The 57,671-nt window shown below is 34.4% G+C and carries 51 protein-coding genes and 1 riboswitch (2 of these 52 cut by a window edge); of the genes, 18 read left to right on the forward strand and 33 right to left on the reverse strand.

The features are described from left to right. The 7 genes from pgi to EG348_RS05630 form a co-directional block, all read left to right on the forward strand. Positions 1–1,466 carry the 3' portion of a glucose-6-phosphate isomerase gene (gene pgi / locus EG348_RS05600; RefSeq protein WP_123981421.1) on the forward strand. The gene continues 175 nt to the left of window position 1, outside the view, so only the last 1,466 of its 1,641 coding nucleotides appear in the window; its start codon lies off the left edge, out of view; its stop codon occupies positions 1,464–1,466. Between the two features lie 99 nt (positions 1,467–1,565). Beyond that, positions 1,566–2,450: a bifunctional 5,10-methylenetetrahydrofolate dehydrogenase/5,10-methenyltetrahydrofolate cyclohydrolase gene (locus tag EG348_RS05605; RefSeq protein WP_072408957.1), complete on the forward strand. Its 885-nt coding sequence runs from the start codon at positions 1,566–1,568 to the stop codon at positions 2,448–2,450. A gap of 7 nt (positions 2,451–2,457) precedes the next feature. After that, positions 2,458–3,087: a 7-carboxy-7-deazaguanine synthase QueE gene (locus EG348_RS05610; RefSeq protein ID WP_072408959.1), complete on the forward strand. Its 630-nt coding sequence runs from the start codon at positions 2,458–2,460 to the stop codon at positions 3,085–3,087. A gap of 45 nt (positions 3,088–3,132) precedes the next feature. Further along, on the forward strand, positions 3,133–4,503 hold the full coding sequence (locus EG348_RS05615; protein ID WP_123981423.1) for an exopolysaccharide biosynthesis polyprenyl glycosylphosphotransferase: 1,371 nt from the start codon (positions 3,133–3,135) through the stop codon (positions 4,501–4,503). Positions 4,504–4,618: 115 nt separating this feature from the next. After that, positions 4,619–5,371 carry an MlaE family ABC transporter permease gene (locus EG348_RS05620; RefSeq protein ID WP_123981425.1) on the forward strand — a complete coding sequence of 251 codons (753 nt, stop codon included), beginning with the start codon at positions 4,619–4,621 and terminating at the stop codon, positions 5,369–5,371. Beyond that, a complete protein-coding gene (locus EG348_RS05625) occupies positions 5,371–6,186 on the forward strand; it encodes an ABC transporter ATP-binding protein (RefSeq protein ID WP_123981427.1) in 816 nt (271 codons plus the stop codon). Before EG348_RS05620 ends, EG348_RS05625 begins: the two co-directional genes overlap by 1 nt. Next, positions 6,170–6,787 (forward strand): outer membrane beta-barrel protein, encoded by a 618-nt coding sequence (locus EG348_RS05630; protein WP_123981429.1) that lies wholly within the window; start codon positions 6,170–6,172, stop codon positions 6,785–6,787. Before EG348_RS05625 ends, EG348_RS05630 begins: the two co-directional genes overlap by 17 nt. 38 nt (positions 6,788–6,825) lie before the next feature. Here EG348_RS05630 and EG348_RS05635 read toward each other — a convergent pair whose 3' ends face one another. Together EG348_RS05635 and EG348_RS05640 are read right to left on the reverse strand one after the other, a co-directional pair. Then, a complete protein-coding gene (locus EG348_RS05635) occupies positions 6,826–7,137 on the reverse strand; it encodes a hypothetical protein (RefSeq protein WP_123981431.1) in 312 nt (103 codons plus the stop codon). A 91-nt stretch (positions 7,138–7,228) separates the two neighbouring features. Continuing rightward, positions 7,229–8,035: a M48 family metallopeptidase gene (locus tag EG348_RS05640; RefSeq protein ID WP_123981433.1), complete on the reverse strand. Its 807-nt coding sequence runs from the start codon at positions 8,033–8,035 to the stop codon at positions 7,229–7,231. A gap of 109 nt (positions 8,036–8,144) precedes the next feature. On the opposite strand from EG348_RS05640, the gene EG348_RS05645 reads away from it, so the two are divergent. Beyond that, complete coding sequence (locus tag EG348_RS05645; RefSeq protein ID WP_123981435.1) at positions 8,145–8,678, forward strand: DUF4251 domain-containing protein; 534 nt, start codon at positions 8,145–8,147, stop codon at positions 8,676–8,678. Here EG348_RS05645 and meaB read toward each other — a convergent pair whose 3' ends face one another. Further along, complete coding sequence (gene meaB, locus EG348_RS05650; protein WP_123981437.1) at positions 8,679–9,662, reverse strand: methylmalonyl Co-A mutase-associated GTPase MeaB; 984 nt, start codon at positions 9,660–9,662, stop codon at positions 8,679–8,681. A 242-nt stretch (positions 9,663–9,904) separates the two neighbouring features. Here meaB and EG348_RS05655 point away from each other — a divergent pair, with 242 nt between their 5' ends. Then, complete coding sequence (locus EG348_RS05655) at positions 9,905–10,195, forward strand: cytochrome C (protein WP_123981440.1); 291 nt, start codon at positions 9,905–9,907, stop codon at positions 10,193–10,195. Between the two features lie 45 nt (positions 10,196–10,240). On the opposite strand, the gene EG348_RS05660 is transcribed toward EG348_RS05655, so the two are convergent. From EG348_RS05660 to EG348_RS05690, 7 genes are all read right to left on the reverse strand, one after another. Further along, positions 10,241–11,233 (reverse strand): enolase C-terminal domain-like protein, encoded by a 993-nt coding sequence (locus EG348_RS05660; RefSeq protein ID WP_123981442.1) that lies wholly within the window; start codon positions 11,231–11,233, stop codon positions 10,241–10,243. Between the two features lie 63 nt (positions 11,234–11,296). Further along, positions 11,297–13,879, reverse strand: a complete 2,583-nt coding sequence (locus tag EG348_RS05665) for a T9SS-dependent M36 family metallopeptidase (RefSeq protein ID WP_123981444.1) — start codon at positions 13,877–13,879, stop codon at positions 11,297–11,299. A gap of 240 nt (positions 13,880–14,119) precedes the next feature. Then, the gene (locus EG348_RS05670; protein WP_123981446.1) at positions 14,120–14,635 is read right to left on the reverse strand and encodes a tetratricopeptide repeat protein; all 516 of its coding nucleotides are present in this window, start codon (positions 14,633–14,635) and stop codon (positions 14,120–14,122) included. Then, positions 14,622–15,320 (reverse strand): peptide chain release factor H, encoded by a 699-nt coding sequence (gene prfH, locus EG348_RS05675; protein WP_123981448.1) that lies wholly within the window; start codon positions 15,318–15,320, stop codon positions 14,622–14,624. Before prfH ends, EG348_RS05670 begins: the two co-directional genes overlap by 14 nt. Positions 15,321–15,322: 2 nt before the next feature. Continuing rightward, positions 15,323–15,868, reverse strand: a complete 546-nt coding sequence (locus EG348_RS05680; protein WP_123981450.1) for a nucleotidyltransferase domain-containing protein — start codon at positions 15,866–15,868, stop codon at positions 15,323–15,325. 91 nt (positions 15,869–15,959) lie between these two features. Further along, positions 15,960–17,351 carry an RtcB family protein gene (locus EG348_RS05685; RefSeq protein WP_123981452.1) on the reverse strand — a complete coding sequence of 464 codons (1,392 nt, stop codon included), beginning with the start codon at positions 17,349–17,351 and terminating at the stop codon, positions 15,960–15,962. An 18-nt stretch (positions 17,352–17,369) separates the two neighbouring features. Beyond that, entirely contained in the window at positions 17,370–18,119 is a 750-nt protein-coding gene (locus EG348_RS05690; protein WP_123981454.1) for a hypothetical protein, read from the reverse strand. A gap of 602 nt (positions 18,120–18,721) precedes the next feature. On the opposite strand from EG348_RS05690, the gene EG348_RS05695 reads away from it, so the two are divergent. Genes EG348_RS05695 through EG348_RS05705 form a run of 3 tightly spaced genes read left to right on the forward strand, consistent with a single transcriptional unit; the run spans position 18,722 to position 21,981 of the window. After that, positions 18,722–20,176, forward strand: coding sequence for a hypothetical protein (locus EG348_RS05695; protein ID WP_123981456.1), 1,455 nt, complete (start codon positions 18,722–18,724; stop codon positions 20,174–20,176). Beyond that, positions 20,169–20,816 carry an ATP-binding cassette domain-containing protein gene (locus tag EG348_RS05700; protein ID WP_123981458.1) on the forward strand — a complete coding sequence of 216 codons (648 nt, stop codon included), beginning with the start codon at positions 20,169–20,171 and terminating at the stop codon, positions 20,814–20,816. Before EG348_RS05695 ends, EG348_RS05700 begins: the two co-directional genes overlap by 8 nt. A 4-nt stretch (positions 20,817–20,820) precedes the next feature. Then, positions 20,821–21,981, forward strand: coding sequence for an FtsX-like permease family protein (locus tag EG348_RS05705; protein ID WP_164463257.1), 1,161 nt, complete (start codon positions 20,821–20,823; stop codon positions 21,979–21,981). Positions 21,982–22,020: 39 nt separating this feature from the next. On the opposite strand, the gene EG348_RS05710 is transcribed toward EG348_RS05705, so the two are convergent. The 3 genes from EG348_RS05710 to scpA all read right to left on the reverse strand — a co-directional run bounded on the left by EG348_RS05710 (position 22,021) and on the right by scpA (position 25,693). Continuing rightward, positions 22,021–23,001: a M28 family peptidase gene (locus EG348_RS05710; RefSeq protein ID WP_123981462.1), complete on the reverse strand. Its 981-nt coding sequence runs from the start codon at positions 22,999–23,001 to the stop codon at positions 22,021–22,023. Between the two features lie 16 nt (positions 23,002–23,017). Beyond that, on the reverse strand, positions 23,018–23,509 hold the full coding sequence (locus EG348_RS05715; RefSeq protein WP_123981464.1) for a hypothetical protein: 492 nt from the start codon (positions 23,507–23,509) through the stop codon (positions 23,018–23,020). 66 nt (positions 23,510–23,575) lie between these two features. Continuing rightward, the gene (gene scpA / locus EG348_RS05720) at positions 23,576–25,693 is read right to left on the reverse strand and encodes a methylmalonyl-CoA mutase (RefSeq protein ID WP_123981466.1); all 2,118 of its coding nucleotides are present in this window, start codon (positions 25,691–25,693) and stop codon (positions 23,576–23,578) included. Positions 25,694–25,971: 278 nt separating this feature from the next. Here scpA and EG348_RS05725 point away from each other — a divergent pair, with 278 nt between their 5' ends. Beyond that, the gene (locus EG348_RS05725) at positions 25,972–26,652 is read left to right on the forward strand and encodes a hypothetical protein (protein WP_123981468.1); all 681 of its coding nucleotides are present in this window, start codon (positions 25,972–25,974) and stop codon (positions 26,650–26,652) included. 73 nt (positions 26,653–26,725) lie between these two features. Here EG348_RS05725 and EG348_RS05730 read toward each other — a convergent pair whose 3' ends face one another. From EG348_RS05730 to EG348_RS05760, 7 genes are all read right to left on the reverse strand, one after another. After that, positions 26,726–28,837 (reverse strand): prolyl oligopeptidase family serine peptidase, encoded by a 2,112-nt coding sequence (locus tag EG348_RS05730; RefSeq protein ID WP_123981470.1) that lies wholly within the window; start codon positions 28,835–28,837, stop codon positions 26,726–26,728. A 310-nt stretch (positions 28,838–29,147) separates the two neighbouring features. Beyond that, complete coding sequence (locus EG348_RS05735; RefSeq protein WP_123981472.1) at positions 29,148–29,825, reverse strand: hypothetical protein; 678 nt, start codon at positions 29,823–29,825, stop codon at positions 29,148–29,150. Positions 29,826–29,918: 93 nt separating this feature from the next. Beyond that, complete coding sequence (gene prfA / locus EG348_RS05740; protein WP_123981474.1) at positions 29,919–31,004, reverse strand: peptide chain release factor 1; 1,086 nt, start codon at positions 31,002–31,004, stop codon at positions 29,919–29,921. Positions 31,005–31,216: 212 nt separating this feature from the next. Next, positions 31,217–32,518 carry an APC family permease gene (locus tag EG348_RS05745; protein ID WP_123981476.1) on the reverse strand — a complete coding sequence of 434 codons (1,302 nt, stop codon included), beginning with the start codon at positions 32,516–32,518 and terminating at the stop codon, positions 31,217–31,219. A 92-nt stretch (positions 32,519–32,610) separates the two neighbouring features. Then, positions 32,611–35,052, reverse strand: a complete 2,442-nt coding sequence (locus EG348_RS05750) for a TonB-dependent receptor plug domain-containing protein (RefSeq protein WP_123981478.1) — start codon at positions 35,050–35,052, stop codon at positions 32,611–32,613. 96 nt (positions 35,053–35,148) lie between these two features. Continuing rightward, a riboswitch (SAM riboswitch) is annotated at positions 35,149–35,255 on the reverse strand. 130 nt (positions 35,256–35,385) lie between these two features. Next, positions 35,386–38,220: an alpha-amylase family glycosyl hydrolase gene (locus EG348_RS05755; RefSeq protein WP_123981480.1), complete on the reverse strand. Its 2,835-nt coding sequence runs from the start codon at positions 38,218–38,220 to the stop codon at positions 35,386–35,388. A gap of 236 nt (positions 38,221–38,456) precedes the next feature. Then, positions 38,457–40,520, reverse strand: coding sequence for a T9SS type A sorting domain-containing protein (locus EG348_RS05760; protein ID WP_123981483.1), 2,064 nt, complete (start codon positions 40,518–40,520; stop codon positions 38,457–38,459). A gap of 151 nt (positions 40,521–40,671) precedes the next feature. Between EG348_RS05760 and EG348_RS05765 the strand changes: the two genes are divergently transcribed. Continuing rightward, positions 40,672–41,541: a helix-turn-helix transcriptional regulator gene (locus EG348_RS05765; RefSeq protein WP_164463258.1), complete on the forward strand. Its 870-nt coding sequence runs from the start codon at positions 40,672–40,674 to the stop codon at positions 41,539–41,541. Positions 41,542–41,639: 98 nt separating this feature from the next. Here EG348_RS05765 and EG348_RS05770 read toward each other — a convergent pair whose 3' ends face one another. After that, positions 41,640–41,921: a hypothetical protein gene (locus EG348_RS05770; RefSeq protein WP_123981487.1), complete on the reverse strand. Its 282-nt coding sequence runs from the start codon at positions 41,919–41,921 to the stop codon at positions 41,640–41,642. Positions 41,922–42,104: 183 nt separating this feature from the next. Then, on the reverse strand, positions 42,105–43,712 hold the full coding sequence (locus EG348_RS05775; RefSeq protein ID WP_123981489.1) for a fumarate hydratase: 1,608 nt from the start codon (positions 43,710–43,712) through the stop codon (positions 42,105–42,107). 176 nt (positions 43,713–43,888) lie between these two features. Here EG348_RS05775 and EG348_RS05780 point away from each other — a divergent pair, with 176 nt between their 5' ends. Then, positions 43,889–44,341: a hypothetical protein gene (locus EG348_RS05780; RefSeq protein WP_123981490.1), complete on the forward strand. Its 453-nt coding sequence runs from the start codon at positions 43,889–43,891 to the stop codon at positions 44,339–44,341. A gap of 5 nt (positions 44,342–44,346) precedes the next feature. After that, a complete protein-coding gene (fumC, locus tag EG348_RS05785) occupies positions 44,347–45,741 on the forward strand; it encodes a class II fumarate hydratase (RefSeq protein WP_123981492.1) in 1,395 nt (464 codons plus the stop codon). An 83-nt stretch (positions 45,742–45,824) separates the two neighbouring features. Here fumC and EG348_RS05790 read toward each other — a convergent pair whose 3' ends face one another. The 11 genes from EG348_RS05790 to EG348_RS05840 all read right to left on the reverse strand — a co-directional run bounded on the left by EG348_RS05790 (position 45,825) and on the right by EG348_RS05840 (position 56,654). Further along, complete coding sequence (locus EG348_RS05790) at positions 45,825–46,865, reverse strand: outer membrane beta-barrel protein (protein WP_123981494.1); 1,041 nt, start codon at positions 46,863–46,865, stop codon at positions 45,825–45,827. A gap of 31 nt (positions 46,866–46,896) precedes the next feature. Then, on the reverse strand, positions 46,897–47,511 hold the full coding sequence (locus EG348_RS05795) for a hypothetical protein (RefSeq protein WP_123981496.1): 615 nt from the start codon (positions 47,509–47,511) through the stop codon (positions 46,897–46,899). Next, on the reverse strand, positions 47,492–48,058 hold the full coding sequence (locus tag EG348_RS05800) for an RNA polymerase sigma factor (RefSeq protein WP_123981498.1): 567 nt from the start codon (positions 48,056–48,058) through the stop codon (positions 47,492–47,494). Before EG348_RS05800 ends, EG348_RS05795 begins: the two co-directional genes overlap by 20 nt. 265 nt (positions 48,059–48,323) lie before the next feature. Beyond that, complete coding sequence (locus EG348_RS05805; RefSeq protein WP_123981500.1) at positions 48,324–49,046, reverse strand: ABC transporter ATP-binding protein; 723 nt, start codon at positions 49,044–49,046, stop codon at positions 48,324–48,326. Between the two features lies 1 nt (position 49,047). Further along, entirely contained in the window at positions 49,048–50,442 is a 1,395-nt protein-coding gene (locus tag EG348_RS05810; protein ID WP_262696708.1) for a DUF5687 family protein, read from the reverse strand. Between the two features lie 122 nt (positions 50,443–50,564). Continuing rightward, the gene (locus tag EG348_RS05815; RefSeq protein ID WP_123981504.1) at positions 50,565–52,214 is read right to left on the reverse strand and encodes a DNA repair protein RecN; all 1,650 of its coding nucleotides are present in this window, start codon (positions 52,212–52,214) and stop codon (positions 50,565–50,567) included. 76 nt (positions 52,215–52,290) lie between these two features. Further along, a complete protein-coding gene (locus tag EG348_RS05820; RefSeq protein WP_123981506.1) occupies positions 52,291–53,202 on the reverse strand; it encodes a DUF4835 family protein in 912 nt (303 codons plus the stop codon). 36 nt (positions 53,203–53,238) lie between these two features. After that, positions 53,239–54,441 carry a bifunctional phosphopantothenoylcysteine decarboxylase/phosphopantothenate--cysteine ligase CoaBC gene (gene coaBC, locus EG348_RS05825; RefSeq protein ID WP_123981508.1) on the reverse strand — a complete coding sequence of 401 codons (1,203 nt, stop codon included), beginning with the start codon at positions 54,439–54,441 and terminating at the stop codon, positions 53,239–53,241. Positions 54,442–54,559: 118 nt separating this feature from the next. Next, a complete protein-coding gene (locus tag EG348_RS05830) occupies positions 54,560–54,883 on the reverse strand; it encodes a DNA-directed RNA polymerase subunit omega (protein ID WP_027378789.1) in 324 nt (107 codons plus the stop codon). Between the two features lie 42 nt (positions 54,884–54,925). Beyond that, on the reverse strand, positions 54,926–55,921 hold the full coding sequence (gene bamD, locus EG348_RS05835; RefSeq protein ID WP_123981510.1) for an outer membrane protein assembly factor BamD: 996 nt from the start codon (positions 55,919–55,921) through the stop codon (positions 54,926–54,928). A 103-nt stretch (positions 55,922–56,024) separates the two neighbouring features. Further along, entirely contained in the window at positions 56,025–56,654 is a 630-nt protein-coding gene (locus EG348_RS05840; protein WP_123981511.1) for a TetR/AcrR family transcriptional regulator, read from the reverse strand. Between the two features lie 97 nt (positions 56,655–56,751). Here EG348_RS05840 and EG348_RS05845 point away from each other — a divergent pair, with 97 nt between their 5' ends. Beyond that, the gene (locus EG348_RS05845) at positions 56,752–57,378 is read left to right on the forward strand and encodes a TatD family hydrolase (RefSeq protein ID WP_123981513.1); all 627 of its coding nucleotides are present in this window, start codon (positions 56,752–56,754) and stop codon (positions 57,376–57,378) included. Then, positions 57,371–57,671, forward strand: the 5' portion of a protein-coding gene (locus tag EG348_RS05850) for a ThiF family adenylyltransferase (protein ID WP_123981515.1). The gene runs 425 nt beyond the window's last position; 301 of the gene's 726 nt are visible here — the first part of the coding sequence; the start codon lies at positions 57,371–57,373; the stop codon falls past the right edge of the window. The genes EG348_RS05845 and EG348_RS05850 overlap by 8 nt, the downstream gene beginning before the upstream one ends.

Consider the following 57,671-nt stretch of genomic DNA (forward strand, 5'->3'; position numbering starts at 1 on the left):
CAAGAACAAAAGAGCTTTTATTAAATTTAGCAGAAGAATGTCAGTTAAAAGATGCCATTTCTAAGATGTTTTCAGGAGATAAAATCAACGAAACAGAAGGAAGAGCAGTTCTGCATACAGCTTTGAGGGATTTTTCTGATAAAGAAATTTTGGCTGACGGTGAAAACATCAAACCACAAATCAAAAGAGTTTTGGATCACATGAAATCTTTCTCCGAAAGCATTATTTCAGGATCACATAAAGGTTTTAGCGGAAAAGAAATCACTGATGTGGTGAATATCGGAATCGGAGGTTCAGATTTGGGGCCTGTGATGGTAGTTTCGGCTTTAAAACATTTTAAAACAAGATTAGACGTTCATTTCGTTTCAAATGTAGACGGAAATCATATCGCAGAAGTTGTAAAGAACTTAAATCCTGAAACAACTTTATTTATCATTGCTTCTAAAACGTTCACGACTCAGGAAACAATGACCAATGCAAATTCAGCAAAAGATTGGTTCTTGAAAGCTGGAAAACAGGAAGATGTAGCAAAACACTTTGTAGCTTTATCAACTAATGTTCAAGCAGTTAAAGACTTCGGAATTGCAGAAGAAAACATTTTCGAATTCTGGGATTGGGTTGGCGGAAGATATTCACTTTGGAGCGCAATCGGTTTAAGTATCGTACTTTCAGTTGGATATGAAAACTTCGAACAATTATTAAAAGGAGCTTTTGATACAGATCAACATTTCCAGACGGCAGATTTTGCTGAAAACATTCCTGTTTTGATGGGACTTTTAGGAATTTGGTACCGTAATTTCTATGCGGCAACAACTTATGCAATTCTTCCTTACTCTCAGTACTTAGACAGATTTGCTGCGTATCTTCAACAAGGAGATATGGAAAGTAACGGAAAATGTGTTGACAGAAACGGTGAATTTGTAGAATACGAAACAGGACCAATTATTTGGGGTGAGCCGGGAACAAACGGACAACATGCTTTCTATCAATTGATTCATCAAGGAACAGAATTGATTCCTGCAGATTTTATCGCCTATGCGAAAAGTCCAAACAAAGTTTCTGATCATCAGGATAAATTATTAGCCAACTTTTTCGCTCAGACTGAGGCACTTGCCTTCGGAAAAACAGAAGAAGAAGTTGAAGAAGAATTGAAAAATGCAGGAAAATCTGATGAAGAAATTGATTTCTTGCTAAATTATAAAGTCTTCCAAGGAAATACACCTACTAACTCAATTATGTTCAATGAATTAACTCCTTTCGCATTAGGACAATTGATTGCATTGTATGAACACAAAATATTCGTTCAGGGAGTGATTTGGAATATTTTCAGTTTCGACCAATTTGGAGTTGAATTAGGAAAAGTGTTGGCAAACAAAATCTTGCCGGAACTTGAAAATAATGAGGCAATTAGCTCTCACGACAGCTCTACAAACGGGCTGATTAATTATTATAAAGGAAATAAATAAGAAGATAATTGATGAATGATTTGATGAAATAATGAAAGTAAAACTCATTTAAAGCATTCATTTTCAATATCTAAAATCTAATAAAGTAATAAAAGTAAAATGGCACAAATTCTTGACGGATTAAAAGTATCCAAAGAAATAAAAGCAGAAATCAAGGTTGAAGTTGATAAGATCATTGCAGGCAAGAGAAGAGCACCTCATTTGGTAGCAATTCTTGTTGGGAACAACGGAGCGAGCAAGGCGTATGTAAATGCTAAAGTGAAAGACTGTGAAGAAGTAGGATTTCAATCTAGCTTAGTTAAATTTCCAAGCACGGTTTCTGAATCTGAATTATTGGAAAAAATTGAGGAACTTAATAAGGATAAATCTGTAGACGGATTTATCGTTCAGTTGCCTTTACCCGATCAGGTTGATCAGGAGAAAATCATTAACGCAATCGATCCAAGAAAAGATGTTGATGGTTTCCACCCTACAAATTTCGGAAAAATGGCTTTGGAAATGGATACTTTCTTACCAGCTACTCCATTCGGGATTTTAACTTTATTAGAAAGATACAATATCGAAACAAAAGGTAAAGACTGTGTTATCATCGGAAGAAGTAAAATCGTAGGAAGACCAATGAGTATCCTGATGGGAAGAAAAGATTTCCCAGGAAATTCAACGGTTACGCTTACACATTCTTACACAAAAGACATTGAAGAATATACTAAAAAAGCAGACATCGTAATTACAGCTTTGGGTGATCCTCACTTCTTAAAAGGTGAAATGATCAAAGACGGGGCAGTAATTGTTGACGTAGGTATCACAAGAGTAGACAACGATTCTCCGAAAGGATATTATTTGGCGGGTGATGTAGATTTTGACAGCTGTGCAGAAAAAGCAAGCTGGATTACGCCGGTTCCGGGAGGAGTTGGACCTATGACAAGAGCGATGTTGATGAAAAATACCATCATTGCTTATAAGACTTCGGTCTATAACGACTAATTTTAAAATGAATAAAGAAGAAGATATTTTATTAAAAGAAGGTAAAATGCTCCCTGTAATGGAGCATTTTTACACTCTTCAAGGAGAAGGAGCACACACGGGAAAAGCATCATACTTCATTAGATTGGGAGGTTGCGACGTCGGGTGTCATTGGTGTGATGTAAAAGAAAGTTGGGATCCTACTTTGCATCCGTTGATGAATGCAGAAGAAATTGCAGAAACAGCTGCCAAACACTGTAAAACAATTGTTTTAACAGGTGGTGAGCCCTTAATGTGGAATCTTGATATTTTAACATCCAAATTGAAAGAATTGGGATGCACGATTCATATTGAAACTTCGGGAGCCTATCCTATGAGTGGGCATATCGACTGGATCACGCTTTCGCCAAAGAAAACAGGACTTCCTAAAGAGGAAATTTATGAAAAAGCAAGTGAGCTTAAAGTAATCGTTTTCAATAACAACGACCTTAAATTTGCTCAGGAGCAGGCTGCGAAAGTTTCAGCAAACTGTAGATTATATCTTCAGAGCGAATGGAGCAAGCGCGATGAGATGTATCCTAAAATCACGGATTTTATTTTAGAACATCCGGAATGGCAGGCATCAGTTCAGACTCATAAATATCTTAATATACCATAAAAAAAGCGTAAATTAGCTCTTAGTATCCGTTATAAAAGCCGATAGATGCAAAGAATTCGATATTCTAGATATTTAAAATCGATTATTATCTTGCTAGACCTTTTGGTTATAGCATCTATCTTTGTATTCTTTTTTGTCAGTAGAAATGAAAACCTAAAGTACAATCAGGAAACCTGGTATCAAAATATATTTTCTCTGGCCTTATTATTTATGTTCTGGATGCTTCTAAGTGGCAGAACAAAAATTTATAATATTCCTAGAAACTTAACGTATACCTTATTTCTTGAGCGGCTCTTAATCCACTTTTTACTGTTTATTCTTGGGGTTTTATTAATAGGAAAAGTAAGTTACAACGTATTTTTTAATTCTGATATTTACTGGCTTTCCTTTTACCTGTTTTTCTTTATATTTCTAGCTAAATCTATTATCTATTTCGGAATCAAGTACTTTCGTAGTCTAGGTATTAATTATCGAAATATCATGTTCCTGAAAGAGAACAGTTCGACGGAAATATTAAAAAACATATTCAGCGAAAGAAAAGATTACGGTTACAGGATTTTTGAATATAATAAATCTGAAGTTAATTCTATTGAATTGGTAGAATTTTGGAAAAACAATGGAATACATACTTTATTTTTTCCGTCAGAAAACTCATTTGATGAAAAAACTGAAGATGAAATTTTCCGATTGGCAGAGGCGAATAAAGTTCACATTTCATTAGTTCCGAGTATCACACAAAGTGATTTTTTCCTTTATGATTTAGCTTATATTCAGACCCAGCCCGTTTTAAATCAGGCTAGATATCCTTTAGATTATTATTCAAATCATTTACTGAAAAGAATTTTTGACATCAGTTTTTCATTCTTTATATTAATATTTATTTGTTCATGGTTGTTTCCAATCATTGCTATATTAATAAAAAGTACATCTAAAGGTCCGGTCTTATTTTTGCAGAAACGATATGGGTTTCATGAGGAAGTTTTTAATTGTATTAAATTCCGAACCATGATCGTTAATGAAGAATCATCTACTAAAACAACTGAGGAAAATGATTCCAGAATTACAAAAATCGGTAAATTTTTAAGAAAAACGAGCCTTGACGAAATGCCACAATTCATCAATGTATTGAAAGGTGAAATGTCGATCGTAGGCCCAAGACCACATATGTTGGCCGTTGATAATTATTATAAACCGAAGATCGGAAGATATAGTTTAAGAAGTATGGTAAGCCCCGGAATTACAGGTCTTGCACAAGTAAACGGTCTACGCGGAGATTCGGGTGATAAAGAAGTGGAAATGAATAAACGTATTCTGGCAGATGCCTTTTACGTTAGAAACTGGAGTTTTGTCTTGGATATGGTCATCATTTTGAAAACAGTTTTACTGGTGATCACAGGAGATAAAAATGCAAAATAAAGATTTAGGTTAAGGCTAATATTGAGCTAAAATAGTTTTAATTTTAACATTAAACAGAGCTTTAGACTTAACTTCAACCTTAATCTAATTAAATAAAAAAGTCTAATTTAGCAGAATGTTAAAAAAGTTTTTTTCAGCGATAGGAGAATACATCATCCTCATGGGTAAATCCGTGCAGAAGCCTCAGAAAATGAGGGTTTTCTGGAAGCTGTTCATGAGGGAAATTAATGATTTAGGAGTCAACTCTTTTGGGTTGGTTATCTTCACATCTATATTCGTAGGGGCCGTAGTTGCCATCCAGATGTATAATAACTTCGATTCTTCATCTTTTCCTATTCCGCCTTCATTTGTAGGATATGCTACAAAAGCGGTATTGGTTTTAGAATTTTCACCTACCATTATAAGCTTGATCCTGGCAGGAAAAGTTGGCTCATATATTGCTTCCAGTATTGGAACGATGAGGGTTTCCGAACAGATCGATGCACTAGATATTATGGGGGTAAATTCACCTAACTTTTTGATACTTCCTAAAATACTTGCGTGTGTGATTTTCAATCCATTGCTTATTGCTATCAGCATCGTCTTTGGTATTGGCGGAGGTTATCTGGCAGGAGTTTTAACAGGAAACTGGACAAAAGCCGATTATATAACTGGAATACAGATGTTTATGCCTAATCTATTCGTGTATTATGCATTTTTAAAAACAATTGTTTTTGCTTTTATTATTGCAACAGTTCCTTCTTATTTCGGATATAATGTAAAAGGAGGTTCACTGGAAGTAGGTAGAGCAAGTACACAGGCCGTGGTTTGGACAATGGTTTTCATTATCCTTTCAGAATTAGTATTAACCCAATTAGTATTAAGCTAATGATTGAGGTAAAAAATCTTAAGAAAAGTTTTGAAGAAGTTGAAGTACTTAAAGGTATTACAACCACTTTCGAGAAAGGAAAGGTCAACTTAATTATAGGACAGAGTGGTTCCGGAAAAACGGTTTTCCTTAAAAGTTTATTGAATGTTTATCAGCCTTCATCAGGAGAAATTCTTTTTGATGGAAGGGATATTAATGTAATGAACAGAGAAGAAAAACAGCACTTACGTTCTGAGATCGGAACTTTATTCCAGGGAAGTGCATTGTTTGACTCTTTAACAGTAGAAGAAAACATTATGTTTCCTTTAGACATGTTCACCAACCTAACTTTCAGAGAAAAGAAAAGAAGGGTTTTTGAGGTAATCGGAAGGGTACATTTAGATAAAGCCAACAGGAAATTTCCATCTGAAATTTCCGGAGGTATGCAAAAAAGGGTTGCAATTGCAAGAGCGATTGTAAATCACCCAAAATATTTATTCTGTGATGAACCGAACTCAGGATTAGATCCATATACATCTAATGTAATTGATGATCTTTTGCTGGAAATCACTAAAGAATACAACACAACAACAATTATCAACACCCACGATATGAACTCTGTAATGACGATTGGTGAAAAGATCGTTTATCTGAGATTAGGCATCAAAGAATGGGAAGGAAATAAAGACGTTCTGATCACGGCAGGCAATAAAAATCTTATTGACTTCGTTTATTCATCAGAGCTATTTAAAGAATTGAGAGAGTATTTACTCGAAAATCATAAAACTATTGAGAATACAATAACTAAACTAGACGATAATGAAAAAGGTATTTAGTATAGCCTTAATAGGGTTTTCTATGTTTGCTACTGCACAGATTTCGCTTGCAGGTAAGGCAAATTTAATTTTTCCAACGGGTTCACCTTCTTGGAAAAATATTTCAAACACAGCAAGTGCTGCAATAGAAAATACAGGTAAAAATAATGTAGGGTTCAACATAGGACTTTCATTGAAGGCAAGCCTTCCGATGTCATTTTTCCTAATGCCGGAATTATATTACACGACTTTTAAAAACGAATTTACAGATCCTGTTTCTAATACAACTTTTGATATTAAAAACAACCGTATCGATTTACCGGTTCTTGTAGGACACAAAGTAGTTGGAGATATGTTAGGCGTATTTATCGGACCTGTTGCAAGCTATAATTTAAGCAAAGAAGATACTTACAACGATTTCTCAGAAAATGCGAGAGATAATTTTACCGTTGGTTACCAATTCGGAGCTCAGCTTGAAATTAAAAAATTGATCGTAAACGCAAAATATGAAGGTGCATTCGGTAAGGATAGCAGAAACTTCATCAATAAAGTATCTGGTGAAGAAATCAGATATGACAACAGACCCAACTTATTTATGGTTGGTGTAGGTTATAAATTTTAATTGATTCGAAAATAACAATTATAAATAATCCTCAAATTTTAAATTTGAGGATTATTTTTTTGAGCCTGAAGTTCTGCTTCACGTTTTGCAATTTCCGCAGCCTGCTTTTCAAGATCTTCTTTATCTTTTTGTAGTTGTTTGAACTCTTTTTTCTTTTGATCTGCTTTGATGGCGCTACCTTTACTTACATAACCAACCATTCCGCCGATAATTAAACCAATTCCAACTCCTGCCATAACTCCCATAATGTGTGGAAGCCCTATTTTTTCGACAGTAAAATCGGTTGTAAGATAAAAAAGTAATGTTGAGACTGCTAAAAGGATAAGTCCCGTGATTGATAAACTCTTCATAATATTGTGTTTAAGTGATTAAATTAAAAAGCCTTATCAAATTTACTAAAAATTTAATAAGGCCTTATTCAAGATTAAAATTCTATCTTAATTAAATTTTTCCTCCCGCAGCCTTATAATATTCTAAAGCTTTTGGCAGATCTTTATTAATATCTGAGATTCTTGTTTCAGGATTAGGGTGAGTTGATAAAAACTCTGGCTGTCTTCCTCCTTTAGATGCAGATTCCATTCTATTCCAGAAAGGAATAGCTTCTCTTGGGTCATATCCTGCCATAGACATTAGATATAGTCCCATTTCATCCGCTTCAGATTCCTGATTTCTTCCGTATTTCAATAAAGCAACCTGAGAGCCAATTGGATACACTTTTTCAAAGACACCTGCCCATTGAGAGTTAGAAATCGTTCCACCAAGAATAGAACCTCCGTACTGAGCTACCATTGCCTGAGAAATTCTTTCGTTTCCATGACCTGCTAAAGCATGAGAAACCTCGTGCCCCATTACAACAGCAAGACCGTTATCATTTTTAGTTACTGGCAAAATCCCTGTATAAACGGCTACTTTTCCGCCCGGCATACACCAAGCATTCAATTCGCTGCTTTGCAAAAGATTAAATTCCCAACTGTAATTCGCAAGATCTGCAGATCTACCAATGGTTTGATAATATCTTTCTGCGGCACTTTTAATTCTGCTTCCTACGCTTACCACTCTTTTAGCATCTGTTGTACCGCTGATTACTTTCCCTTTAGACAATGTCGTTTTATATTCCTGAGCAGACATTGTTAAAATTTCTGAATTATTTGCAATTTGCAAAGAAGACCTTCCCGTAATAGGATTTGTTGTACAAGCTGCAACCGATAGAGCCACAGCTCCGATTCCTAATAGATGTGTTATTTTCATAAATTCGAGTGTTATTAATTCAAGCCTAACAATTTCTATTCCAAAAATATTTTATAACAATATATTTGCATACATTTTGCTATATAAATTTAATAATTATTTTACTATCATGAAAAAGTATATTTCAATCATATTCATTTTTGGATTTTTGTTTTTCTTTCAGAGCTTTTCTGCGCAGGATACAGATTCCAAAACAGTTGATGCATTGGTAAATTCTCAGGAGTTTACATTCCATGCGGAAAGAGCCAACCCAACCAATTACGATGTAATCCGAGTGATGAATTCTATGCCGAATTCTACCGCAACAAGAATTTTGGATTTAAACGGAAACTACACCGTTGAAATAAAAAATAATGTTTTGGATGTTGTCCTTCCTTATTTCGGAAGATCATTTAAAGCAAATTATGGTGGTGACAACAGCTACAGATTTACTTCAAAAGATTTTACGGTTGATAAGTCTCAGAACAAAAAAGGAAAATGGGTTATTAAGATCAAGCCTAATGATGTAAATAATGTAGACGAAATTATTATTGAAGTTTATAAAAACGGAAAAGCATTTACCTCAATGAGAAGTAATGACAGACAGCCAATTTCTTACGATGGATTTATTTCTAAAAATGAAGAAGTAAAGGCTCAACCTTAATTAATCTTTAGAAAGAAATTTTTCAACAAATAATTTTGCTTCGGTACTTGGATTTGAAACCATTGTCGCAGCATTTTTTTTGTGGTCAAGGTAAGCTTCTTCTACAGAATCACTCTTTTTCATCATTGCTAAAATATATTCCTGAACCCAATATTCAAAACGTTTTTCCGCCTGTTGAGTTCGTACAGTTTCAAAACGTTGAGTTTTCTTTTTTAAATCGATAAATTCATCAATTTTAGAATAAATTTCTCCTAACCCTTCATTATTTAAGGCAGAACCTAGCAAAACAGGAATTTTCCAATCTTTTTCTTTGGGCGGAATAAAATCAAGGGCTCTTTTTAATTCAAGTCTTGTATTTTTTGCTTTTTGAAGATTATCCTGATCCACTTTATTAATGAAAATTAAGTCGACCATTTCCATGATACCTCTTTTTATCCCTTGAAGTTCATCACCGCCACCAATAATTTTTAAAAATAAAAATACATCAGTAATATCGGCAACCAAAACTTCTGACTGCCCTACTCCAACGGTTTCAATTAAAATATAATCGTAACCCGCCGCTTCGCAAATCATCATCGTTTCAAAAGTTGTATTGGCAACACCACCCAAAAATCCGGAACTCGGGGAAGGTCGGATAAAAGCATTTTCTTCCTTGGAAAGTTCTTCCATTCGGGTTTTATCTCCTAAAATACTTCCTTTATTGATAGCTGAACTAGGATCGATCGCCAGAACCGCTACTTTTTTACCTTGAGAAATCACGAGTCTTCCGAAATTTTCTATAAAAGTTGATTTTCCGGCTCCCGGAACACCTGTAATTCCTACACGAACAGATTTTCCTGTGAAAGGCATGATTTGTTTTAATAGATCTTCAGCCTGAATTCTATGCTCGGCTTTTTTACTTTCAACCAAAGTAATAGCTTTTGCGATCAAGCGTTTGTTGCCCGACCGTATTCCATCTATAAGCTCTTCTGTAGAAAATTTCATTAGTTCAAAAATAAGGATTAAACCGTGAATGGTCAATAGACAATTTGCTTTGCTCGTGAATTTTTTAATCTTACTTAAATTATACGCTATTATTTAATATTTAAAAAATTCACCCCTGACAAGTGAAACGAATTCACCCTTCACTTTTCCCCTTTTCTAATTTGTATTTCTTCTAAATTAAGTATTGTTTCCTTAATAAAAAAGGGAATTTCCTACATTTGTTTCAATCAAATAGTTTAAACATGAAAAAAATATTCGCCATAGCATCATTCACTTCTGTACTATTAGCATCTTGTACGCCAAAAGCAACGACGGCAACCGCTCCGATGGCTTCAACTTCTACAGCAGAGCAGATCGCTCAAGGAAAAACAATCTTTGAAAACTCATGCACAAGATGTCATAAATTACCGGATCCAACAGCGCATACTTCTGTGCAATGGGTTGGAATTATGAATTCTATGGCTCCAAAAGCGAAATTAACAGATGAACAACATCAGTGGGTTTACGATTATATCGTTTCTGTAAAAAAGTAATTTCTTACAACTAAATACACTTAAGTCTTCATTTGAAGGCTTTTTTTATTTTAACTCAATTCCTAATCCCGGCTTTCCGGATAAGATTATTTTCCCATTTTCCACGAAATTTCCGGTGGCATAATCGTTGGAGATGAGATTAGCTCCATCTAAATCTGCATAATCAACAAGGCTTGCCAAAATGCAACCCGCAGAAATTCCAACAGTGGATTCCGTCATACAACCAATCATGACCTTGTAATTTAATTCTCGCGCTTTTTTGATCATTTCTAAAGCTGGAGTTAAACCGCCAGATTTCATGAGTTTGATGTTGATGCTTTTATAATAAGGAATTAATTCGTCCAAAGAATCTAAGTTTTGACAATCTTCATCTGCCATCCAATTAGCAAAACCACTTTTATTCAATACTTTATATTGATCAATCGGTCGCGGCTGTTCTAAATAGGAAAACTTTTGAACCTCAGCATTTTCCTGAAGCCAGATACAATCTTTATCAGAAAAACTTGCATTAGAATCTAAGGCGATATTTCTATCTAATTCTAAAAGTTTGTCAACATTTCTTTTATCTAAGCCTTTACATTTCACTTTGAATTTGTTCCAACTGCTATTTTCAATTTTTTGAATCTGTTTATCAATATCTCCAACCGAAATGGTGATCGAACTTTCAACTAAATTTCCAGAAGGAATTTGATTTAATTCAATAAAATTTTTGTTTTCAAGCTTTCCGAAAAGATCCCAATACGCACAATCCAACGCAGAAAGTAAGAAAGGATGCATATTTAAATTGAATAAAAATTTGAAAATTTTTTTTGGATGAATAATTTTCTGAGCTTCAATTTGAGATTGAATTTCTTTTAATTTTAAAACAAAACTTTTAAGATCGATTTGATAATAATCGATCGCAACACATTCTCCGTAACCTTTGTAATTTTGATGAGACAATTCTATGAGTAATGCTTCTCTTTTATCGTAATTTCCATAAGCGATTGAAAATGTTTCTTTTAAATATAATTGTTTAAGTTCAAACCTTAATTCCATATTTAAATTTACAAAAAAAGAGACCAAAAAATGGTCTCTTTCATTATTACCATCAAATGAATTCTATCTTACAATAAGTTTTTCAACCTGAGTTTTGTCTCCCTGTTTGATGTGAACCATATAAACACCTTTTTGAAAACCTCTTGTAGAAACGGCTTTCTTAGATGTAGACTCTCTGGAATCAGAGAATACTAATTTTCCAGACATATCAAACATTGTAATTTTTACATCTTTTTTAGACTTATCAATATTTCCTACAAAGAATTCATCATAGGTTGGATTCGGGAACACAACAAATTTATTGTCACCCACTTTAATATCCTGAGTTGCTAAGGCAGTATTACATTCTTGTGGAACTGTAAAATCTTCTACCTGATCATTTGCAACTGTACTACTTCCTGCCGAAGCATTTACTCCTAAGCCTCTTTTGGCAAATGCATTCCAAATCATACATTTATCTGCACCACCATTACCTACAGCATCAGCCTGAAGAATTGCATTTCGTCCATCTATAAACGACGGGTTACAAGCCTGTAGTTTAAGTCCGTCCATTACAATTTGTACCGCTTTTGCATTTCCTGAGGTTGTACTTGCTAATACATCACTATTGTAACCATATTTTTCAATATACTTCCAAGTAAGATCCCAAAGCATCGTCGCCCAGATAAATCCTATTGCATGGGGTCCGCTGACTGTATTTGTTCTTACATATGTATAATTATTTACTGCAAAATCGGGAGAGTATTTAGCTAGTCTGATACCATTCCCTGTAGTTGCTTGGTCTGAAGAGTATGTTCCTATACTTCTTGCCAGTGATGATGTATCACCAGGTTTGGTCGTAAGCATTAAAGCAAAATAATCTGACCATCCCTCACCCATTTGCTCTGCACTTTGAAGGCAGCTATATCCCTGACCAGTTAATCTATTTGAAATACCATGTCCATACTCATGAACCACAACTCCATTATCTAAACTCGAATGCTTAAAGCCACTATAGTCATTAATTAATGTCGTGTTAATTGTAGCTCCCCCAGCAATCTGATTAACGAGATATTCACCTTCATTTTTCCCAATCATGATAGATGGGATAGTAATCCCCGAAACAGCAGCATCATTACCCATTGTAATTGGTGTAGCATTAACAGGATCATAAATAATAACTCCTGTTGCCCCTGCATTTTGCAAATTTTTCACTTTCAAAGCAAAACTACAAGTTCCTCTTTTTGCTATACCAATTTTGCCTGCCATATTTGTAACTGTAGAACAACCATCATCCGGTATAGAAATAGCCAAATCACCAGTTACAGATTGACCTTCAAACAAAAGGGGACCAAATGCCGCAGATCCAGTTGGTATTTTAGGACGGCTTGCAATATTTGCAGGTGAATTGTATTGATATCTTGAAATAGGATCTGCAGGTGTTTGAGCTCTATCCCAAAGGTACATCTGCATTCTTGGAGCTAGTAAATAGGTAGTACCACTAATAACCGTTTCATATCCTGGGTTAAAGTTGGCATTATTAAGTCCACTTCCGTCGAAAGCCTCAGCATTAACAGCATCATTACCGATACCGCCTTTCCCAAAGTTATTGGTTTGAAAGTTCCTTGAAGCTTCTGTAAAACCAAATTTATAGAAAATATCATGCATCTTATTATTCATATAGAATAAATTCGTGATAGCAGCATCTCTATGAGTAAAAGGATTTATATATCTTCCTTCTGCATATGGAAAATCAAAATTAAGGGAACTTCCCCCGCTAGGCGAATATCCCGGAGAATTTGTATTATCCTGATCAGAATATGCATATACGTTATTTCCTCTAGTATTGGTATAATTATTTGTGCCATCAGAATGCCATCCTTCCGGTGAAGCTACAATATCCCACGGGTTACTAACCACCGAACGAGATCCAAAAGATGGAGCTTCTAAAGGCAATGCAAAAATATTATAAGAAGCATTGGTTGGTGGAGGTAAAACATTACTCACAAAATTGCTCTGAGTGTTATCTATTATATGTAAAGGTAAACTTTCCAAATTAGAAGGAGCTGATGTTTTTGACTCGTTAAGATGAGTATCATGTTGCTCCAGGTTACATTTAAGCGTTAAGTTATCTTTAGTTAGTACTGTTCCGGTACTTGCATCTGCAACAACATGCCATACATCCGAAGAATTTTTATCAGAAACAAATAATTCTTTTGCTAAGATATATGTTCCGTTTTTCTCAAAATATACGTTAGGTAAATAATCAACCTTAGAAATACCCTCTAATCCTAAATTCTGCTTAATAATGTCTTCTGAGAATCTTTCCTGAGCATTTCCTTGATTAGCGATAACAATATTTCTCTTAAATTCATTTTTCTCAGAAACAATTTTATCTTCCTTTATAATTACTTTTCCTAAAGCATTGTAAACTCTTAATCCGTTATATGTTTGCTGAACATTTACGATGTTTACACCCATACTTTTAGAAACATCCTCATTTAAAATGACAATCCCAATTTTGGTATTCGTATTATCTTTTTGAGTTAGCTGACTACTTTTTTTATAGTAATCTTCAATAAGCACTTTAGAATCCTGTGCATTCATTTTGCCAAAAGCAAAGAAAGCTGCCACGGAAATTGGCAACAAAAATAATTTTTTATTCATTGTATGTTGATTTTTTTTATGATCTAAACTTATACAATACAGATACTAAAACATAATAAAAAATATTAAAAGGAAAAAAGAAAGCGAAATTCTTTTTATTCAATTCTTTCTAGTGTTTTTTTTCAATCATTTCAAACTTTTTATTTTATAAATTTAATTTTTCTATTTTAGAATAATAAGTTGATAATCTTTACTCTAAATATAATTATCTATCGCGAAGATTTACAAAAAAAGGGAGATTTATTTCGTCTCTCCCTTCTTTTTAGTTTGTTTTTTCTTCGGCATTTTAGATTTCACAAATTTCTTTCGTTCTTTCACAGAATCAAGACTACAGGATGTGAAACAATACTTTTCGGCTTGATTTAAAAATTTCAAAGCATTTATTAAACTTCCTCTTTTCTCCGAAAGCAAAGATCGATAAAGCCATATAATTGATTTATCTATCCCTTTGATTTTCAATGAATATTTGATCAGTTTTTCGGCTTCATGGAAATCTTCGTTATCCAAAAGGCATTTAATGTAATATTGTGGAACATTTAAGTTCGTCACATCGCATAGCATAGCTTCTTCAAAATAGAGCTTTGCTTTTTCGTAATCGATTAACATTTCACTGTAGATTCTTCCCATCAAACAAAGGCTGTCTGCATCTTCGGGATCATAGGACAAAGCATAATTCAATGCTTCCAGACAATCCGGTAAGCTGTAAGGATAATTATCTAAAGCCTCGAAGTAGTATTTACTTTTAGTTAAGGTCATTTTTGTAGTTTTTTAATTCGTTTTTCAGGACATTTCTTTGTTTTTTGAAAGATTTCTCCTGATAATTCTTTTTAAAATCTGTTCCGGAAAATGTACGGATCGGACTTCCTCTTTGCACCTGCAAATGATTGTTCCATGTTTCCTGCATTCTTTTTTGAAGCTGAATAATATTCTGTTCCAAAACTTTTTCTTTTAATCTCGTGATAGACAATTTTTTATTCTCCAATTGTGAGCGCGTATCTTGCACAAAAACACTTTGTCCTGTCGGTAAATGAGTCGCGCGAACAGCTGTGTTCACTTTATTCACATTTTGTCCGCCACTTCCCTGACTTCTTGTTGTCTGGAATTGAATATCTTTTTCATTGAAATTGATTTTCTCCAAACCTTCCAGTTCAAAAATACCGATGAACCAGTTGCTTCTTTTATGTAGTTTCCTGAATGTACTTTTCCCTGTCCAGCAAATGCTTCCTAACCAAGTTTTTAAAAATTCAGATAAATCTTTTGCTTTTAAAAGTAGGGTTACGGATTTCAATGTCAGATTTTCATCACCGTTTTCTCGATGTATGATTTCGTAATCTATATTATTATATTTTGCTTCCTCAAGGAAAACCTTCAGAACTTTGGCAACTACCCATTGGCATTCTAAAGGTCCTCTTCCTGAGGTTATTTGTATTAATTTGTCCATTGTTATTTTGGCATTTCACTTAATCTTGGATGACCGACAGGATCAATTCCTTTTTCTAATAAATCTTTTGCAGCCATAACTGCCCAACATTTATCACTAGAATGAATATTTCTGTAAAATGAAAGTAAAACATCAGGTCTTACAACAGTAAATCCATTTGTTTCTACGGTTTTTAAATCGTTTTTTTCAAAGAAATCAATTGTTATTCTGTGGAACTTTTCGTTTTCTAATTCGATTGTTTTCTCATACCTGCGGAAGTTTTCTTCGCTGGGTAAGTGATCGTAACGCGTCCATACTTTCTGAAAACCTTCCCGCTGAAGAATCATAACGACTTCAGCTACATTTTCCTTATTTACAAAAACATCAATATCCTTATGGTCGTGAGCGTGTTTATATTCCGTATGTCCTATTTCAGACATAAAATGCCACGCCCAGCCTCCTGATAAAATGACTTTATTTTTTAATTTTTCTAAAATTTCCAGTCCGTGTTGAATTCTAAATTCCGGCCAGACTTCACCGTATCTTTTTATATTATGTGGTGCTCCCATTTTTTGTTAATTTTTGTTGATTGTTGACAGTTGATAGTTGATAGTTGTCAGTCAAAATCCATCAACCAACAACTATAACCTATCAACCAGTTTATCTATCCATCCTCACAATTCTTGGTTGAAACGTCCCGAGGATATCAACCAATTCGCTTTGGGCATTCATGACTTCGTTGATGTCTTTGTATGCCATTGGTGCTTCTTCGGTATTTCCGCCCATCAAAGTGACATTCTTTAATTTTAATTCTTTTTTGATGTCATTTTGAGTGAAAAGATTCCTGCATTCTCCTCTCGAAAAAGCCCTTCCTGCGCCGTGTGAAGCTGAATTCAACGAATCCGGATTTCCTTTTCCGCGAATGATGAAACCTTTTGCCGTCATTGATCCGGGAATCATACCCAATTCATTTTCGTTAGCTGGAGTTGCGCCTTTTCTGTGAACGATCATTTCTCTTCCGTTGTGAATTTCTTTCCAGGCGAAATTGTGATGATTTTCAATTTTGGCTTTTACTCTGCCTCCGACCGCTTTCACCAATCTTCTGTGAATATCGTCGTGACAGGCCGAAGCGTAATCTCCTGCGAGATTCATCGCCGTCCAATATTCTAAACCGAGATGCGTGTTTAAATCCAGCCAGGCAAAGTTTTGCGCTTCTTTTGGCAATGGACATTGTTCTGTTGCAACTCTTGAATAGTATTGAGCAATCTCAGCACCCAATCCACGCGACCCGCTGTGAGAAAGAATTCCGAGGTATTTTCCTTTTGGAAGTCCGATTTGCTCATCTTCTTCTGTAATTTCAACTTCCCCGAATTCTACAAAGTGGTTTCCTCCGCCGGAGCTTCCCATTTGTTTGATGGCTTTTCCTTTTAATCTTTTCAAAATCGGGATCATATCAAAAGTATCTCTGTCGAAAATTTCATGCTCGACGTGAGATTTATGTGTTTCATACATCCCGAATTTGGTATGTTCGGCCAGCGCTTTTTCATATTTATCTCTTGCACCGTCCAGATATGAAATAGGAGTATCTAAAATACTGAGACTCATTCTGCAACCAATATCCATACCGACTCCGTAAGGAATTACCGCGTTTTCTACAGCTAAAACTCCACCTATCGGAAGTCCGTAACCGCTGTGAGCATCGGGCATCAAGGCGCCTTGAATTGCAATCGGCAGTTTCAATCCTGTGTATAATTGATTTTTTGCTTCATCCGAAATATTGTTTCCGAAAATATGGAAAGAAGTACGGTTGGTATTCAACATTCTTTTTTCAGTTTTCTTTGATGAAAGCAACGCTTCTGCGATTTGTCCGAAGGTTAAATCTTTTTCGAAATCTTCCGGATTGATCAGAATTTCTTTTAAAAGAGATTTCACATGATGAATATTTTTTGTTGCAAAATTTCTTTTCATGACTTCCAAAGCGATGTTTACACTCTGATTGTTTGGATAGCCTATTTTTAATATATCTTTTCCTTTTAACTTTAAATTTCCCATTGTTCTTGTTTTAAACATTTAGCGGACGCATTCGTCCATAAAATAATCTGCAAACTCTGTTGCTGATATTTTTTTGTAGTGAAAGTATTTTCTACTCTCGATAAGATCAATTTTTTCATCTTCATATCTTAATTTTCCCAATCCTCCATTTATTTTTTTACAAATAATTCCTTCAATTTTATGTTGTTTTAAATATGATTCTAATGCTTCATATTCTTTTTCCAATTCTGAATTTAAAGGTTTGTAATGAGTGATCATATAAGGCTTTACTTGTAAAGTAAACCTCCATGGCTCGATGAATTCGTAATAAACGTTGTATCTTTTTCTGAACGGATTGTATTCTTCCCTTTTCAGAAAGTATTGTTTTTCTCTGGTCGTCAATCCTAACTTTGGATCATTCCATTGATATGGTAAAAGATGACCGAGCTTTTGATCTCTTACTACATATATTTTTCTTCCGAACTTTCTTTTCTTCTTTAAGAATTTTCGGGTTTCAGAATACATGTAGGTATTGATTTTCGCAAGAATTCCTTCAAAAAATTCTCCGTCTTTAGCTCTTTTCACATCATCTCTTACGACAAAGAATCTTACAAATCCCTTTTGATAAGGTTTTTCCAATGGAATCAATGGAATATTTCTTCTTAATTCCCACAGTTCTCTACTACGTTTATACTTTTTTCTTATCTGTTTTTCTACATCTTTTCTACTTGTTCTTTTTTTGCTTCTCAGACTTCTTAATCTTGAAAACAGAAGGTTATTATTTTCCATTAATTATAGATATTAGAGGTGAGGTATGGAAGTTTGATTTCTATACGCCACATTAAATCTTTGTCAACTAATATTTTAGTTGATGGATTTTTCAAACCTCATAGGTTTTTGAAACCTGTGAGGTTTATTGGCAGAGCGTTATCATTAGCCCCGATTGCAGCGACATCCTTTTTTTTGCGATGGCTTGAAAAAAAGCGATGGCAAAAAAGATATAGCGGAAAGCGGGAAACAGCTCCTAAATTTTATTAAAAATGATTTCGGGGAAACTTGAAGTTTGAATTATTGCGCAATAAAAAACCCGAAATCCTACGACTTCGGGTTTTGATATATCATTGTACTGTTATTCTAAGAGTGTACCAAACCACGAAGCCTTACCACCATAAGTGGCAAACCGAAAGGAGAATTATGATCTAATTTGAACATTGCTTCGTTGTTTTTTAATTGGTTAAACTTTATTTTATGGTGCAAATATATAAAAATTCTTGAAAATCAAGATTTTATTTTTATTTTTTTGATATTTAACTGTAAATAAATCTCTTTCAGATGAAATTTCATTCTCCTTACTTACAAAAGAGTATATTTGTTTTCTTATACCAAAAACTATGAAAAACACTTTATTGAGAACGTTATTTTACGTATTCGCAGTCGCGATCCTATTTTCCTGTAATTCTAACAAAAACAGTGATATCCTGAATTATACTACTGATGCAACATTAGGATTATCAAGAGTAAATCTTAACACAATTTCGGATAAAATTCCTGTTGAGAAGATATTGAAAGAAAAGAAAGATCTAAAAGAAGAGGAAAAATTCTTCTTACAATTAGTCAGCAAACCTAAAGAATCGGGTATTAATATTGACAAACCCCTTTATTTTATCGTCGATCAGGGAAAATCAACTTATGATCCAGATGTAAAAGCTTTTTTCTGGGTTGATGACAAGGTGAAATTCCAAAAAAGTATGTCTGATCTTACCAAGAGTAAAGTTACAATCGACAAGAAAGATTACATCTATGTAGACGGCAAATTAAGCGGAAGCATAAAAGGCGATATGACCATCGTAACAACCGATAAGAAATATAACCCTTATGCTGGTTACGATTATATGAATACACCAGGTCTTGATACTTCTTCTACACTTAATGAAAAATATTTCACAGATTTCTGGAGCCGTAAAGGAACTTCAAATTCTGCGATAAAAGATCAGGTAGATCAATCTTTGGTTGGTGATAAAGACGTGAGCGGATGGGTAAATCTTGCAGCTGTTGCAAGCTATGCATCAAAAGGTTACATCGAAACGCTTGCTGTGAATAAATTAATAAAAGATTCAGGAATTGGTTTCGATTTTAATTTTGACAAAGGGAAATCTGAAATGGATACCAAAACTTTCTTCAACGCAGATATGAAGAAAATTGTTGAAAAATATTACAATAAAAACGAGATCAATTACGACTTGGTAAAAAATGTAGAACTTGATAATGCTAAATCTTTCTCTATCGGATTTTTCAGTTTAGATTTTATGAAATATCTGATTAAAGAAGCAGGTTTTGAGGCTACGATCAATCATTATTTATCTTCAACCGACAAAACGTTGGAAGACATTACTTCTACTTTCACGGGAGATTATGCATTTGTAGATTTCAAATCTCTTCCTGCTGATTCTATGGATTATTACAGAACAAAAAATGCAGTGGTTTTAGGATTTAATCCTAAGAAAAAGGCTGATCTTACTTCTTTGTTGGCTGGCCCTCTAGGTCAGAGCAAAAAATATATGATCACTGATAATCAGGTAATTTTCTCTGAAGACAATAATGTAATTTATCAGTTCCAAAATAAAAAGGCAGGAAAAAATGCTAAGCTTGATAAAAAATCAGGTGTTACCGCTTATTCTTGGTCAGACGGTAAAGAATACAATACCAACAAAGAAAAACCTTCGGTGAAGATCATAGATATGGTCAACGAAACTAAAGAAGACGGCGGAAACATGGTTTCTAAAACCGTATTTACTTTAGACAAAAAAGATGAAAACGCATTGTATTATTTGATAATGAATGGATAATATTGTTTTAGAAAATATTTCTCCTAAATATTTCACTCCCAAAGATTTGGAACAGTCACAGATCTGGAAAAAGAATATCACTTTCCAGAAAGGGAAGAAATTCCTGATTGTTGCGCCTTCCGGGAGTGGAAAATCTACCTTGGCAACTGCAATTCTAGGCACGCATTTTCAGTATGAAGGTAATATAAAATACGATCAGCAGATTGTAAAGAACCTTCATCTTGAGAAGATTGTAGAAAACAGAAAAGAAGGCGTAAGTCTGCTGTTTCAGGACGTGAGATTGATTAAAGATCTTACGATTTCTGAGAATATTCTGTTGCGTGTTTTTAATCAGGATCGAAAAAAATTCATTCCGCTTATGGAAGAATATGCATCAAGATTAGGAGTTGAAAGCTTATTAAACAAGAAAGCAGAAAACTGCTCGTATGGAGAAAGACAAAGAAGCGCAATCGTGAGAAGTTTAGTGAATCCTACCGATTTTCTGATCTACGACGAATGTTTCAGTCACCTGGATATGGAGAACAAAAAGATTGCTTTTTCATTAATTAATGAAGTGTCTCAAAAAAACGGAAGTTCAGTTTTATTTTTTGAACTGAATGAATTCCCTTTTGAGCATGATTATCAAATTCTTCATTTATAAGCTTATGAAGAAAATTTTTAACTCAATCATATTGTACGCAGGGTTGTTTATTGCATTCATTCTTGTGATTTCGTGTCTGCAACTGTACGAAAACGCCAACAGACTTTTCGGAAGCAAAAGCAGTGACAGTAATTATTGGCTGACTTTCAGTAAAAAATTGACGCCTGATAATATAGGAAGAAAAGAACTTCTCGGTTTTAATGAAAACGATATTGCAAAACTTAAAAAATGGTCTGAAATAAAGACCGTTTATCCGTTTTCTGCGAACGAATTTAAGGCTTCTGCAAACGGCGGCGATTTTATTCCTTTTTATACTGATCTTTATTTTGAAGGATTGGATCTAAAAGCGATTGATATTCCGTTGACAGATGATGAATTTCAGGTGAAAGGAGATGTAATTCCGATCATTATTTCAAGGGAATATCTGAATCTTTACAATTATGGATTTGCTTTAAATCAAGGACTTCCACAAATTTCAGAAGATTTTGCCAAGAAAATCGAGATCAATATTAATATAGTCGTTAACAAACAGAACAAGACGTATAAAGGAAGAATGGTTGGACTTTCAGATCGAATTCATTCCGTTTTAATTCCGAAAAAATTCCTTGATTCTTTGAATTTAGCTGAAAACCCTCAACTTGCGAATCAACCTAAAATCTACAACAGGGTTTTGGTTCAGGTGAAAGATTCGGGAGATGAAGGTTTGATCTCAAAAATGAAAGAAAACAATTACGAATCTAATCAGGAAAGTCTGCGCTCTGCCAAGATAAAATCTAAACTTTTCCTTGTTTTAAAGGCGATTGCCATATTAGGTATTTTCATTTTTGCTTTGTGCCTTTACATTATTGTTAGCTTTATCAAAATTCAGTTTTTAGAAAAACAAGAAGAAGTTTCCATTAAAAATAGCTTGGGATATTCTCCGAAAAAGATGGTGAGTGACATCAGCAAACGTTTCAGCATTAACTTAATGATTGTCTTAGCTTTAAGTTTAATTTTAATAGCTGCCGGACAATATTTTCTGGCGAAATCCAGTGTATCGAACGGATTGTTATCAATCTATATTAATCCTTGGCTTTGGACAGCCATTATTATTATTCCGATATTGGTTTATTTCTTTGTGAAAGAATTGATTTACCGATGGTTGCTCCGTTCATGGAAAATATAGAATAAACAAATGGCTATCAATTTTGGTAGTCATTTTTCTTTATTTTAAATGAATTAAGCTGAGGAAAATCCCGTCAATCACTTTTGTCATTCTCTTTAGATCCAATGTTTCCAATGTGTCTGTTGGTTGATGATAATTTTTATTTCTGAAAAAAGAAGTATCGGTGATCATCATAGCGGAATAGCCAAACTTCCAATAGTTTAAATGATCGGAATAATCGATTCCGGTCACAAATTTTGGAGCAGAAAAGGTTTGTGTTTTGACTTGATTGGAATCTTTAAATTCTTCAATAAAATTTTTCACGAAATTTCCTGCTCCAATTTTTCTAACCAAAGTAATATAATCTCCTTTATTTCCATACACCCAAGAAAGAATTCCCAAAGGATAATCCTGAGAATTTTCTTCGTCTTTAAAATATCCTATCATTTCTACGCTTGCCATTCCGTACACATCAATATTGTTGTCTTTCAGATATTTTGCATGAACATAACTGCCCATATTTTCTGTTCTGAAATATGGTGGTTCTTCCAAAGTGTACGCTATCAAATCTATTCTGTAATTGAGTTTTTGCTCTTTAAGCATTCTTGCCAATTCCAGCAATGCTGTAACCCCAGTTGCATTATCATCCGCTCCCTGCTGATCTCCGCAGACATCATAATGAGCTCCAATAATGATTCTTTTTTTATTTTCTGTACCGAAAGAGCAGATTACATTTTTATATGTTTCTTCTCCGACTTTATATTCTTGAAAACTCGTACTATCGCTGTATTTATTGAAGTTTTGATGAATATATTCCGCAATGGTATTGAGCTGATTTAGATTTTTATAGTTACGGAATTCTGGAGTTTTCGTAAATGCCGTTAAATGTTCTTTAACCAAATTTACATCAGCTGGAACAGGTGATTTTTCCGGTAATTGTTTTCCTATAAAAGAATTAAAAAGAAAAATTCCTATAAAAAATAAACCCACGAAAAGAATAATTTTTCTCTTCGTGGGTTTTAGTATGTTTTTAAGATTCATTTTATATTGTGGTCATTTAATCTTTTGAACCAAGATCATCCATCGTATCATCCATTCCTTTGCTGCTTGGGCGGTAAATTCTTTCAGGATCAAGGAAATAGACATCATGTTTTGCCTTTGCAATGATCCCATTATATTTTTCTTGAGACATTCCCTCAGGTGCTTGAGATTCAGGTTCATTTCCGTGAACTTCAACTGCTCCTTTTGCATTGAGAATTGTCTTTGCTTTGTGAGCTTCTTCGAGGTTATCTGCGTACACAATAACATTACTTTTTCCTACGCTATGTTTGCTGTAAGCATCCAATAACTCTACATCCTGAGCAAAAACATAGTCCCAAAAACTTCTTGTCTTTACATCTTCCTTATAATCATGATGTGATGATTCATCTTCTAATTTGGATTTTGAAACAATGATATTTGCATCGTTAAAACCCTGATCTCTTAAATCTTTTTTAATTTCCTCTGTGTTTACAGTTGCAGGAAATACTGAAATTACTGTATAAGCCATAATATTTTGTTTTGGTTATGGTCTACAATACAAATGCTATGCAACTTATACTTTATAATAGTTAATTTAATTCAAAAATTTTTCTAAAATATCAACAGCGCACTTTGGAAGGTTCGTTCCGGGACCGAAGATAAAATCGGCTCCGTTGGCGTACAGGAATTCATAATCCTGTTGCGGAATAACCCCTCCAACAACGATCGTGATGTCATCTGCACCTAATTTTTTTAGTTCTTCAACAACTTGTGGAACCAATGTTTTGTGACCTGCAGCCAAAGATGAAACTCCTAAAATATGAATATCATTTTCCACCGCTTGTTTTGCCACTTCTTCCGGAGTTTGGAATAACGGAGCAACGTCTACGTCAAATCCCATGTCGGCAAATGCTGTTGCAACAACTTTTGCACCTCTATCGTGGCCATCCTGGCCCATTTTAGCAACCATCAATCTTGGACGACGGCCTTCTTCCTCTTCAAATTTTTGAGTCAGCGCAAGGGCTTTTCCGAAATATTCGTTTTTTCCTGCATTCATAGCATACACTCCAGAAATTGTTCTAATATTTGCTTTATATCTGCCGAAACTTTCTTCCATTGCATCACTCATTTCGCCCAGTGTTACTCTTCTGCGGGCTGCTTCGATACACAATGCCAGAAGATTTCCTTTTCCTGTTTTTGCAGATTCTCTTATTTCATTTAAAATCTGCTCAACGGCCTTGGTATCTCGATCTGTTTTTATTGAATTTAATCTTTCTATCTGTTTTCTACGAACTTCAGTATTATCAATATCTAAAATTTCAATTTGAGGTTGTTTTAACGAAGATCTGAATGAGTTTACTCCAATGATAAATTCTTCTCCACTATCAATTTTAGCTTGTTTTTTGGCAGCGGCTTCTTCAATTCTCATTTTCGGAATTCCGGCTTCGATGGCTTTTGTCATTCCGCCTTCTTTCTCAACCTCATCAATGTATTTCATTGCTTCTTCGATCATTTGCTGAGTAAGGCTTTCAACTAAATTACTTCCTCCCATCGGATCTACAACATCGCAAATTCCGCTTTCCTGTTGAAGGATAATTTGAGTATTCCTGGCAATTTTAGCCGAATAATCTGTTGGAAGAGCAATCGCTTCATCCAAAGCATTCGTATGTAGAGACTGAGTTCCTCCCAACGCTGAAGACAATGCTTCAATCGCCGTTCTTGTGATATTATTAAAAGGTTCCTGTTCGGTTAAAGACCAACCAGAAGTTTGGGAATGCGTTCTTAATGCTAAAGATTTTGGGTTCTGAGGATTGAATTGCTTCAACAATTCAGCCCAGATATATCTTGCGGCTCTCATTTTAGCAATTTCCATGAAGTGATTCATCCCGATTGCCCAGAAAAACGATAATCTTGGTGCGAACTCATCAACATTCATTCCTGCTTTTATACCTGTTCTAACGTACTCCAAGCCGTCTGCTAAGGTGTAAGCCATTTCTAAAACCGGAGTTGCCCCGGCTTCCTGCATGTGATAGCCTGAAATTGAAATTGAATTGAACTTAGGAATATTTTGTGCCGTATATTCGAAAATATCAGCGATAATTTTCATGGAAGGTGCAGGTGGATAAATGTAGGTATTTCTCACCATGAATTCCTTCAAAATATCATTCTGAATCGTTCCTGAAAGAAGTTCCTGCTTTACACCTTGCTCTTCTGCGGCGACTATATAAAAAGATAAAATCGGAAGGACTGCCCCGTTCATTGTCATGGAAACCGAGATCTGGTCTAATGGAATTTCATTAAACAATATTTTCATATCCTCAACAGAATCGATCGCAACACCCGCTTTTCCAACGTCACCAACCACTCTTGAGTGATCGGAATCATAACCCCTGTGTGTTGCCAAATCAAACGCCACGGAAAGTCCTTTTTGACCTGCAGCCAAGTTTCTTCTGTAAAATGCATTAGATTCTTCTGCCGTAGAAAAACCTGCATACTGACGAACCGTCCAAGGTTTTTGAACATACATCGTAGAATATGGGCCTCTTAAATAAGGAGCGATTCCCGGAGAAGTCTCTGTTAAAGCTTTATTCTTAACATCGTCTTTTGTATAAGATGATTTTAATTCTAACCCATCTTTTTCGAATGGATAGACTTCAGTTTGTTTTCCTGTTATATTAAATTGAGGAGTTTTATTTTGAACTTCTCTTCTCATACTTTAAGATTTATTAGATGCCTAAAATTACACATTTTTGAAATAATAAAATTTAATTGCTAAGTTCATTTTTAAAGTAGCAATTATCTTCATTTAAAAATCAATTCTGATTTGTATTTTTGCTTCTTCAAAAATAGAAAATGAAAAACATATTACTTTTTATATTCATTATAAGTATTTACAGCTTTACCTATGCTCAAGAAACTATTAATTTTGAATTTAGCTATCCTGAAAATTCTAATTTCATTGTAGAACAACACACCGATACATTTGGTACAATGAAAATCACAGGAACTCCCAAAGAAATAGAAGGTTTAAAAAAGGTAGGATATAATTCCAACAGAAAACTGAAATATCTGATGACTTTCACATCAAATTATGAGACTGGAAAAAGAACTGAAGAATCTTTCCCTTTTAGTTTTTATTATGCTAATATCGCACTTGATATAGATAGTGATGGTAAAAAGCAACAAAAAGAAACAGGTTTTCCTTCTGTAATTTTAAAAGGAAACATTATTGCAGGAAAACCAAGACTTACTCAACCTGCAAACACAGGTTCTTCTGAACATGATAAATTTATAAATGCATTACCTAAATATTTTGAAATAGATTTCCCCAAGGTTAGTGGTATGAAAATAGGAGATTCATTTATTACAAAACGAATTACAGAAAATAAAAGTTCCGAATTTTCTTTTTTCGGAGATTTAAAATATACTTTAACTAAAATTGAGGGTGCACTTGCTTATTTTTCAATAGAAATAATTGTTAAAAGCGATGCAAATTCACATATCAAATCTTCCGGAAAAGGTAAAGGTGAAATGATATACAATTTCAAAGAAAAATTTATTCAATTTGAAAAAATGACAACAACATTGGATAGTGAACAAGATAACAAAACCTTTAAAATAGCAGCTCACAATACTATTATATCTTCTTATGAACTGAAAATCCAAAAATAAAAAATCTTGTCAAGATTTACTCCTGACAAGATTATCATTATTTTTTTCTAAAGGAAAGTCTTTTAAACTTAGCCTATTTTACTAATTGCTTAATTCCCATTTCATACAAAGCGAAAGAAAGCAAATCTGCATTTTCACCAATTATCTGGTCAGTTGCTCTTCCTGCTCCGTGACCTGCATTTTTTTCAATTCTTAATAAAACAGGATGATCACAGCTTTGTTTTTCCTGTAATTCTGCACCGAATTTGAATGAATGCGCAGGAACAACCCTGTCGTCATGATCACTTGTGATAATCATGGTTGATGGATAGCAGGTTTTTACTTTCACATTATGAACCGGAGAATACGATTTTAAATACTCAAACATTTCTTTGCTGTCTTCTGCCGTTCCGTAATCGTATGACCAACCTGCTCCAGCCGTAAATTTGTTGTATCTCAACATATCCAAAACACCAACTCCGGGGAAAGCAACTCTCGCCAAATCGGGACGCATTGTCATTGTCGCTCCGACCAATAAACCTCCATTTGATCTTCCTGAAAGTGCCATAAATTCTTTTGAAGTGTAGCCTTTTGCCTGTAAATATTCTCCAGCAGCGATGAAATCCTCAAATACATTTTTCTTTTGCTGTTTTGTACCTGCATCGTGCCATTTTTTTCCATATTCTCCACCACCACGGATGTTAGGAACTGCATAAATTCCACCGTTTTCCATCCAGATTGCATTAACTACAGAAAACCCAGGCTGCAGGCTGATGTTGAATCCTCCATAAGAATATAAGATCGTAGGATTTTTTCCATCAAGCTTTGTTCCTTTTTTATAATTAATCATCATAGGAACTTTTGTTCCGTCTTTTGAGGTATAGAAAACTTGTTCCGAAACATAATCTTCAGGATTAAATTTCACTTTTGGCTTTTGGTATACTTCTGATTTTCCGGAATCTGCATTAAATTTATAAATGGTTCCCGGAGTAGTGTAATTTCCAAAAGAGAAATACAATTCTTTCTCCGTTTTCTTTCCGCCAAAACCATTAACCGTTCCTTTTCCCGGAAGAGTAATCTCCCGGATCAGTTTTCCTGTTTTGTCATATTGCTTCACCTGATCAATAGCATCGATCATATAGGTTGCGAAGAAATATCCACCTGCAGAATTAACTCCAAGAACATTTTCAGTTTCGGGAATTACATTTTTCCAAGTTTCAGGAGCAGGGTTTTTGATCGTTGTTTTTACCAAACGCATGTTGGGAGCATCTTTATCCGTAGAAATAAAGATATCATCTCCGTCTGTATCTACAATATTTACATTGATATCAAATCCTTTATTGATCTGAACAAAATCGCCGCCTTTTTTAAGGTCTTTTATGTATAATTCGTTTCCATTGGTCGCATTTGCCGCAGAAATAACCAAATATCTTTGATCTTCCGTCACATAGGCTCCCAAATATCTTCTAGGCGTTTTTTCACCCCCAAAGATCAATTGATCTTCAGACTGCTTTGTTCCTAATTTATGGAAATATACTTTATGCTTATCCGTCATTCCGGAAAGTACAGTTCCTTCTTTCGGTTTATTATAGCTTGAATAATAGAAACCTTCATCGCCCAACCAAGAAATTCCGCTGAATTTTACATCAACTAAAGTCTCATCGATCTGCTTTTTTGTAATGGCATCAATGATAATGATTTTGTTCCAGTCGCTTCCGCCTTCAGAAATAGAATATCCGGCTAAAGTTCCTTTTTTATTGAATGATAACTGAGCTAAAGAAGTTGTTCCTTTCTCTGAAAATTTATTAGGATCCAAGAAAACTTCGGTCGCTTTTGTTTTATTATTTGTTCTGTAATAAACTGACTGAGCCTGTAGACCGTCATTTTTAGAATAATATGTATAATCACCTTCTTTAAATGGAGCTGAAATTTTTTCGTAATTCCAGATCTCTTTCAATTGATTCTTGATTTGATCTCTGAAAGGGATTTTTGAAAGATAGCTTTGAGTAAAATCCACCTCTTCATCAACCCATTTTTTGGTAGCGTCAGAGTCATTTTCCAGGTCTCTGAAAGGATCTGCCACCGCAGTTCCGAAATAAGTATCTGTCTGATTACCTTTTAATGCTTTAGGATAATTCATTTTTTGAGAATAAAATGTTGCTGAAAACAAAACTCCAGCTGTTAATAAGATAGGTTTAAAATTCATTTCGAACGATTTTCTCAAAAATACGCAATCTGCTTTAAATAAAAAAAGTTGTTTTGTTTAAATCAACTTGCGGGAAACAAAATACTTTCTCCGGAAGTCTCCAACAAGTTGCAGGATGCCTCCGTATGTCTCCGGAAGCTTAAAACAAGTATGTTTGTAACCTTTGTAAAACGTATTTTGTTTGCCGCAATGTTGTTTGTGACTTCTGTAATCCGTCGGAGGTCACAAACATACCTGTTGCAGGTTTTGGAAATTATTACTAACAAAAAAAGCAGCCGAAACCGACTGCTTTTGTATTATAATTGAATGATTATTTCCCGGAATTGATATTCTTAAAATAAAAATTATTCAGTTTCCATAAGAGTTCCTGAGGGCCTCCGTTCCAATAAAAAACGTCACTTCCTTTATATATCTGGTATAAATTAAACTTCTCTGAAAGTGAAATCTCTTTATCTGCATTCACAAGCTCATTCGTTAAATTTTTCAGATATCCTTTTAATTCTTTAGCACTGATCTTTTTTACATTTTTAAGATCTATGATTGTAACTTTCGAAGGAACTTTGATCATTACATCATAAAAAACCTCAGAAATATCCTGACTCTGAGAGTAGTCATTTCTCATCGTCTCCATATTTTTTATCGTATAAGTGGCTGTTTTGTATCTGTCAAATAATGCAGCAAAATAGTTTTTGGCATCCTGACGGCATTCTTCACCTATCTTTTCGGGAAATCCTGAAAGAAAAAGATTCGTTAAACCTTTCAATTCTTCTTGGTAGGCCATTTCCACATCATTTTTATAGATCCCCTCTTCACCCACAAAATTTTTAAGATATGTATTGAGGCTATTTAAAGCATTATCATCATGCTTCACAAAAGTATCAAAGTATAATCCGAATACTTTATTAGGCTTTAAAACAGTTGATTGCGCGCTTAGGTTTTTGACACAAAATATTAGCAGTAAAAACAGCATACCTTTAATTCGTCCCATAATGTTTAATTAATTATTTTTGAAATTTTCATAGTTTTTATGCCCAAAAAAAAGCTCTTGATTCACAAGAGCTTGATTTATTTTATTTTCGTATTAGTAATTTTCTTCTTCACCTTTCATCTTCTCGGCATTTTCTGCCATGATCACGGCGTCGATCATTTCAGAGATATCACCATTCATATAGGCATCAAGATTATACATCGATTTGTTGATTCTATGATCGGTAACTCTTCCTTGAGGATAGTTGTAGGTCTTGATCTTTGCAGAACGGTCACCTGTAGAAACCATCGATTTACGTTGTGCAGCAATATCTCCGACAGATTTCTGTACTTCGATATCATATAATTTGGTACGAAGCATTTCCATCGCCAATTCTCTGTTTGCCAACTGAGAACGTGCCTGCTGACATACAACTACCATTCCTGAAGGTTTGTGGGTCAACTGTACTTTGGTTTCAACCTTGTTTACGTTTTGTCCACCCGCTCCACCTGAACGGGAAGTCTGCATTTCGATATCTGCAGGATTTAATTCAAAATCGATTTCTTCAGCTTCCGGTAAAACGGCAACGGTAATTGCAGAAGTATGCACTCTACCTTGAGATTCTGTCTCAGGAACACGTTGTACACGGTGAACGCCGGACTCAAATTTCATGATTCCATAAACACCGTCTCCTTCAATCTTTAAAATGAGTTCTTTATAACCTTTTGCAGCTTCACTAGAATCTGTTATTTCATGCTTCCACCCTTTAGTCTTAAAGAACATTGCATAGGCTCTGTAAACATCTTCCACGAAAATAGCAGCTTCATCTCCACCGGTTCCGGCACGAAGTTCTACGATTACGTTTTTATCATCGGTTGGATCTTTAGGAATCAAAAGTACTTTCAATTCTTCTTCCAAACCTGGAAGTTTACCCTGAGCTTCTACTTTTTCTTCTTTAGCCATATCGACCAAGTCTCTGTCTGACCCGTCAGCGATGATTTCCTCAGATTCTGCAATATTATCTAAAGCGTTTTTATACTGATCGTAAACTCTTACAATTTTTCCTAAATCGCTGTATTCTTTATTTAATGAAGAATATTTTTTTTGATCTGAAATGATATCAGGCTGTATAATAAGGTCTGCTACCTCATTATATCTTTGTTTTATAGCTTCTAATTTTGGAATTAACGACTTAGACATTGTAGAAATTTTGTGGATGCAAAGATAAGAATTATTAATTCAATACTCAATAGTCTTTGGATAAACTGTAACTATTTGATATTTATTATTTTGTCTATAGATAGATATTTTCTTTTTCGGATTTTAAAATAATGCACATATATTTTTATTTAAGTCTTTTTGTCTTGAAACAAAAGAACGAAAAATTCAAGACTGGAAATTTTGACTAAAAATTATTCAGAAATATTTTTAGAAAGTTTTTTATCAATCAAATACAGAACAATTCCTAAGGCTATTATGCCTAATCCGATAAGACTTTCTTTAGGATTATGAATCAACGTAAAATATAAAATATAGAGACTGAATAACATAAAAACACTCGGAAAAATATAGAATAAATTGGATTTGAATATTTTCCTGTCACTCTTTTTAAGAAAGAAAACTGTAGAAATTGCCAATGTTGCAAACAATTGAAGAATAAACGAGGTATAGACAAAAATTTCTTTAAAACTTCCTGTCAGAATAATCAAAGTCGCGATAACTGCATGCGCAAAAATTGCCCGAACCGGGATTCCTTTTTTGTTATTGACTGATAAAGATTTCCATAATCGGTTTTCTTTCGCAAAAGCCTGCGTCAATCTCGAACCTACCCATAAATAACCACTGATCGTAGCGACCAATTGTAAGGCAATAAAAACATTTACTATTTTTCCAAAAGAATGACCAAGCATATTATTTGCTGCTTCCCTCATTACATCTTCTTTTCCTGCCAATTGGTGGATCGGAGCATGTTTCAACATAATGTAATTGATCAAAATATAGCAAACCGTTACGAAAACTGTTCCTACGATCAATGCTTTGGGAAGATTTTTTTGAACATCTTTAATTTCTCCTGCAATGTATGAGGCAGAGTTCCAACCTGTATATGAATAGGTTACGAAAACCAAAGAGGTTGCAAAGGCAGGAAGCATCATTTCGTCTTTCCAGCTATCTGTAAAACTTAGACTATTTCCAATTTGGGGTTCAGAAAGGACAACACCTAAAATGATCAAAACAATGATAAAAGCAATTTTTATAAACGTAAAAAAGTTATGAAACCGACTTGAAGCTTTTAAACTAAATGATAAAGACAGCGCCACCAAAAAGATGACGACAACCGAAAACCAGGTTCCAAAAGTAAAATCAAAGGCCGAAAGATATTTTGACATTGCCAAAGCCGCCAAAGCTACAGGCGAAGAAAAGCCGATTATCAAAGAGATCCAGCTCACCAAATAGCCTAAAAGTGGATGATATGTTTCTTTAAGATAAATAAAGTCTCCACCATTTCCTTTAAAATGAGATCCCAATTCTGCATAACAGAACGCTCCAAATAGAGCCAATACCCCACCAATCATCCAAAGCAAAAAAATACTATACGTATTGGTAACATCTACCAGCTGGAAACCTAAGGTCGTAAAAATCCCCGTCCCGATCATATTGGATACAACGATGGCGACTGCTGTTTTCCAGCCTATTTGATGTGAAGTAGTGCTCATTTTATATAGACTTTAAGAACATAGAGTAAAGAAAAAAGACGTGAAATTGGGTCAATATATCTTTTACAGTTTCATTTATATTCTTCATTTAATTAAAAATTAAAATTAACTCTTCCGAAGAAATAACTTCCCAATGTTCCCATCTGAACCGGCGCGTATTTGAAAACTCCGTAATAAGAATTTTCATAGATCTGCAGATCAGGGAAAACATCCAATAAATTGTTGGCTCCAATCGTAAGGTTTACATTTTTAGTAATATCATAACCAACGCTGACATCCGTTACAATTTTAGGAGCAAACTCCTGAACCCCTCCGAAAGGATATCCGTCTCTGATGACCTTGCCAAAATACGTATTTCTAACTAAGAAATTGAATTTACCAATCCCGTAATTCAAACCTAAAGTCGCTTTTGCTTTCGGAGAAAGAGTTTCAATAATATTAATTTGATCCGGCCCGAAAAATTCGTTCTGAGGAGTTCCTAAGTTCTGAGGAAAATGGAAGTCTGTGATCTTGGTTTCGGTGTAATTTCCGGCTAAATTGATGTTTAAATTTCCTCCAGCCAATTTCCAGTCGTAGGAAACTACTAAATCAACACCTTTTGTTTCCGTATCAATCGCGTTGGCGAAGAATCTTCCGCTTTCTGCAACATTATTTTCACCGACCAACTCAGGATCTGACAATCTTTCATCCGTGATGTTGCTGGTGATAACGATTCTGTCTTTTACACCAATCCAATATCCGTCCAAGGTGATGAAAAGTCCTTTGGCAGGCTTTAAAGTAAATCCAAGACTTCCGTTGACAGAAGTTTCCTGTTTTAATTTATCAAAACCAAGAACCTCAGCCGCTTTACTGTCTGTCGTAAATATCCCTTTTCTAACAATTCCGATTCCTGAAGTTGAAATATCAGCATACGAGTTATTAAAATATTGCTGTTGCAGAGATGGCGCTCTGAAGCCTGTTCCCACCGCTCCACGAATCGCGTAATTTTTTATGAATTCATATCTAATGGCTAATTTTCCATTCAACGTATTTCCGAAGTCGGAATAATTTTCAAACCTTGCAGCAGCATCGATATTTAATTTTTTATCTAAATCGTAGGAAACATCTGCATAAACTGCTGTAGAATGTCTTGATTTTTTCAAAGCATTGTCGGGAGAAAAGCCCATAAAAGACTGTGATCCACCATTTCCAATAACTGTAGATCCGGGCGTTGCAATATTTCCATTGATATCATATCTCGCATAAGATGCTTCATCTCCAGCCTTGATTTGATATTCCTCAAACCTAAATTCTCCTCCGAAAGCAATATTGAAATTATTTAAATTCTTAGAAACATCAAGATTTATGGTGTTTTGGAGAAAGCTGTGGGCTCCCGCATAGAAACTTGTCGGAGATTTCGCGCCTAAAGAAGCATTATTGGTATTGTCAACGTTATAATTAAATGTATTGCTTCCGAAAGTATTGCTCAGGTCGAAAAACCAATCGTTGAGATTATATTTCGTTCCGACAGCGTAAGAAAGATCGTACACTTGAGATTTTAAATTAGCCTGAAAGCCATTTGGATAAATTGAAGAAACGATATTATCTTTCTCACTTGGAAGTCTTCTGAAACCAAATCCCACACCTTCTTTTAAGCTGAAGCCTCCAAAAGTATAGAGCTTAAAATGATCATTAAAAGGATATTCTGCATTGAAAAACAACTGACCCTGTTTTATCTGAGCATCACCGATCTGGAAATTGAAATCGTCTCGGGTTAAGCCTCTTTGTCTGATAATTTCGTCGTCAGAAGCTCTTGCTCCATCAGGATCATCAGCAAATTCATAGGCAAAATTATCTCCGAAAATATCTAAATCGTGATTCTGCGTTCTCGTTGTTTTTCCTCTCTGACTTAATTGTAATGATAAGTTGATGTAACTTTTATCTTTTCCTAAAGAAGTTCCGTAATTAACTGCTCCCTGATACGTTTCGCCATCATTTCTCCCTGATAATCCATAGTTTAAACTTGCCGAAGCGCCAATATCTTTTTTAAGAATAATATTAATAACTCCTGCAATGGCATCAGAACCGTATTGAGCAGCGGCTCCGTCTCTTAGGACTTCAATTCTGTCTATTGCAATCACCGGAATTGTGCTTAAATCTGTCCCAACAGAACCGTTTCCTACTGTATTTTGATAATTAACCAGAGATGTTGTATGTCTTCTTTTTCCATTCACCAAAACCAAAACCTGGTCAGGTCCCATTCCTCTTAAAGTCATAGGATCAATATGTTCAGTTCCGTCAGACGCAGATTGTCTCACCGCATTAAAAGACGGAATTACATAGTTTAAAAGATCCTGAACCGTCGTTTGAGGTGCCGATTTTTGTATTTTTTCAATATTGATAACATCTACCGGAACAGGAGTTTCTAGTTTTGTTCTTTTAGCATTTCGGTTTCCGACAATAATGACGTCTTCAATTTGTTTTTCTTTTTCAAGTTCCTGAGCCGATACGAAAACCGCTCCAAGCAATAATACTGATATGCTTAGTTTCTTCATCTTTTGTTTTTTGCAAAATTAATAATAAACCCTGACGGACAAAAATCCGCCAACAAAGATTGTCAAGAAATGGAATGAATATTTAGAATATTGCTTCACTTATCTACCCTCAATCGGGTTGGAATTAGCACCATTACACGCTGGAATTGTGTCGGTTGCTAAGGTTTCACAGGGCCAAATCCCTCCACCTTTCTTGATAAATCTACTGCAAAGGTAGATTAATAATTTAAAACTGCAAAAATTTGTGAATTTCGAAGTGTTAAAATGTGAATTATACCGTAAATAAAAAGAGAGATAATTTTCATTACCTCTCTCTCTTTATTTAAAATATATTTATTTAATAATCATCTTCTGGATAGCAACTCCGGTTTCTGATTTTAAATGAACCAGATACATTCCGGCAGAATAATTGGCTTTTAATTCATAAGTTCCATTTTCATTTTTTAATTTAAATGAATCCATTTTTTTGCCACTCATGTCATAGATTGCAATTTCGCCGTTTTTAGCTTTATGATAAATTAGTTTCGCCAAACCATTTTTCACAGGATTGTCTGCGATTTGAAGCGATAATTTATTTTCTGCATTTACGTCAACTGTAGATAAAGTTCCGGTATAATTTCCGAAAATTCTAAATTCTCCCGGCTGAAGATTGATCGGAGCTGTTGTAGAAGTGATATTTGAAATCGTATTATCCATTAAATTTTTCCATTGTCCTGTGTATGGAAAATATGGTACCACATCTTTTGCAGAGGTATCGTAATTGGCTATAACTACAACATTCTGAACAGTACTCGCCGCGTTATCGTATACATAAATTCTTGTAATTAATCCATTCGGATCATTGGTAAGATTGTTTGATTCTACAGAATATGTTTTTGATTTGAAAACCGGATACAAACTTCTAAGATTGATAATCTGAGCCCAAGTATCATAAACCGCTTTTCTGTTTGCGTTTGTGTCATAACCTAAAGAAAAAGCAATTGGTTTTTCATCTGTTCTGCAACCGTTGTTGATAGATCCGTCTCCACATCTGTTGATGCTGAATTCATAGCCCAATTCGCCAAACTGCCAGATCATTTTTGGGCCGGGAATTGTGAAGAATGTTGCTCCGAAAGTTTTCATTCTGTTCAGCGCAGTATTCAGATTTTTAACATCATAAGCTCCGTTTACAGCTCCATAAGCAAGATTTTTAAACATTAATCTCTCTTCGTCATGGCTTTCTCCATATCCAACCGCATGCATATTGGTGAAACCGTGAAGCGTATGATTCATTCTGTCAAAGCTGCTGTTTTCTTTGTAGCCCATCGTATTTTGGTTGTACGCGCCATTTTGATTATTCCAAAGCATTATGCCTTTTCCTTCTGCAACTCTATAATTTGCCCATTGCTGCTCTTCTGCATCTGTTCCTAAATGTTCGAAGATCATATAAGAATTCGGATCAATTGCCCACTGTTTATCGGCATAATATTTCATGATGTCTACTCTATCCTGCTGATAAGCATTGGTACAAGCTTCATCATTCTCAGAACAGCTTTGCGTGAAGCCTTTTGTAAGATCCCAACGGAAACCGTCGATATGATATTCTGTCAACCATTGTTGCAATGTTCTTTCAACGTAATATTTAGTTGATGGGCTTGTATGGTTAAAATCATTGAAAACATTATACGAATGTTTCGGAACTGTATTAAAATATGGGTTATTTGGAGCAACATCACCGTAACCATCTCCATCCGGATCAACATTCCAAAGTCTTACCAACGGAGAACGTCCTGTCGCATGATTAAAAGCAACATCCAGAATGACTGCAATTCCGTTTTGATGGCATAAGTCTACAAACTCCTTGAATTTTTCGGGAGTTCCGTAAGCTTTATCCAAAGCATAATGGAATGAAGTGTTGTATCCCCAGGAAAGATTCCCTTCAAATTCCATGATCGGCATCAATTCAATTGCGTTGATCTTTAAATTTCTTAAATACGTAATTTTATTGATTAATGACTGCCAGTTTTTTTCCTGAGTAAAATCTCTAAGCAACAATTCATATACCACTAAATTTTCTTTGTTTGGTCTCTGGAAGTTTGTAGTCTGCCAGTTGTAAGGAGCCTGTCCTGTTTTAAACATAGAAACCTCAAAGCCCTGTCCTGCAGGAAACGCAGGTAAATTTGGATAGGTTGTAGCCGAAATCCACTGATCATCATAAGAAGACAATATTTGTGGAGAAAAAGGATCTGCTACTTTTCTAAGATCGTTGGTTCTGTATTGGAAGGTATATAATTGAGAAGGCGTAATCCCCGTTAATTCGATCCAATAAAGATCAGGATTTGTGGTATCTCTTTTCATTAAATAAGCATCATCCACAACCCAATTATTGAAGCTTCCGATCACATGAACGAAATTTTTAAACGGAGCATACAACGCAAGACCAACTCGGGTATTATCTGTCGGATGATAGTTAATCCCCTGCTTTATCCATGTCGGAATGGCTTCAGAAATAACATTTCTCGGTGTTTGTAAAATGAATGTTGCATTTTTAGTATTTGAATTGGCATCTGTAGCAATCAATTCCATATTCGCATCTGCAGTTACGGTATAACTGTAAGAATATGAAGCAGAAGGCGTTGAAGTAGAATTTACAACTGTTCCGTTAGCTTTCAACTGAAATGTTGAATTAACATTGGTTGTAGCCGTCACATTAACAGAATTTCCCACCGGAACCGATGTCAAACTGTTCGCTAAAGGATTGGTTAAGTTTAAATTTAAAATTCCAACATTTACAAAAGTATCTGATGTCTGGTGACTTCCCGTTTTATCTTTCAACAAAAACCCGAATCTTCCGATTCCCGTTCTGTTATAAAACGTTGTCGGAGTAAATGTCAAAGAATAGGTATCTGCTGTTGAATTATAACTTAATTTATTTAAGTCATTAGAATCTCCCCAGCTCCCATTGGTAGGACAATTTTGACTATTGCTGTAATTGGTATCTAAAGACCAGGTCCACATATAAACAGCATTATTCGCAAGTCCCCAAGCAGATTCATCGATCTGGCTTCCGGATATCGTTAATGTAATCTGATCCGTCTCATTGAACGGATTTGGTGTAACTGTATAGCTTATCTGCCCAAAAATAAGGACGGTCATAAACAACAATACACTCGAATAAAATTTCCTCATAAAAGTTTGTTTTTTTTATTAATACTATACGAATGTAAATTATTTTTTGAGAAATTAGCTCTTTTAACTATAAAATTTCACACTTTAGTTATTCGGGACTTATCAATTTTATAAAACAAAACCCGATGTATATTTTTATCATACACATCGGGTTTCTGCAATTTAATAATGAACTAATATGTAAAACAAAAGGCCTTAAAAAAGCCTTTTGTTCATCAATCAAATATCTATGGACTTTAGTTTTTGCTGATTTTTTTAGAGAAAGTCTGTCCGTTCTTTAATTTCAATTCTACAATGTAAATTCCTTTTGGAAGTCCTTGCATATCGATCTGATCATTAGAGAATCTAACATTAATTTTCTGCCCTACAACATTCATTACATTTACATTTTCAATCGCTGAATCTGCTTTGATATAAAGAATTCCGTTGGTTGGGTTTGGATAAATTCCTACTGTATTAAGTTTAATATCTGAAGTACTTAAACCAGTAAAATCTTTAATACATCTTACAGAAGCACCCTGACCTCTTGGAGCTCCGGAAGATGGATTTGCAATGGTAGTTCCTACATAAAGATATTTTCCACCTGTGCTTGCTACATCTGAACTCCAGAAATAACCTCTCTGTCCTACATAGGTAAAACTACCATCTGTACTTCCTCTGTATCCTCCTGCAGGTAATTTTAATTTGCTGTTAAAAGCTGAAGTTGGATTGCTTATAGAAGCTGCATTTATTGCTGACATCCAATCTGCCTGAGAAGGCATTTTCCAACCCTGTCCGATTGCTTTACAAGGATCTGCTCCGATTGCTTGATTTACTGCTGCTGCATTATTCGCTGTCCATTGGTCGCTTGATGCATTTGTTCCCCACCATGAGCTTCCACTGGAACCAATAATAAATGAAGTAACCCCCGCCAATGCACTTGGATTATTTGTTGAAGGAGCAGTAACAGTAGATGAGTTTCTTGCCTGATGACCATCATCCCATCTTCCCCACTGGAAAAGATCTCCATAAGAATCTACATCTGCCTGAGAAGCTGCTACTTGTGCACTACCTAAGTTTTGCTGAAGCCAAACTTTTCCGTCTGATCCTCTTACCGTTGTATACGTTACAGGCTGTCCTTTATACGTAAAAGTAACACAACCTAAATCACCAATATTAGCTCCCGGATCTGTATTATTACAAAGCTGAGTTGTGCTGCCTAAAGAAATTCTTTTTATTTTTAAACCTCCATCTGTATAAGCTAAAACAAGATAATTATTCACCTTATCGATCGACAGGTCATTAAAAGTTGCCTGTCCGTCAGAAAGGAAATTACCTCCTAAAGTTCCCCATGTTTGTGTAGCATTATCTAATTTGTAAACTGTGTTTCTCAATAGGTCATCATTTTCCCAACGGCTTGCTACAACATAAGGCTCACCAGCAGAAGTAACAGCGATCGCAACATGTTGCACACCACCTGAAGAGAAATAAGCGTTTCCTACTTGTATCCAAGAAGTTCCGTCAAATTTCTTAACATTTACTTTTCTTGAATTTGCAGAGTTTGAAACATACGCAACATAAAGATTATTATTAGCATCAATTGCTATATCTGATGTATAATTTTCTCCTGAAGATGAAGCATCCACAATACTTCCGCCCGTCAATACCCAGTTGTCAGAAGTGGTAGCAGTCGTTGTATTTTCATAGACTCTTACTCCACTTGCTACATTACAAGTATACACTTTGTTATTAGTTCCGATCACAATTTTCGCAAAGGAAGCTCCGTTAGAGAAACCTGTATTTCCTACCTGTTCCCAAGCTCCGTTCACATAACGCTGAACCGTTCCTGAATTATGAGTACCAAAAGTGAATAATACATTCGACGGAGATATAGCAGAAGCATGGTAATTGACCGTACTTGTTGTTGCACTTGGCAATTGAGACCAAGCACTCCCGGTAAACTGACGAACTTCTAATCCTGTTCCCTGATTTGTATAATATACATTTCCCGTATTATCAACAGATAAAGAGTTGTACAATGCTATTCCTGATGTAATTCCGGCACTTCCACCAACATAAGACCAAGAAGTTCCGTTAAATTTTTGTACAGAACCTTTTGTTACAGATGAATCATAATAAGAAATAAAATAATTTCCCGAATTGTCTACCACCAAATTATTGTGGCTAGTTCCTGCTGCCGAAATCGGCTGCACCGACCCAACATTCTCCCATTGCTGTGCGTAAGAGTAACTACCTGGGACAGTAAGCAACCCTAATCCCACCCCAATTTTTTTAATCGCAAAATATAAATTTCCGAACATAATGAATATTATTTTTATTTATTCTAAATTTAATTTAATTTTGCGCAAAATTAGTTGACATCATTAACCCTGAGTTATCATTTCCGAACTATTTGTTATCTGATGCCCTACTTTCATTTTAAATTGTACCATGCCCGTAAAAACCTCTCGTATGAAGAATCAATCTAAAAATGGATTATTGTTCAGATCCGAAGACATTAAAATTGTAATGCAGGAAGACTCATCTTCTGAAAAGTTTTCCAGATCGAATATGATCGAGGGTAAATCGAGCTTTAATCTAATATTTTTATTGAGCCCCAACAGTCATTTGGAAGCTCATGATTGTGGTACTCATTATGCATTCAAGAAAAATCAATATATCCTTCATTATTCATCTCAGGAAAGTACTGCGGAACTTTGGACGGAAAATCAGGAAGTTTTAAAATATCTTCAAATCCAGATCAATTATCAGTATATATTTAATCTGATTAATCCTGAATCTAATCGAGAAAGTGCAGAAATTCTGGAAAATATGATCGAAAACAATTATATTTTTCTTCACAAAGAAACACCGCCGAATATGACCGTTGAAATGCATATCATTTTAAGGGAAATTGTAAGTTATTCTAAAAGAGGTGTGATGCAGAAATTATTTATTGAAGCGAAGATTATCAAACTTCTGATTTTAATTTTTGAACAATTCAATGAAAAAAATACGATCGAAACTTCACCAAAAACACCATCAATTATTAAAAAATTCGTTGATGAAAATTTTCACAAGAATATAAAAGTTGAAGAGATAGGAAAACTGATAGGAATTAATCAAAACAAAATAAGAAAAGAGTTTAAAGCTCAATATCACATCACTGTTACTGATTATCTTTCTGAACTAAGAATGCTTAAAGCTAAAAAAATGATCATTGATAAAGAAATCATGATCAAAGAAATTGCCATTGAATGCGGCTATGAATACGTACAAAACTTTACAAGAGCATTTAAGAAAAAATTCGGAGTATCCCCAGAAACCTTAAGAAACGGATAAAAACAGAAAAACCACCTAATAAATTAAGTGGTTTATATATGTTGTTTTGCTTTGATATTACTTTTTCAGAATTCAGGTGAAAAAGCAATGACAATCAATTAATGATGATGTCCGTGACTATCGTGTAAGAAAGGTCCGTGTCCTTTAGGGCTGTTGAAGATTACTTCAACTCCTTTTTGCTCATTCAGTTCTTTTCTTCTGATATCTTCCGGATCAAAAGGTTTTACTTTACCGAAGTATTCCATTAAACCTTCACTTAACCACATTGGGATTACCAATCCAAAAAACATAAAGATACACCAGAATCCTACAAGGAACATTGTAACAAAGTAGATTGTCCAAAGGAACTGATAAAACGGCCAAAATGCTGATAACATCATTTTTCTTATATATTTTAGGCAAAAATAGAACTTTTTTCTTTTTTAAACAAAAGATCAGCGCCCTATTTTCATTATTTATTTTTATTTTAAACTAATTGATGGAGAAGTTAGATATTAGATGTTAGAAATTAGACTTATAGCTGATGTCAGGATTTCTAATCAATATCGTTAACTTCTAAATATTTAATGGGCAAGATTTGCGAAGAAATCGTTTCCCTTATCATCGGTGATGATGAATGCAGGGAAATCTTTCACCTCAATTTTTCTTACCGCTTCCATCCCTAATTCAGGGAAATCGACCACCTCAACAGACAAAATATTGTCTTGTGCTAAAATTGCAGCAGGTCCGCCGATCGATCCAATGTAGAATCCACCATATTTGTGACAAGCGTTAGTAACATCCGCTGTTCTGTTACCTTTTGCCAACATCACCATGCTTCCGCCATGACTTTGGAATTCGTCTACGTAAACATCCATTCTTCCCGCAGTCGTTGGTCCGAAACTTCCTGAAGCCATTCCTTCAGGAGTTTTTGCAGGTCCGGCGTAATAAATTGGATGATTTTTGAAATATTCAGGCATCGGTTTTCCGGCATCCAACAATTCTTTGATTTTTGCGTGAGCGATATCTCTTGCAACGATTAATGTTCCGTTTAATTTTAATCTTGTTTTGATTGGATATTTTGAAAGCTCTGCTAAAATTTCCGGCATTGGTTTATTCAAATCAATTTCAACCGCTTCTTCCAGATGTGGAGGTGTTGCGGGTAAGAATCTTTTCGGATTTTCCTCCAATTGCTCTAAGAAAATACCTTCTTTAGTAATTTTTCCTTTGATATTTCTGTCTGCAGAACAAGAAACTCCCATCCCAACCGGGCAAGAAGCCGCATGACGAGGAAGTCTGATAACTCTGACATCATGAGTTAAATATTTACCACCAAACTGTGCTCCAATAGCGCTTTCTTGGCAGATTTTCTGAACTTTAGCTTCCCATTCCAGATCTCTGAAAGCCTGACCAGCTTCATTTCCTTCTGTCGGAAGATTGTCATAATATTTTGCAGATGCTTTTTTTACGGTTGCTAAATTCGCTTCAGCAGAAGTCCCACCAATAACTAAAGCTAAATGGTAAGGCGGACAAGCAGCTGTTCCTAAGTCTGAAATTCTCTCTTTTACAAAAGCTTCAAGAGATTTTTCGTTTAGTAAAGATTTCGTTTTTTGATATAAGAAAGTTTTGTTGGCGGAACCTCCTCCTTTTGTTAAGAATAAAAACTCGTAAGAATCTCCTTTTTTAGCATAAATATCAATCTGTGCCGGAAGGTTTGAACCAGAATTTTTCTCATCAAACATGTTCAAAGGAACGACCTGAGAATATCTTAAGTTTCTTTTTTGGTATGTATTGTAAATTCCTTTGCTTAAATATTCACCGTCATCAACCCCTGTATAAACGTTCTCTCCTTTTTTACCCATTACTATTGCCGTTCCTGTATCCTGGCAAGAAGGCAACGCTCCTTCCACCGCTACAGCAGCATTCTGTAATAAATTATAAGCAACGAATCTGTCATTGTCTGTAGCTTCAGGATCATCGATAATTCTTTTCAAGCTTTCCAGGTGAGAAGAACGAAGCATAAAAGAAACATCGGCCATAGCTTCTTCAGCCAATAATTCCAATCCTTTTGGATCAACGGTTAAAATTTCTCTGTCTCCCAGTTTTTCAACCTTTACATACTCTGAAGTCAACTTTTTATAAACCGTATCGTCCTTTTGAATCGGGTACGGATCCTGATATCTAAATTCCATTTCAATTTTTTCTTGATGCAAAAATACGCGTTACACAAAAAAGCATGAGTAAAATCAGTGACTTGAATTGATATTTATAATGATTATAAATTGCGGGATTCTGAGTTTATGATTAATTTTATAGAAACATATTTTTAGCCATAAAAGTTTCTAAAAGCAATAATTATTTAAGATCAATGAAAAATATTTTAATCATACTTTTCTTTCTTGCTATTTGCAATAATAGTTTTGCTCAGAAAAAACTAGATAACATTTCCAAACTTTCAGGAACTTGGGTAGGAAAAATTGGAGAAGATCCAATTAAATTTCAAGTGGTGAAAAACAGCCAAAATTCTTTTACATTTTCATTTATTAATTTTCAAAATGTAAAGTTTATTGTACAAAAATATGATATATCAACAAACGAAAAAAATGAATTCATTATCAATATAAAAGAAGCTAAAGTTTCTTCATTACGCTTTAAAAAATGCATCTTTTCCAAAGGAACTATAACAATTTCCGATTTGCCAGAAAACAATATCAAATTAAACTTAAAATCAGTTGGCCCAACATGTTGGATAATGGATGATGTGACAGTGAATATGGAGGACATAAAGGATATTATACTAACAAAAGAAAAAATCAAATAAATAATATGAATTACAGAATAGAAAAAGACACCATGGGTGAAGTGCAAGTGCCTGCTGATAAATTTTGGGGAGCACAGACGGAACGTTCCAGAAACAATTTTAAGATTGGTCCTGAAGGTTCAATGCCCCACGAAATTATTGAAGCTTTTGCTTATTTAAAAAAAGCGACGGCTTTCACCAACACCGATTTGGGAGTTCTTCCTGCAGAAAAAAGAGATATGATCGCTAAAGTTTGCGAAGAAATCTTAGAAGGAAAATTAAACGATCAATTTCCTTTGGTCATCTGGCAAACAGGTTCTGGAACGCAATCTAACATGAATGTGAATGAAGTTATTTCTAACAGAGCGCACGTCAACAACGGAGGAAATTTAGGTGACAAATCTGAAGTTCATGCTAATGATGACGTGAATAAATCACAATCATCCAACGATACTTATCCAACCGCAATGCACATCGCAGCGTACAAAAAAGTAGTGGAAACAACGATTCCTGCTGTTGAAAAGTTAAGAGATACTTTAAAAGAAAAATCAGAAGCATTTAAAGATATTGTAAAGATCGGAAGAACGCATTTAATGGATGCTACTCCACTGACTTTAGGACAGGAGTTTTCAGGATATGTTGCTCAGTTAAATTATGGTTTAAAAGCTTTAAAAAACACGTTACCTCACCTTTCTGAGCTTGCTTTGGGAGGAACGGCGGTTGGAACTGGTTTAAATACACCTCAAGGTTATGATGTAAAAGTAGCTGAATATATTGCAAAATTCACCAATCTTCCATTCGTAACCGCTGAAAATAAATTTGAAGCTTTGGCGGCTCACGATGCTATTGTTGAATCTCACGGAGCTTTAAAGCAATTGGCCGTTTCTTTATTTAAAATTGCTCAGGATATCAGATTAATGGCTTCTGGCCCTCGTTCAGGAATCGGTGAAATTCATATTCCGGAAAACGAGCCGGGTTCATCCATTATGCCCGGAAAAGTAAATCCAACCCAAAATGAAGCGTTAACAATGGTTTGCGCTCAGGTTTTAGGAAATGATACGACAATTTCATTCGCTGGAACTCAAGGGAATTATGAGTTGAATGTTTTCAAACCGGTGATGGCTTATAATTTCTTGCAATCTGCACAGTTAATTGCCGATGCTTGTATTTCATTTAATGATCATTGCGCTGTTGGAATTGAACCTAACAATGAAAGAATCAAAGAATTGGTTGATAAATCTTTGATGTTGGTAACTGCTTTGAATACACACATTGGTTATGAAAATGCAGCAAAAATAGCAAAAACAGCTCACAAAAACGGAACAACGTTGAAAGAAGAAGCAGTAAATCTTGGACTTTTAACTCCTGAACAATTTGACGAGTGGGTGAAGCCGGAAGATATGGTAGGAAGTTTAAAATAGAAAACTAGATTTAATTATTATATTGTAAAAACGCTGAGAAATTTTTCCCAGCGTTTTTTTATATATGAATGGTTATGTGTCTTTTACCACCAAAGTGCTATCCCAAAAATTAAAGCTTTATCGTTCTCAAAATTTCCGTTTTTAAAGAAATTTCCGAAATCTTTTTTCACAAAAATGCTGAATTCATTGTAAGAAACCGTGAACTGCCCTCCATAGATAAAAGGACTCACCTGATAATTACTTCTATCTCTGTCACTGATTCCATCTCCTTTGACAATATTATTGGTAGCCATTTTTACTCCACCATAAACATTCGCTCCCACTTTGAAACCTTTATTATAATCTCTATACTCAACATCCATCCCGGCGTTTTTGATCTTCGAAAAATTATACTGAATTCCGAGCGGAACCATAATGTATCCCGTTCTAAGCTTACTTTTACTCAATCCATTTTCATAATGAACCAGGACAGGATTGGCATTAAGATCTTTCATGAAAAACATATTGTTGTCAATATTTAAAGTCCTCCAAGAAAAACCAATTCCTGAAATCAATCCCCATGGACTTGTTCTTCCAAATTGATAATTAAGTTTAAAACCAAATTCAAAATTTCCGGCGTATCCTAAGTTTTTATCTAAATCGTTATCAGCTTTATTATTCGTAAGATTCATGATTCCGTAAGAAAAATATCCTGAAAGGCTTTTCGTTGGTCTGAATTTTTTCATCAATTGTGCTTTTAACTCTTCATTAGATGCAATATCAGAGTTAAGAAGGGAATATCTTACCTGCTTTTGAATGACATTGTCAAGATCAAAACCCAATTCTTCAATTCTCGTATCAATTTTTTCGGAAAAACGATCAGCAATGAGTGATTTTTGTTTATCAAACTCAGTTTTGTCAAGGTTTTTTGACTGAAGAGTAACTAATTCTGCTTCCATCAGCTTTTTCTCTTCCTGAATGATAGCATCTATTTTTTTGGCATATTCATCTACTTTCTCCTTTACAATTGGGCTTACCTCGGTATCATTTTTTGACTGAAGATTTACTGATAATGATTTTCTCTGTGAATACGCTGATGTGGATAATGCACATAGGAATCCCATCATGATAATTTTCTTGATCATATTATTAATTTTTTATTGTTAAAATGAGTTTTTATTTTGCGTTCAGATCAACGCTTGCGACGTTGCTTTCTTTAGTTTTTTCAATAACATCTTTATGTTCAACAGAAAAAAGTAATGTGGAAGGATCTACATATTTTTTTCTTTTCGCAGGAATCTTTGCAGAATCTGCCTGAGCCATAATTTGTTCAGTTTTAATTTTAGGAAGCTGGGGAAAAACCATTTGTAGCCCTTCTTTTTGCTGAAGTATTTGTTTCTGTTCTGCTAAAACTTTTGAAGGTTGAACTTCATCGGTAATTTTAGTTGAAACATCCTTATTTTTGGGAGTTGTATTTTTATCTGCATAAACCGGCTCTGTATTTTCATGTACTTCTTCAGAAGATTTCTCATGAGCAGGATCATTTTTTATCTCAGCAATTTCTGTATGTTGAGTTTTTCCTTTATCTGAAGGATTTGAAAAAAGAACGAATCCCAAACCAAAAGCAAGAACGATACATGCAGCAGCCCAAACCCAGCTCATATAAGATGTAGATTTTTTCTGCTCTTTCTGTAATTCAATTTCAGACCAAAGATCTCTTGAAGGAGCGATTTCTCTTTCTTCTATCTGTTTTTTTATCTGATGTTCTAAATTATCCTTTTGCGTGTTCATTTTTCATTGTTTTTTGTTGTTGAAGATAAAGTACTCTTAACTTCTCTTTAGCTCGAAACAGTTGCGTCTTGCTTACCGCCAGCGAAATCTGTAATGTATCAGAAATTTCCTGATGCGAGTAGCCTTCCAGAACGTACAAGTTGAAAACCATTCTGTAAGCATCCGGAAGCTGATTCAACAGTTCCTGAGCATCAAAATCAACGGAAATTTCATCGTCCTGAGCTTCTACCAAAAAAGAAGGGTTGATATCGTCTATGTAAAAAACCGTTTTGTGGCTTTTTATAAAATTAAGACATTCATTCACCACAATTCTTTTTGCCCATCCTTCGAGATTACCATCACCACGAAAACCTTCAATATGTTTAAAAATTTTACAGAAAGCTTTGATGATACAGTCTTCCGCCTGATACAGGTCTGTGATGTAGCTTTTGCCCACGCTCAGGAATTTATTAACGTTCTGCTCATAGAAAACCTTCTGAGCAGCCGGATCTTGTTTCTTAAGACGGCTCAGCAAATCTTCTTTCTTATTTCCGAACAAAATTTTCATTCTTAAAACTGTTTCTATTGTAAAGACAACGAAAACCTCAAAAGGTTACACAAAAATATATTTTTATTAAAAAAGATTTTGAATTAATATTTCTCCCATTCAATAAGCAAATGCAAAAATCTATAAATAAAATGATTGTAAAAAATAAATTAAACAATCAAAACTTAAAGGTTTCAAAAACAAAAAGGTCAGAAAAATGTTCTGACCTTTTATATCTATTTACTCTGTTTCAGCTTATTTTTTCGTAAAAGAGTAAAATTTTGAATTAAATTGCCTCAGTCGGAGTTGAAACCTGATCCGCAAAATACTGTTCCAATTCTTTCAAAGTCTCAGGATTGGTCTGAATATCTTTCACCATTTGCCCTTTATTTACTACCACAATTCTATTGCAAACTTCTGTCGTATGCGAAAGATCGTGACTAGAAATAAGGAACGTCACTCCATCCTGCTTCGACAATTCTTTAATTAAATTCTTCAGTTTAATCTGTGTAGAAGGATCTAAATTGGCAAAAGGCTCATCCAAAATAATAATTTCAGGATTTCCGATAATTGCGCCTACAATTCCTACTTTCTTCTGATTTCCTTTCGAAAGATCACGAACGTATTTTCCGGAATTTAGAATCTCTCCATTAAATAAATCATGAAACTGTTTCAAAAACTCATCCACAGAAGCTTTATTCTGTCCTCTCAATTCACCGATAAAATAAAAATATTCCTCCGGTGTCAGATACCCAATTAAAAAAGTATCGTCCACGAAAGCTGAAACTTTGCTTTTCCATGCTTCGGATTCGCTTACTTTAATTTCGTCAATGCTTACAGAGCCTGTTGTAGCCTGAATCAGATCTAGCATTAAGCTGAAAAGCGTAGTTTTTCCGGCTCCGTTATTTCCGACGAGACCGAACGTTTCGCCGTTAGGAATTTCAATATTTTCAATATTCAGAACAGTCGCAGTTCCGTATGTTTTAGATAAATTATTTATAGTAATCATATTAACCTTTGTTTTTGAATGCGTCTAACGTACTGTATTTCTCTTTTTTATAGTGTCTTACGATGGTATCGAATATTTTTTCTCTCAATAAAAATCCAATTAATCCTAAAATAGCTATACTTACCACACCGACAGTCATTCCGAAGAAATATTTTGAAGCTCCGAATACAGCCATCGGTAAAAGCATTTTTGGAATTAATAACAACAAAGCTTTCATATTGAAACTGTTTTTCTGGCCAATCCTTTTTTCTCTGGAATTCAGGTCTATCTGAGTTTTATTAAAAGCTCCTGACCACAGCGTAAATTGTGAATTAACTCCAATATTATAGAGTCCAGCTGCGAAGAAAGTAATGTAGATCTCCCAACCCCAATAGGCATAAAATATAGCAATGATAATTGAAGCTCCTGTTACAATATTCATTAACCACCATTTTGCTTTTAAATATTCTTTGTAAGGAACATTTAGAGTCATCATTAAAGGATAATAAGAGCTGTCGAAAGCCGGAACCCTTTGCCCAAACAAAAATTGGAAACCTCCCGTCACAAAAAGTCCCATAAGCATCATCATATAAGGTGTTTTGTAGACCGGAGAAGAGAACATCAATAATCCGTAAAATATAAACAGAAAGCTTCCCAAAATAATTCCTTTGGCCACTTTATTTCGTCTTAACAGCTTGATATCGTTATTAATAAACGTTCCGAGTACACCATATTTATTTAAAAAGGCAATATTTTCTGTTCTTCCGATCTCTTTTTTCGCTTCTAATCCTTGATCCAAGTAAAATTCCTGAAAAACATGTTTAAAACAAATCCACCAAAGTCCTGAAAACAAAACAATCGGTATTAAAATTAAATAAGGTTTCGTATAAAAACCATAGAAAAAGGCTTCAGAGTAAGATAGAAGCGGAATGATATTATAATACGTCAAAAGCCCCAATCCTATGAATATAGAACCGACAACAATTGCTACCGTTTCTTTATTATTAAAAAGGATATTGATAAAATTATTAAGATAGAAAAGTAGAGAAACTCCTATAAACCAGCTCAAAACTTGTAAAAATCCGTATCCGTTGAATAGCGCGATGATAGAAAACGTAATGAAAAACAAAGAATTAAGCCAACTAAAAGCTGATAAAAATGTTTTGATCAACATGTAATTGACCAATGTTTTCTTAGAAATATTCAGCGTAAGAAATGGTTTTATGTTTTGGGTAGACATTTCCTGCCACATATATTTGACAATCAAATCAACCGCCCAAAAAATAATCATGAATTTTGAAACTACTTTTATAGGACCAGCATTCATTTTGTTTTGAATCAGATAAAAAACAGCAAAAGCCCCTCCTACCAAACATGCCATAAAATAAAGAATCCCTATAAATCGGAAAATTTTCATGGCCAAATTTACCCCAACAGAAGTACCACGAAAAAAACTTTTTATTTCTAACCTTAGGAACTTTACAAACATAGCTTACTTTTTTACATTAGTAAGTAGAATGCAAAATATGTTACAGATTTTTAGCCAATTAATTCTTTCGCCTGCGCCAAAGCCGCTTCAGTAATTTTACTTCCTGAAAGTAATTGAGCAATTTCGTTCAATTTTTCATCATCACTCAAAGGAACAATGGTAGATTGAGTTTTGCCGGAAACGTCCTGTTTTACCACTTTGTAATTATTATTTCCTTTTGCCGCAACCTGTGCCAAGTGAGAAATAACGATCAACTGCATGTCCTGAGACATTTCGCGCATCAGATTTCCGATTTCTTCGGCTACTTTCCCTGAAACTCCACTGTCTATCTCGTCTAAAATAAGCGTTGGAAGCTCATCACTTTCAGCAATGATTTTTTTGACAGCCAACATTACTCGAGATCTTTCACCGCCGGAAATAGCTGTCTGAATAGGTTTTAAAGGAAACCCAGAATTGGCTTGAAACAGCAATTGAATATTCTCTTTCCCAAATTGATTAAATTCTGAAGTATCCTGAAGTTCAATATCAACTTTAGCTTTTTCAAGACCTAGTTTTTTAAGTAAGCTTTCTGCTTTTTTAATGAAAACAGGAACACTTTTCTTTCTGTTTTTCGAAAGCTTTTCGGAAAGAGATTGAAGAGATTTTTCTTTTTTAGAAATATTTTCTTCAATTTCTATAATATTTGATTCTAATTCTGATGCACCTTGCTGTTCTCCAGATAATTGATCTCTGATTTCTTTTAATTCAGAAACATCAGAAACGTTATGCTTAATAAATAAAGCATTGAGCTTATTATTCAGTTCGGAAAGTGAAGCAAGATTCTCAGGATTAATTTCAATTTTCTCAGACTCGTTTTCGAGTTCGGAAATGATATCTTTTAATTCTACAAAAGATATTTCCAATCTTTGGTCTAGCTCAGAAAAGCTGTTTGAGACCTCAGAAATTTTAGATAATTTATTTTTTGCTTCATTAAAGAAAGATAAAATCCCGATTTCTTCCTGATGAAATCTAGATAAAACCTGAGCCAGATTTTCGGAGATCATTCCTGCATTTTCCTGAACAGAAAGCATATTTTTTAATTCTTCATAATCAACATCATCCAGATTCAATTCTTCCAGTTCATTTAATAAAAACTGTTTGTAATCACTTTCTTTATTACTTTCTGAAAGTTGAGTCTGCAATTTTTTTAGCTGAGTTTTTAAGCTCTGAAATTCTAAAAATTCATGCTGATATTCTTCAACGATTTTTTTATTTTCGGAAAGTCCGTCAATGATTTTAAATTGATATTCTGATGTAAAAAGATTTGAAGTTTCAAATTGTGAATGAATATCGATAAGCTGTGAAGACAATTCTTTTAAAACATCCAACGTTACCGGAACATCATTAATAAACGCTCTAGATTTGCCTGCAGGAGAAATTTCTCTGCGGATAATGGTTTGATGCTCATAATCGAGATCATTTTCTATAAAGAATTTTTTGAACTGATTATTTAGGTTAAATTCAGTTTCAACAATGCTTTTTTCGGCTGCATTTGAAATAGATTTCACATCTGCCCTTTCTCCTAAAATAAGTCTAAGGGCACCTAAAATAATAGATTTACCCGCACCGGTTTCACCGGTTATTACTTGTAAACCATTGTGTAATGATACATCTAACGTATCAATAAGGGCAAAATTTTTAATGTAAATTCTCGAAAGCATTGATGTAGCAGTTACTTTAGGTAATGCAAATATAGAACTTTAAAATTCAGAATTCAAGACTGAAAAAATCCGAGTTTTATTGTTTCCACTGACTCCAATATTTGTCTGTATTTTTAGGATTCATGAAGATCAGTAATTGTTTCAGATCACCCAATACAATTCCTCCATTATTTCCTGAATTGAATATATTAAAAATCTCATCCGCCTTATTCGTTAGAAAAAGATCTAAGTAATAATTCTGAGTGAAATTACTTTCATAGGTTTTCAACTGTAACAAACCATCAAAAATAACTTTCTTTGCCTGTGTCTGATCCTGATTGAATAGATTATCTAAACCAGCTCTGTGATAAGAATAAAATAAAGATCTTAGCTGTGTCATATTGGGACTCATAATTTCTTTGATCAGCTGAGAACGGTTTCTGGGCTCATTAATTTGCTTCCATCCCTCATAAGTATTCTGAGATTCTCCGTTTTGAGCAATTTGCTGTGCTTTTTGAAACCACGGTGTTCCGCCCGAAGACTGGAAACTATCCGCATCGTAGCCCAAAATTGTATAGACATAAAAACTAATGACATCAATTAAATTTTTACCTGAAAACTGTCTTTCATTAAAAATAAGATTCTCATTTTCAATATATTCAAAAGAAAACCTTTGATCATTAAGATTTACTAATGGAGATTCATAATTTGTATTATAAACCGGACGTACTGCCTGAACAACAATATTTCCTTTGTATTTGTTATTACCGGGACTTTCTGTCAGAACAATAGCAAAATTACATTTTATCTTTTCAAAATTCTGAAGCTTTTTACCTGTCCAGCTTGTATTATTAATGAAATCTCTAAGACTTTTTTCCAAAGATTTATAAATCTGCTGGTTACTTCCTCCCAATGATTGAGCGTTTACCTGAACGGTAGCCAGCAACTCCTGAGAAAAGCTAAAATTAAATATGAAAAGTAGTAAAAATAAACTTATGTATTTTTTCATTATCTATTAAAAATTGAGAACGGAAATTTATTAAAATTATTTTAAAATCTGAGACTCAACAAAATTAAGAATGTCTTTTGCAACATCATCCTTAGATTTTAGCTCAAATTCTTTTTTCTCCGTCTTGGTGAATATTTTTATTTTATTGGTATCATTCTTAAATCCTGCGCCTTCGTCACGAAGAGAATTTAAAACAATCATATCAAGATTTTTCTTTTCCAGTTTTCCTTTGGCATTTTCTTCTTCATTCTGAGTTTCCAAGGCAAAACCTACCAAAAACTGATGGGTTTTCTTTTCACCCATTGTTCTGAGGATATCCGGATTTTTAATTAATTCAATGGTTAAGCTTTCGTCATTTTTTTTGATTTTTTCCTTAGCCACTTCCTTTGGAGCATAGTCTGCAACGGCTGCACTTGCAATTCCAATATCAATTTTATCATAAAACTCGAACACTTTCGCCACCATTTCTTTTGCAGAAGTCACTTTATGTAGATAAACATTTTTATCATCTATCACCTGAGAAGTCGGCCCCGAGATCAAAATAACTTTTGCTCCTCTTTTTGAAGCTTCCTCAGCCAGAGAAAATCCCATCTTACCCGAAGAATGATTTCCTATAAACCTTACAGGATCAATGGCTTCATAAGTGGGTCCGGCAGTAATTAAAACCGTTTTTCCTTCTAAAGTTTTTTTATGATTTGAATTAAAAAATTCTTCAACAGCTTTAGCAATTGTTTCCGGTTCCGCCATTCTTCCCTGCCCGATTAATCCGCTCGCAAGCTCACCCTCTTCTGCAGGAATGATAAAATGTCCGAAATCTTCAGCCAATTCTAAATTCTGCGTTGTGGAAGGATGCGCATACATATCCAAATCCATTGCAGGAGCTATAAAAACGGGGCATTTCGCTGACATATAGGTTGCAATAACCAAATTATCACACATTCCGTGCGTCATTTTTGCCAACGTGTTTGCTGTGCAGGGAGCAACGATCATTACATCTGCCCACAATGCCATTTCCACATGACTGTTCCATGTTCCGTTTTCATTATAAAAATCTGTATAAACAGGTTTTTTGGACAGCGTAGACAAACTCAGCTTCGTTACAAAATGCTCAGCATCAGGAGTCATAATCACCTGAACTTCTGCACTTTTCTTTATCAATTCTCTTATCAGAAAATGAATTTTATAGGCTGCAATTCCTCCAGAAACGGCAATAAGAATCTTCTTCCCGGAAACACTCATGTAGTTTTAATTTTAAAACACTAAAATACTTATTTTTTCTCACAAACCATTTAAACAACAAAGGTCATAAAAGAAATAGTTCCTTTATGACCTTCATCTATTAAAAACCAAACGGTTCTTATTTTCTTTCTTCAGTTTTTCTGAAGTAGATATCTTCGTTTAACCATTCTTCAATAGCGATAGAAGTTGGTTTTGGAAGTTTTTCGTAATGTTTAGAGATTTCAATTTGCTCTCTGTTTTCGAAAACTTCTTCCAATGTAGAGTTGTGAACAGCAAATTCATCTAATTTGTTATGCAATTCCGTACGGATTTCTGCATTGATCTGCTCTGCTCTCTTTCCCATGATAACAATAGCTTCATAGATTGAACCTACTTTATCTTCAATCTTGTCTTTATCGTAAGTAATAGTATTTACTTCTGCTTTTGTATCTTTTACACTCATTTTGAGAAAATTAATTTATTTATAAGATGGCAAATTTACGAATTATCTTTGGATTTTGAAAGTCGCTGCCGGTGGAGGTGTTTGAAGCTTCGCACTATCCCTCTGAATCTGCATTGCTTTCTTCTCAGCATCAACCTGATTTTTAATCTGCTCCTCAGTTTTATTCTTTTCTGCTACCTTTTCAGCTTCTTTTTTCTGTCTTGCCGTTAATGTTGCAATTCTAGCTTCAGTTTCTTTTTTTACAACTGCAAAATCTTTCTTTTCTTTCTCTAATTTTTCTCTAAGATCCAATGCAGTTTTAGAATATTCTGTATTCGGAAGATCTTTTTCAACCTGTCTTGTAAAAGATAATGCGCTTTCAATACGTTCATCTTTTAGATCATAAATAGATTTTTGGGCCAAAGAATAACGAGCTTTCATGATATAATCATAAATTTTCGGACGAAGCTTTGTACTTGGGAAATCTTCCAATACGTTTTCTAAAGCCGTATTTGCAGCTTTGTAATCACCCATATTAAAGTACTGTCTTGCATTTTCGTAAGATTTGAATTCTAACTTGTAAGACAACTCATCAATAAGGGTACTGATATTTTTAGATCTTTCAGAGGTTGGATAATTATTTAAGAATTCCTGTAACTCATTAATTGCCAATTCTGTACTAGACTGATCCAAATTATAATCCATTGAACCTTCATAGTAACATAAAGCAGACATATACGCTGCCTCTTCTGCTCTTGGATCCTTTGGAAAACTTACTGCAAAGTTTTTGAACTGATGCCCAGCCAATTTATAATTTTTATCGTAATAGTTTGCATACGCCGTATTGAAACCCACATTAGGGAAATCATCCGTACCTGCAACCAAATTAGCCAATCTGTCATAAAGAGCCAATGAATTTTTCCACTTCTTTTTTGCAAAGTTCTCATTTGCAACCTTTAAGATGTAGTTTTTATCAGCACTTTTCATCGCTTTATCTTGCTGACTCACACATGAAGATACCACAGCTACAGCAAAAAGACCTAAAATATATTTTTTCATATAAAAAATTCAACAGTTTTCGGATTATATGACCGATCTATTAATTTGCAAAAATATAACTTTTTTGTCAATAGATTTTTTTTTATGAATATTTAACGTAATTTTAGTCTGCAGCGTATCCCAAAATTGCAAAAACACTCATCAAAAGATTCATTCTCACCTTCTTTTCGGCTTCTTTGGCGTAAGCTTCTTCATTTTTACTCGGAACATAGAGTTCATAAAAGTTTTTATTGCGAATTACAAACAATGTAGAACCAATAATTGTGGTAAGAACATCTTCAGGTTTTGGCGTAAATGTGAAAACTCCTGACGTAACTCCTTTTTTTATGACTTCATCCAGTTTTTTTACAAATAATTGATAAAAATCGAGAAGCTCGTCTTTTAAATTTTCTGTATGTCGAAGTTCCTGCGTAACAAATCCGTGGAAATAATTATATTTAAATAATTGAGAGACAATATATTTAATAATCTCCTTCATTTGCATTTCCGGTTTGCCATCTTTGATTGTGTCTGCAAATTCCGAAAAATTTTCCCTCGTCTTTAGAACTCTGTATTGATAGAGATAAGACATCATTTTCTCCTTAGAACCGAAATAATAAGAGATCATTGCGACATTAATACCGGCTTTGGAACAGATATCCCTCACCGACGTTCCTTCATATCCTTTTTTCGCAATCAGCTCTTCGGCGATGTCTAAAATATGGATTTGTTTTTCTGTAAATTTTTTCTTCATGGAGTGTTGTTTGAGTAAAGTTAAGAAATTTTTAACATATTTATAAACGTTCGTTTAAGAATTTTCTATTAATTCTAAATAGTTAGTATTTTTGCTCATGGATTTTTTTGATTTTCATCATCATAAGAAAAATATAACGTACGGAATTTATAATTTAGACTTAAATAATATTCCGCCCTATTCCTTGTATTCTATTGGAATCCACCCTCAGGATATTCAAATAGAATACATTGATAATCAAACCGATTGGTTACAATCAAACATCAATGTAAACTGCTTTGCGATTGGAGAATGCGGATTGGATTCTTTTGTTGAAATTGATCAAAAAATTCAGGAAAACGTTTTTTTAAGGCAAATAAAAATTTCCAATGAAGTAAAAAAGCCTTTAATTATTCATTGTGTAAGAAAATTTTACGAAGTGATTTCCTTCAAAAATAAGGCAGAACAAGCGATGATCATTCATGGTTTTAATAAAAAACAAAGCATTGCCGAAGACCTGCTCAAAAATAATTTTTATCTGAGTTTTGGAAAAGCGGTTTTGTATAATTTATCTTTGCAAAATATTCTGAAAATTACCCCTTTAGATAAAATCTTTTTAGAAACTGATAATGAAGATTTTAACATCGAAGATTTATATCAAAAAACCTCGGAAATCAAGGGGATTTCTTTAGAAAAACTGAACGAACAAATTTTAGAAAATTTAGAGACAATAAAAAATGGATAAAAACTGGTTGGAGAGAACGGAACTTCTCATCAAAGAAGATGGTTTGGAAAGATTGAATAAAGCAACTGTTTTGGTTGTCGGACTAGGCGGAGTTGGTTCTTTTGCGGCAGAATTTCTCGCAAGAGCCGGAGTCGGAACCATGACAATCGTAGATGGTGACACGGTAGATATAACAAACATTAACAGACAGTTACCCGCTTTACATTCTACAATTGGAAAACATAAAGTAGAGGTTGTTGCAGAAAGGCTTTTAGATATTAATCCTCAACTTAATTTAACCAAAATCAATGAGT

The sequence above is a fragment of the Chryseobacterium sp. G0201 genome, assembly GCF_003815655.1.
Classification (GTDB): Bacteria; Bacteroidota; Bacteroidia; order Flavobacteriales; family Weeksellaceae; genus Chryseobacterium.

What these genes read in the sequence shown, in the direction of transcription:
- EG348_RS05605 (WP_072408957.1), top strand. Translation starts at nt 1,566, where the DNA reads ATGGCACAAATTCTTGACGGATTAAAAGTATCCAAAGAAATAAAAGCA.
- EG348_RS05610 (WP_072408959.1), top strand. Translation starts at nt 2,458, where the DNA reads ATGAATAAAGAAGAAGATATTTTATTAAAAGAAGGTAAAATGCTCCCT.
- EG348_RS05615 (WP_123981423.1), top strand. Translation starts at nt 3,133, where the DNA reads ATGCAAAGAATTCGATATTCTAGATATTTAAAATCGATTATTATCTTG.
- EG348_RS05620 (WP_123981425.1), top strand. Translation starts at nt 4,619, where the DNA reads ATGTTAAAAAAGTTTTTTTCAGCGATAGGAGAATACATCATCCTCATG.
- EG348_RS05625 (WP_123981427.1), top strand. Translation starts at nt 5,371, where the DNA reads ATGATTGAGGTAAAAAATCTTAAGAAAAGTTTTGAAGAAGTTGAAGTA.
- EG348_RS05630 (WP_123981429.1), top strand. Translation starts at nt 6,170, where the DNA reads ATGAAAAAGGTATTTAGTATAGCCTTAATAGGGTTTTCTATGTTTGCT.
- EG348_RS05635 (WP_123981431.1), bottom strand. Translation starts at nt 7,137, where the DNA reads ATGAAGAGTTTATCAATCACGGGACTTATCCTTTTAGCAGTCTCAACA.
- EG348_RS05640 (WP_123981433.1), bottom strand. Translation starts at nt 8,035, where the DNA reads ATGAAAATAACACATCTATTAGGAATCGGAGCTGTGGCTCTATCGGTT.
- EG348_RS05645 (WP_123981435.1), top strand. Translation starts at nt 8,145, where the DNA reads ATGAAAAAGTATATTTCAATCATATTCATTTTTGGATTTTTGTTTTTC.
- meaB (WP_123981437.1), bottom strand. Translation starts at nt 9,662, where the DNA reads ATGAAATTTTCTACAGAAGAGCTTATAGATGGAATACGGTCGGGCAAC.
- EG348_RS05655 (WP_123981440.1), top strand. Translation starts at nt 9,905, where the DNA reads ATGAAAAAAATATTCGCCATAGCATCATTCACTTCTGTACTATTAGCA.
- EG348_RS05660 (WP_123981442.1), bottom strand. Translation starts at nt 11,233, where the DNA reads ATGGAATTAAGGTTTGAACTTAAACAATTATATTTAAAAGAAACATTT.
- EG348_RS05665 (WP_123981444.1), bottom strand. Translation starts at nt 13,879, where the DNA reads ATGAATAAAAAATTATTTTTGTTGCCAATTTCCGTGGCAGCTTTCTTT.
- EG348_RS05670 (WP_123981446.1), bottom strand. Translation starts at nt 14,635, where the DNA reads ATGACCTTAACTAAAAGTAAATACTACTTCGAGGCTTTAGATAATTAT.
- prfH (WP_123981448.1), bottom strand. Translation starts at nt 15,320, where the DNA reads ATGGACAAATTAATACAAATAACCTCAGGAAGAGGACCTTTAGAATGC.
- EG348_RS05680 (WP_123981450.1), bottom strand. Translation starts at nt 15,868, where the DNA reads ATGGGAGCACCACATAATATAAAAAGATACGGTGAAGTCTGGCCGGAA.
- EG348_RS05685 (WP_123981452.1), bottom strand. Translation starts at nt 17,351, where the DNA reads ATGGGAAATTTAAAGTTAAAAGGAAAAGATATATTAAAAATAGGCTAT.
- EG348_RS05690 (WP_123981454.1), bottom strand. Translation starts at nt 18,119, where the DNA reads ATGGAAAATAATAACCTTCTGTTTTCAAGATTAAGAAGTCTGAGAAGC.
- EG348_RS05695 (WP_123981456.1), top strand. Translation starts at nt 18,722, where the DNA reads ATGAAAAACACTTTATTGAGAACGTTATTTTACGTATTCGCAGTCGCG.
- EG348_RS05700 (WP_123981458.1), top strand. Translation starts at nt 20,169, where the DNA reads ATGGATAATATTGTTTTAGAAAATATTTCTCCTAAATATTTCACTCCC.
- EG348_RS05705 (WP_164463257.1), top strand. Translation starts at nt 20,821, where the DNA reads ATGAAGAAAATTTTTAACTCAATCATATTGTACGCAGGGTTGTTTATT.
- EG348_RS05710 (WP_123981462.1), bottom strand. Translation starts at nt 23,001, where the DNA reads ATGAATCTTAAAAACATACTAAAACCCACGAAGAGAAAAATTATTCTT.
- EG348_RS05715 (WP_123981464.1), bottom strand. Translation starts at nt 23,509, where the DNA reads ATGGCTTATACAGTAATTTCAGTATTTCCTGCAACTGTAAACACAGAG.
- scpA (WP_123981466.1), bottom strand. Translation starts at nt 25,693, where the DNA reads ATGAGAAGAGAAGTTCAAAATAAAACTCCTCAATTTAATATAACAGGA.
- EG348_RS05725 (WP_123981468.1), top strand. Translation starts at nt 25,972, where the DNA reads ATGAAAATCACAGGAACTCCCAAAGAAATAGAAGGTTTAAAAAAGGTA.
- EG348_RS05730 (WP_123981470.1), bottom strand. Translation starts at nt 28,837, where the DNA reads ATGAATTTTAAACCTATCTTATTAACAGCTGGAGTTTTGTTTTCAGCA.
- EG348_RS05735 (WP_123981472.1), bottom strand. Translation starts at nt 29,825, where the DNA reads ATGGGACGAATTAAAGGTATGCTGTTTTTACTGCTAATATTTTGTGTC.
- prfA (WP_123981474.1), bottom strand. Translation starts at nt 31,004, where the DNA reads ATGTCTAAGTCGTTAATTCCAAAATTAGAAGCTATAAAACAAAGATAT.
- EG348_RS05745 (WP_123981476.1), bottom strand. Translation starts at nt 32,518, where the DNA reads ATGAGCACTACTTCACATCAAATAGGCTGGAAAACAGCAGTCGCCATC.
- EG348_RS05750 (WP_123981478.1), bottom strand. Translation starts at nt 35,052, where the DNA reads ATGAAGAAACTAAGCATATCAGTATTATTGCTTGGAGCGGTTTTCGTA.
- EG348_RS05755 (WP_123981480.1), bottom strand. Translation starts at nt 38,220, where the DNA reads ATGAGGAAATTTTATTCGAGTGTATTGTTGTTTATGACCGTCCTTATT.
- EG348_RS05760 (WP_123981483.1), bottom strand. Translation starts at nt 40,520, where the DNA reads ATGTTCGGAAATTTATATTTTGCGATTAAAAAAATTGGGGTGGGATTA.
- EG348_RS05765 (WP_164463258.1), top strand. Translation starts at nt 40,672, where the DNA reads ATGAAGAATCAATCTAAAAATGGATTATTGTTCAGATCCGAAGACATT.
- EG348_RS05770 (WP_123981487.1), bottom strand. Translation starts at nt 41,921, where the DNA reads ATGATGTTATCAGCATTTTGGCCGTTTTATCAGTTCCTTTGGACAATC.
- EG348_RS05775 (WP_123981489.1), bottom strand. Translation starts at nt 43,712, where the DNA reads ATGGAATTTAGATATCAGGATCCGTACCCGATTCAAAAGGACGATACG.
- EG348_RS05780 (WP_123981490.1), top strand. Translation starts at nt 43,889, where the DNA reads ATGAAAAATATTTTAATCATACTTTTCTTTCTTGCTATTTGCAATAAT.
- fumC (WP_123981492.1), top strand. Translation starts at nt 44,347, where the DNA reads ATGAATTACAGAATAGAAAAAGACACCATGGGTGAAGTGCAAGTGCCT.
- EG348_RS05790 (WP_123981494.1), bottom strand. Translation starts at nt 46,865, where the DNA reads ATGATCAAGAAAATTATCATGATGGGATTCCTATGTGCATTATCCACA.
- EG348_RS05795 (WP_123981496.1), bottom strand. Translation starts at nt 47,511, where the DNA reads ATGAACACGCAAAAGGATAATTTAGAACATCAGATAAAAAAACAGATA.
- EG348_RS05800 (WP_123981498.1), bottom strand. Translation starts at nt 48,058, where the DNA reads ATGAAAATTTTGTTCGGAAATAAGAAAGAAGATTTGCTGAGCCGTCTT.
- EG348_RS05805 (WP_123981500.1), bottom strand. Translation starts at nt 49,046, where the DNA reads ATGATTACTATAAATAATTTATCTAAAACATACGGAACTGCGACTGTT.
- EG348_RS05810 (WP_262696708.1), bottom strand. Translation starts at nt 50,442, where the DNA reads ATGAAAATTTTCCGATTTATAGGGATTCTTTATTTTATGGCATGTTTG.
- EG348_RS05815 (WP_123981504.1), bottom strand. Translation starts at nt 52,214, where the DNA reads ATGCTTTCGAGAATTTACATTAAAAATTTTGCCCTTATTGATACGTTA.
- EG348_RS05820 (WP_123981506.1), bottom strand. Translation starts at nt 53,202, where the DNA reads ATGAAAAAATACATAAGTTTATTTTTACTACTTTTCATATTTAATTTT.
- coaBC (WP_123981508.1), bottom strand. Translation starts at nt 54,441, where the DNA reads ATGAGTGTTTCCGGGAAGAAGATTCTTATTGCCGTTTCTGGAGGAATT.
- EG348_RS05830 (WP_027378789.1), bottom strand. Translation starts at nt 54,883, where the DNA reads ATGAGTGTAAAAGATACAAAAGCAGAAGTAAATACTATTACTTACGAT.
- bamD (WP_123981510.1), bottom strand. Translation starts at nt 55,921, where the DNA reads ATGAAAAAATATATTTTAGGTCTTTTTGCTGTAGCTGTGGTATCTTCA.
- EG348_RS05840 (WP_123981511.1), bottom strand. Translation starts at nt 56,654, where the DNA reads ATGAAGAAAAAATTTACAGAAAAACAAATCCATATTTTAGACATCGCC.
- EG348_RS05845 (WP_123981513.1), top strand. Translation starts at nt 56,752, where the DNA reads ATGGATTTTTTTGATTTTCATCATCATAAGAAAAATATAACGTACGGA.